The 56,459-nt window shown below is 72.2% G+C and carries 54 protein-coding genes (2 of these 54 cut by a window edge); 38 read left to right on the top strand and 16 right to left on the bottom strand.

The annotated features are described in order from the left end of the window. The 7 genes from mtrB to secA form a co-directional block, all read left to right on the top strand. Positions 1-840, top strand: the 3' portion of a protein-coding gene (mtrB, locus tag EJF31_RS18070; RefSeq protein WP_125038572.1) for an MtrAB system histidine kinase MtrB. The gene continues 777 nt to the left of window position 1, outside the view; 840 of the gene's 1,617 nt are visible here — the last part of the coding sequence; the start codon falls outside the window, past its left edge; it ends in the stop codon at positions 838-840. Continuing rightward, the gene (locus tag EJF31_RS18065; protein WP_125038571.1) at positions 837-2,579 is read left to right on the top strand and encodes an LpqB family beta-propeller domain-containing protein; all 1,743 of its coding nucleotides are present in this window, start codon (positions 837-839) and stop codon (positions 2,577-2,579) included. Before mtrB ends, EJF31_RS18065 begins: the two co-directional genes overlap by 4 nt. Before the next feature lie 65 nt (positions 2,580-2,644). Continuing rightward, positions 2,645-3,400 (top strand): ComF family protein, encoded by a 756-nt coding sequence (locus tag EJF31_RS18060; protein ID WP_125038570.1) that lies wholly within the window; start codon positions 2,645-2,647, stop codon positions 3,398-3,400. Between the two features lie 467 nt (positions 3,401-3,867). Beyond that, complete coding sequence (gene hpf / locus EJF31_RS18055) at positions 3,868-4,485, top strand: ribosome hibernation-promoting factor, HPF/YfiA family (RefSeq protein ID WP_125038569.1); 618 nt, start codon at positions 3,868-3,870, stop codon at positions 4,483-4,485. A 142-nt stretch (positions 4,486-4,627) separates the two neighbouring features. Beyond that, on the top strand, positions 4,628-5,284 hold the full coding sequence (locus EJF31_RS18050) for a response regulator transcription factor (RefSeq protein WP_260430946.1): 657 nt from the start codon (positions 4,628-4,630) through the stop codon (positions 5,282-5,284). A gap of 45 nt (positions 5,285-5,329) precedes the next feature. After that, the gene (locus EJF31_RS18045) at positions 5,330-6,529 is read left to right on the top strand and encodes a winged helix-turn-helix domain-containing protein (RefSeq protein WP_125038567.1); all 1,200 of its coding nucleotides are present in this window, start codon (positions 5,330-5,332) and stop codon (positions 6,527-6,529) included. Between the two features lie 87 nt (positions 6,530-6,616). Continuing rightward, on the top strand, positions 6,617-9,442 hold the full coding sequence (gene secA / locus EJF31_RS18040) for a preprotein translocase subunit SecA (RefSeq protein ID WP_125038566.1): 2,826 nt from the start codon (positions 6,617-6,619) through the stop codon (positions 9,440-9,442). Between the two features lie 51 nt (positions 9,443-9,493). Here secA and EJF31_RS18035 read toward each other — a convergent pair whose 3' ends face one another. Genes EJF31_RS18035 through EJF31_RS18025 form a run of 3 tightly spaced genes read right to left on the bottom strand, consistent with a single transcriptional unit; the run spans position 9,494 to position 11,217 of the window. Continuing rightward, positions 9,494-10,018 (bottom strand): SRPBCC family protein, encoded by a 525-nt coding sequence (locus EJF31_RS18035; RefSeq protein WP_221767654.1) that lies wholly within the window; start codon positions 10,016-10,018, stop codon positions 9,494-9,496. A gap of 18 nt (positions 10,019-10,036) precedes the next feature. Then, positions 10,037-10,546 carry an Rv3235 family protein gene (locus EJF31_RS18030; protein WP_125038565.1) on the bottom strand — a complete coding sequence of 170 codons (510 nt, stop codon included), beginning with the start codon at positions 10,544-10,546 and terminating at the stop codon, positions 10,037-10,039. Between the two features lie 11 nt (positions 10,547-10,557). Further along, the gene (locus EJF31_RS18025) at positions 10,558-11,217 is read right to left on the bottom strand and encodes a LysM peptidoglycan-binding domain-containing protein (protein ID WP_125038564.1); all 660 of its coding nucleotides are present in this window, start codon (positions 11,215-11,217) and stop codon (positions 10,558-10,560) included. A 114-nt stretch (positions 11,218-11,331) separates the two neighbouring features. Here EJF31_RS18025 and EJF31_RS18020 point away from each other — a divergent pair, with 114 nt between their 5' ends. Beyond that, on the top strand, positions 11,332-11,871 hold the full coding sequence (locus EJF31_RS18020; RefSeq protein ID WP_125038563.1) for a hypothetical protein: 540 nt from the start codon (positions 11,332-11,334) through the stop codon (positions 11,869-11,871). A gap of 261 nt (positions 11,872-12,132) precedes the next feature. Here the strand turns inward: EJF31_RS18020 and EJF31_RS18015 are convergent, their stop codons facing one another. From EJF31_RS18015 to EJF31_RS18000, 4 genes are read right to left on the bottom strand one after another with little or no spacing between them, the layout of a single operon-like run. Continuing rightward, a complete protein-coding gene (locus EJF31_RS18015; RefSeq protein WP_125038562.1) occupies positions 12,133-12,468 on the bottom strand; it encodes a sec-independent translocase in 336 nt (111 codons plus the stop codon). 3 nt (positions 12,469-12,471) lie between these two features. Next, positions 12,472-13,626, bottom strand: a complete 1,155-nt coding sequence (locus EJF31_RS18010; RefSeq protein WP_125038561.1) for an Mrp/NBP35 family ATP-binding protein — start codon at positions 13,624-13,626, stop codon at positions 12,472-12,474. Between the two features lie 44 nt (positions 13,627-13,670). After that, positions 13,671-14,192, bottom strand: coding sequence for a DUF1003 domain-containing protein (locus tag EJF31_RS18005; RefSeq protein ID WP_125038560.1), 522 nt, complete (start codon positions 14,190-14,192; stop codon positions 13,671-13,673). Beyond that, positions 14,185-15,471 (bottom strand): magnesium transporter MgtE N-terminal domain-containing protein, encoded by a 1,287-nt coding sequence (locus EJF31_RS18000; RefSeq protein ID WP_125038559.1) that lies wholly within the window; start codon positions 15,469-15,471, stop codon positions 14,185-14,187. Before EJF31_RS18000 ends, EJF31_RS18005 begins: the two co-directional genes overlap by 8 nt. Positions 15,472-15,539: 68 nt before the next feature. Between EJF31_RS18000 and EJF31_RS17995 the strand changes: the two genes are divergently transcribed. From EJF31_RS17995 to EJF31_RS17950, 10 genes are all read left to right on the top strand, one after another. After that, complete coding sequence (locus tag EJF31_RS17995; RefSeq protein WP_125038558.1) at positions 15,540-16,676, top strand: hypothetical protein; 1,137 nt, start codon at positions 15,540-15,542, stop codon at positions 16,674-16,676. A 9-nt stretch (positions 16,677-16,685) separates the two neighbouring features. After that, positions 16,686-17,072 carry a hypothetical protein gene (locus tag EJF31_RS17990; protein ID WP_125038557.1) on the top strand — a complete coding sequence of 129 codons (387 nt, stop codon included), beginning with the start codon at positions 16,686-16,688 and terminating at the stop codon, positions 17,070-17,072. A 161-nt stretch (positions 17,073-17,233) separates the two neighbouring features. Further along, positions 17,234-18,619 (top strand): phospholipase D-like domain-containing protein, encoded by a 1,386-nt coding sequence (locus EJF31_RS17985; protein WP_185736341.1) that lies wholly within the window; start codon positions 17,234-17,236, stop codon positions 18,617-18,619. Between the two features lie 79 nt (positions 18,620-18,698). Beyond that, the gene (locus tag EJF31_RS17980; protein ID WP_125038555.1) at positions 18,699-20,894 is read left to right on the top strand and encodes a cutinase family protein; all 2,196 of its coding nucleotides are present in this window, start codon (positions 18,699-18,701) and stop codon (positions 20,892-20,894) included. Then, entirely contained in the window at positions 20,891-21,967 is a 1,077-nt protein-coding gene (locus tag EJF31_RS17975; RefSeq protein ID WP_125038554.1) for an endonuclease/exonuclease/phosphatase family protein, read from the top strand. Before EJF31_RS17980 ends, EJF31_RS17975 begins: the two co-directional genes overlap by 4 nt. An 11-nt stretch (positions 21,968-21,978) precedes the next feature. After that, positions 21,979-23,565: a hypothetical protein gene (locus tag EJF31_RS17970; protein ID WP_125038553.1), complete on the top strand. Its 1,587-nt coding sequence runs from the start codon at positions 21,979-21,981 to the stop codon at positions 23,563-23,565. Next, positions 23,562-24,869 (top strand): DUF6752 domain-containing protein, encoded by a 1,308-nt coding sequence (locus EJF31_RS17965; RefSeq protein WP_125038552.1) that lies wholly within the window; start codon positions 23,562-23,564, stop codon positions 24,867-24,869. The genes EJF31_RS17970 and EJF31_RS17965 overlap by 4 nt, the downstream gene beginning before the upstream one ends. Further along, positions 24,866-25,099 carry a hypothetical protein gene (locus tag EJF31_RS17960; RefSeq protein WP_125038551.1) on the top strand — a complete coding sequence of 78 codons (234 nt, stop codon included), beginning with the start codon at positions 24,866-24,868 and terminating at the stop codon, positions 25,097-25,099. The genes EJF31_RS17965 and EJF31_RS17960 overlap by 4 nt, the downstream gene beginning before the upstream one ends. A gap of 122 nt (positions 25,100-25,221) precedes the next feature. Further along, positions 25,222-26,418: an acyl-CoA dehydrogenase family protein gene (locus EJF31_RS17955; RefSeq protein ID WP_125038550.1), complete on the top strand. Its 1,197-nt coding sequence runs from the start codon at positions 25,222-25,224 to the stop codon at positions 26,416-26,418. Between the two features lie 48 nt (positions 26,419-26,466). Beyond that, positions 26,467-27,495 carry a hypothetical protein gene (locus tag EJF31_RS17950; RefSeq protein ID WP_125038549.1) on the top strand — a complete coding sequence of 343 codons (1,029 nt, stop codon included), beginning with the start codon at positions 26,467-26,469 and terminating at the stop codon, positions 27,493-27,495. Here the strand turns inward: EJF31_RS17950 and EJF31_RS17945 are convergent. Beyond that, a complete protein-coding gene (locus tag EJF31_RS17945) occupies positions 27,465-27,947 on the bottom strand; it encodes a DUF6174 domain-containing protein (protein WP_125038548.1) in 483 nt (160 codons plus the stop codon). The two genes, EJF31_RS17950 and EJF31_RS17945, sit on opposite strands and share 31 nt — an antisense overlap. Before the next feature lie 163 nt (positions 27,948-28,110). On the opposite strand from EJF31_RS17945, the gene EJF31_RS17940 reads away from it, so the two are divergent. From EJF31_RS17940 to EJF31_RS17930, 3 genes are all read left to right on the top strand, one after another. Next, positions 28,111-28,296 carry a DUF5302 domain-containing protein gene (locus tag EJF31_RS17940; RefSeq protein WP_125038547.1) on the top strand — a complete coding sequence of 62 codons (186 nt, stop codon included), beginning with the start codon at positions 28,111-28,113 and terminating at the stop codon, positions 28,294-28,296. A gap of 119 nt (positions 28,297-28,415) precedes the next feature. Further along, positions 28,416-28,961, top strand: a complete 546-nt coding sequence (locus EJF31_RS17935) for a MaoC family dehydratase (RefSeq protein ID WP_125038546.1) — start codon at positions 28,416-28,418, stop codon at positions 28,959-28,961. A gap of 108 nt (positions 28,962-29,069) precedes the next feature. Continuing rightward, positions 29,070-30,563, top strand: a complete 1,494-nt coding sequence (locus EJF31_RS17930; protein WP_125038545.1) for a peptide MFS transporter — start codon at positions 29,070-29,072, stop codon at positions 30,561-30,563. Here the strand turns inward: EJF31_RS17930 and EJF31_RS17925 are convergent. Then, the gene (locus EJF31_RS17925; protein WP_125038544.1) at positions 30,523-31,734 is read right to left on the bottom strand and encodes an MFS transporter; all 1,212 of its coding nucleotides are present in this window, start codon (positions 31,732-31,734) and stop codon (positions 30,523-30,525) included. The genes EJF31_RS17930 and EJF31_RS17925 overlap by 41 nt on opposite strands. A gap of 130 nt (positions 31,735-31,864) precedes the next feature. On the opposite strand from EJF31_RS17925, the gene EJF31_RS17920 reads away from it, so the two are divergent. The 3 genes from EJF31_RS17920 to EJF31_RS17910 all read left to right on the top strand — a co-directional run bounded on the left by EJF31_RS17920 (position 31,865) and on the right by EJF31_RS17910 (position 35,247). Further along, positions 31,865-33,829, top strand: a complete 1,965-nt coding sequence (locus EJF31_RS17920) for an NAD-binding protein (protein ID WP_185736340.1) — start codon at positions 31,865-31,867, stop codon at positions 33,827-33,829. A 169-nt stretch (positions 33,830-33,998) separates the two neighbouring features. Continuing rightward, complete coding sequence (locus EJF31_RS17915; RefSeq protein WP_125038542.1) at positions 33,999-34,574, top strand: histidine phosphatase family protein; 576 nt, start codon at positions 33,999-34,001, stop codon at positions 34,572-34,574. A gap of 31 nt (positions 34,575-34,605) precedes the next feature. Then, on the top strand, positions 34,606-35,247 hold the full coding sequence (locus tag EJF31_RS17910; RefSeq protein WP_125038541.1) for a DUF6758 family protein: 642 nt from the start codon (positions 34,606-34,608) through the stop codon (positions 35,245-35,247). Between the two features lie 6 nt (positions 35,248-35,253). On the opposite strand, the gene EJF31_RS17905 is transcribed toward EJF31_RS17910, so the two are convergent. Then, positions 35,254-36,066, bottom strand: a complete 813-nt coding sequence (locus tag EJF31_RS17905) for an alpha/beta fold hydrolase (RefSeq protein ID WP_125038540.1) — start codon at positions 36,064-36,066, stop codon at positions 35,254-35,256. A gap of 63 nt (positions 36,067-36,129) precedes the next feature. On the opposite strand from EJF31_RS17905, the gene EJF31_RS17900 reads away from it, so the two are divergent. Together EJF31_RS17900 and EJF31_RS17895 are read left to right on the top strand one after the other, a co-directional pair. Beyond that, complete coding sequence (locus EJF31_RS17900; protein ID WP_125038539.1) at positions 36,130-37,020, top strand: PHP domain-containing protein; 891 nt, start codon at positions 36,130-36,132, stop codon at positions 37,018-37,020. Between the two features lie 5 nt (positions 37,021-37,025). Continuing rightward, the gene (locus EJF31_RS17895) at positions 37,026-37,634 is read left to right on the top strand and encodes a MarC family protein (protein WP_373994734.1); all 609 of its coding nucleotides are present in this window, start codon (positions 37,026-37,028) and stop codon (positions 37,632-37,634) included. A gap of 102 nt (positions 37,635-37,736) precedes the next feature. On the opposite strand, the gene EJF31_RS17890 is transcribed toward EJF31_RS17895, so the two are convergent. Further along, positions 37,737-38,345: a sigma-70 family RNA polymerase sigma factor gene (locus EJF31_RS17890; RefSeq protein ID WP_125038537.1), complete on the bottom strand. Its 609-nt coding sequence runs from the start codon at positions 38,343-38,345 to the stop codon at positions 37,737-37,739. A gap of 49 nt (positions 38,346-38,394) precedes the next feature. Then, positions 38,395-39,963 (bottom strand): hypothetical protein, encoded by a 1,569-nt coding sequence (locus EJF31_RS17885; protein ID WP_125038536.1) that lies wholly within the window; start codon positions 39,961-39,963, stop codon positions 38,395-38,397. A 79-nt stretch (positions 39,964-40,042) separates the two neighbouring features. On the opposite strand from EJF31_RS17885, the gene EJF31_RS17880 reads away from it, so the two are divergent. Then, positions 40,043-43,000, top strand: a complete 2,958-nt coding sequence (locus EJF31_RS17880; protein ID WP_125038535.1) for a penicillin acylase family protein — start codon at positions 40,043-40,045, stop codon at positions 42,998-43,000. 123 nt (positions 43,001-43,123) lie between these two features. Here the strand turns inward: EJF31_RS17880 and EJF31_RS17875 are convergent, their stop codons facing one another. After that, on the bottom strand, positions 43,124-43,903 hold the full coding sequence (locus EJF31_RS17875; RefSeq protein ID WP_125038534.1) for an SDR family oxidoreductase: 780 nt from the start codon (positions 43,901-43,903) through the stop codon (positions 43,124-43,126). A gap of 61 nt (positions 43,904-43,964) precedes the next feature. On the opposite strand from EJF31_RS17875, the gene EJF31_RS17870 reads away from it, so the two are divergent. Further along, on the top strand, positions 43,965-44,789 hold the full coding sequence (locus EJF31_RS17870; protein ID WP_125038533.1) for a ParA family protein: 825 nt from the start codon (positions 43,965-43,967) through the stop codon (positions 44,787-44,789). Positions 44,790-44,793: 4 nt separating this feature from the next. Then, positions 44,794-45,465 carry a L,D-transpeptidase family protein gene (locus EJF31_RS17865; RefSeq protein ID WP_125038532.1) on the top strand — a complete coding sequence of 224 codons (672 nt, stop codon included), beginning with the start codon at positions 44,794-44,796 and terminating at the stop codon, positions 45,463-45,465. 72 nt (positions 45,466-45,537) lie between these two features. Here the strand turns inward: EJF31_RS17865 and EJF31_RS17860 are convergent, their stop codons facing one another. Further along, entirely contained in the window at positions 45,538-46,923 is a 1,386-nt protein-coding gene (locus EJF31_RS17860) for a DEAD/DEAH box helicase (RefSeq protein WP_260430943.1), read from the bottom strand. A 297-nt stretch (positions 46,924-47,220) separates the two neighbouring features. Here EJF31_RS17860 and EJF31_RS17855 point away from each other — a divergent pair, with 297 nt between their 5' ends. Next, the gene (locus EJF31_RS17855; protein ID WP_125038531.1) at positions 47,221-47,934 is read left to right on the top strand and encodes a ferritin-like fold-containing protein; all 714 of its coding nucleotides are present in this window, start codon (positions 47,221-47,223) and stop codon (positions 47,932-47,934) included. A 6-nt stretch (positions 47,935-47,940) separates the two neighbouring features. Here the strand turns inward: EJF31_RS17855 and EJF31_RS17850 are convergent, their stop codons facing one another. Both EJF31_RS17850 and EJF31_RS17845 read right to left on the bottom strand, forming a co-directional pair. Beyond that, a complete protein-coding gene (locus EJF31_RS17850) occupies positions 47,941-48,162 on the bottom strand; it encodes a DUF3107 domain-containing protein (RefSeq protein ID WP_125038530.1) in 222 nt (73 codons plus the stop codon). A gap of 74 nt (positions 48,163-48,236) precedes the next feature. Beyond that, the gene (locus EJF31_RS17845; RefSeq protein ID WP_373994733.1) at positions 48,237-48,869 is read right to left on the bottom strand and encodes a TetR/AcrR family transcriptional regulator; all 633 of its coding nucleotides are present in this window, start codon (positions 48,867-48,869) and stop codon (positions 48,237-48,239) included. A gap of 229 nt (positions 48,870-49,098) precedes the next feature. Here EJF31_RS17845 and moeZ point away from each other — a divergent pair, with 229 nt between their 5' ends. From moeZ to EJF31_RS17805, 8 genes are all read left to right on the top strand, one after another. Further along, on the top strand, positions 49,099-50,316 hold the full coding sequence (moeZ, locus tag EJF31_RS17840; RefSeq protein ID WP_125038529.1) for an adenylyltransferase/sulfurtransferase MoeZ: 1,218 nt from the start codon (positions 49,099-49,101) through the stop codon (positions 50,314-50,316). A gap of 170 nt (positions 50,317-50,486) precedes the next feature. Continuing rightward, the gene (locus tag EJF31_RS17835; protein ID WP_125038528.1) at positions 50,487-51,386 is read left to right on the top strand and encodes a hypothetical protein; all 900 of its coding nucleotides are present in this window, start codon (positions 50,487-50,489) and stop codon (positions 51,384-51,386) included. Positions 51,387-51,500: 114 nt separating this feature from the next. Further along, a complete protein-coding gene (locus EJF31_RS17830; protein WP_185736358.1) occupies positions 51,501-52,370 on the top strand; it encodes a hypothetical protein in 870 nt (289 codons plus the stop codon). A gap of 119 nt (positions 52,371-52,489) precedes the next feature. Next, positions 52,490-53,239, top strand: coding sequence for a DUF4129 domain-containing protein (locus tag EJF31_RS17825; protein ID WP_125038527.1), 750 nt, complete (start codon positions 52,490-52,492; stop codon positions 53,237-53,239). Continuing rightward, positions 53,236-53,706, top strand: coding sequence for a hypothetical protein (locus EJF31_RS17820; protein ID WP_125038526.1), 471 nt, complete (start codon positions 53,236-53,238; stop codon positions 53,704-53,706). The genes EJF31_RS17825 and EJF31_RS17820 overlap by 4 nt, the downstream gene beginning before the upstream one ends. Continuing rightward, complete coding sequence (locus tag EJF31_RS17815) at positions 53,703-54,680, top strand: MoxR family ATPase (protein ID WP_221767651.1); 978 nt, start codon at positions 53,703-53,705, stop codon at positions 54,678-54,680. The genes EJF31_RS17820 and EJF31_RS17815 overlap by 4 nt, the downstream gene beginning before the upstream one ends. Then, entirely contained in the window at positions 54,677-55,975 is a 1,299-nt protein-coding gene (locus EJF31_RS17810) for a DUF58 domain-containing protein (RefSeq protein WP_125038525.1), read from the top strand. The genes EJF31_RS17815 and EJF31_RS17810 overlap by 4 nt, the downstream gene beginning before the upstream one ends. Beyond that, on the top strand, positions 55,972-56,459 hold the 5' portion of the coding sequence (locus EJF31_RS17805) for a hypothetical protein (protein WP_125038524.1). Its footprint extends 37 nt past the window's final position; only the first 488 of its 525 coding nucleotides appear in the window; it begins with the start codon at positions 55,972-55,974; the stop codon falls past the right edge of the window. Before EJF31_RS17810 ends, EJF31_RS17805 begins: the two co-directional genes overlap by 4 nt.

The following is a 56,459-nucleotide window of genomic DNA, read 5'->3' as shown; positions in this document are numbered from 1 at the left end:
GACGACCTGGCCCGGCTGGCGACCTCGTTCAACCAGATGGCCAGCAACCTGCAGCGCCAGATCCGCCAGCTGGAGGAGCTCAGCCGCCTCCAGCGCCGGTTCGTCTCCGACGTCTCCCACGAGCTGCGCACCCCGCTCACCACGGTGCGGATGGCCGGCGACGTCCTCTACGACGCCCGGGGCGACTTCGACGCGGCCACGGGCCGCGCGGCCGAGCTGCTGCAGGTCGAGCTGGACCGCTTCGAGACCCTCCTGGTCGACCTGCTCGAGATCAGCCGCTTCGACGCCGGCGCCGCCGTGCTGGAGACCGACGACGTCAACCTCGTCGACGTGGCCCACCGCGTGGTCGACATGACCAAGGCGCTCGCCGACCAGCGCGACGTCCAGGTGCAGGTCCGCGCGCCCGGCCACCCCTGCCTGGCGGAGGCCGACGTACGCCGGGTGGAGCGCATCGTGCGCAACCTGGTCACCAACGCCATCGACCACGCCGACGCCCGGGGACTGCAGCCGGGCATCGTGGTCCACGTCGCCGGCGACGACCACGCGGCGGCGATCGCGGTCCGCGACTACGGCGTCGGCCTGGCGCCGGGGGAGTCGGCGATGGTCTTCAACCGCTTCTGGCGGGCCGACCCGGCCCGCGCGCGCACCAGCGGCGGCACCGGCCTGGGCCTGTCGATCTCGCTGGAGGACACCCACCTCCACGGGGGCTGGCTGCAGGCGTGGGGCCGCCCGGGCCGCGGCGCGCAGTTCCGGCTGACCCTGCCCCGGCGGGCCGGCGGTCCGCTCCGCCAGAGCCCGCTGCCGCTGGTCCCCACCGACGCCGAGGAGACGGTCTCGTGAGGCGTCGACGACTCGCGACGGCGGTCCTGATGGGCCTGGTGCTCGCCCTGCCCACCGGCTGCATCCGGGTGCCCGAGAGCGGCCCGGTCGTCAAGACGCGCTCGCAGGTCGGCAGCTCGCCCGCCGAGCCGCCGATCTACATCGACCCCAAGCCGCCGCAGCCGGGTGCGCTCCCGGTCGACATCGTCAACGGCTTCCTCGACGCGATGACCGCGACCCCGATCAGCACGGACGTGGCCAAGGAGTTCCTCAGCCCCGACGCCGCCTCCACGTGGGCGCCGGAGAAGGAGACCATCACCTACTCCGACAACCCCGAGGTCCGCGGCCAGGCGACGGTGTCCGTGACCCTGCCCGGCGCCGACCACCTCGACGGGCGCGGCTCGTGGCGCGGTGCGCTCGGCGACGACCAGAACATCCTCGAGTTCCCGATGCAGCAGGTGGACGGCGAGTGGCGCATCGCCGAGGCGCCGGACGCCCTGGTGGTGCCGGAGTCCTGGTACGAGCAGCGCTACCGGCAGGCCTCCCTCTACTTTTTCGACCCCACCGCCCACGTCCTCGTGCCGGAGCCGGTCTACGTCCCGCGCGGCGAGAAGCTCGCCACCGCCCTGATCCAGGGCCTGCTGCGCGGCCCGGGGCGCTCCCTGTCGAAGGTGTCGCGGACGTTCATCCCGCCCGGCCTCAAGCTCGTGCTCTCGGTGCCCGCCCAGAGCGTCGCCGACATCTCGCTGCGCGGCGACATCGGCCAGCAGACGCCCCAGGCGATCGAGCTGATGGTCGCCCAGCTCGCCTGGACGCTGCGCCAGGAGCCCACGATCCGCGCCTTCCGCATCTCCATCGGCGGCCAGCCCGTCACCCTGCCCGGCGGCGTGGGGGCCTTCAGCGTCGACCAGGGCAGCCAGTACGACCCGACCGGCTTCCAGGCCAGCTCGCTGCTCTACGGCCTGCGGGAGGGCCGTCTGGTCTCCGGCACCCCGGACGGTCTCGACACGGTCGACGGTCCGCTCGGCGCCGCCGACTTCGGCGTCTCGCAGATCGGCGTGAACTTCAACGCCACCCGGGTCGCCGCGGTGGCCGGCGGCGGCCACTCCCTCCTGCTCGCCCCGGTGCGCGGTCCGGCCGGCCTCGGTGTCCACGAGATCGTCAGCGGCGCCCGGCACCTCCTGCGGCCGGCCTGGGACTTCGCCAACCGGCTCTGGCTGGTCGACGACGCGGCGGACGGTGCCCGGGTCTCCTTCGTCGAGGGACAGCAGCCGACGGGGGTGCAGGTCCCGCACATCAGCGGCCAGGACGTGCGCAGCTTCCTCGTCTCCCGTGACGGCTCCCGCTTCGTGGCCGTCGTGCACCGCAGGAGCGGCGACGCCCTGATGATCAGCCGCCTGCTGTACGACGACCAGGGCCGCTTCCTGCGCGCCACCCGGGCCCACCGGATCGCGTGGGAGGGGCCCGACCGCCTGCACCTGGGGGACATCGCCTGGCAGACGCCCACGACCGTGGCGGCGCTCGACGTGCTCACCCAGCGGCTGGCGCAGGTCCGCACCATCTCCGTCGACGGCTCGCCGCCGGGCCTGGAGAGCCTGTCCTTCACCCTCGACGGCAAGGTGCGGTCGCTCGCCGGCTCCGCCGTGCCCGGCGCCCCGCTCTACGCCGTGTTCAACGCGAGCCTCTACGACCTGACCAACGCCGTCGGCGGCCCCACCAGCCTCGACGCGTCGGTCTCCGCCCTCGACTACGTCGGCTGAGACCGTCCTCCACAGGTCGGGTCGCCGGGGTTGATCCCGGCCTGCCGCTCTGGTCGCATCGAGGGGTGCCGGGGACCGACGGGGGACTGCTCGACGCGGCCGCCGACCTGCTGCTCGGCGGCTCGTGCGTCGGCTGCGCGCGACCCGGCCGGCTGCTCTGCACCGCCTGCGCCGCCCTGCTCCCCGAAGACGCCCAGCTGGCGTGGCCCACGCCGACCCCGGCCGGGCTGGTGACCCCGTGGGCGGCGGCGCCGTACGCCGGCACCGTCCGCGCCCTGGTCCTGGGCCACAAGGAGCACCGGATGCTCGGGCTGCGGCCCGCGCTGGCCCGGCTGCTGGCCCAGTCCGTGGTCGCCGCCACCGCGGACCTCGTGGGACGACCGCTCGTGCTGGTGCCGGTCCCGTCGCGGCCGGCCACGGTCCGGGCTCGCGGCCACGACCCGATGCGGGCCGTCACCGCCCGCGCCGCCCGCCTCCTCCGCGCGTCCGGCCACGCCGCCCTCGCGCGGCCGCTGCTCCGCCAGCGACCGGGTGTGCTGGACCAGTCGGGCCTCGACGCGGGGCAGCGGGCGGCCAACCTGGCCGGTTCGATGCACTGCCCGAGCCCGGCCCTGGGACGGCTGGCCCGGCGGGTCCCGGACGCCCGCGTGGTCGTCTGCGACGACGTGCTCACCACCGGTGCGACCGCCCGGGAGGCCCAGCGGGCGCTCGAGGCGGTCGGGTTCCCGGTCGTTGCCGTCGCGGCGGTCGCGGCAACCCGGCGTCGGGTTCCCGTGAGGCCCGCGTCCACCGGCAGGACCACGGACAGGGTCACGGACTGAGACGGAGCCCGGCGTGTCGGGCGCGTGTCACAGCGAATTGTCAGGTGGCGGCCTTTCGTCGGACAGCGACACCCTCTAACGTCTGTGTATGGAGTCCGCCCGGGTCCGTGGTTGCGTCGACGAGGCGCCCCGGCTCGGGGTGTCAGGTCGGCAAGCCGATGCCAGTCGCAGGCGAAACGGTCCACGTAAGGCGCGTCCGGTCCGTCCGGGCCGCCGATCACGGTGCGGCTTAGTCGTAAGTCCTGCCTCGTCATCGCCGTCAGATGCGGCGACCGTCGGGAGAAGGGCAGTAGTGGCAGAGAAGCTGCGAACCCCTCCGCAGGCGATTGTGGGGTCGAAGACCAGGTCGGCCGGGCGGACTTCCTTCTCCATCTCGAGCGGCGGGCCGTGCGCGGTCCGGGCTGCTGCCTGCCCAACGGAGGGCCCGCTCGAGCGCTAGCAACCAACTGTTCAACGGGAGGTTCAACATGGAAGTTGTGGTCACGGGTCGACACTGCGAGCTGTCCGATCGGTTCCGCAGTCACGTCACGGAGAAGCTGTCGCGGCTCGAGAAGCACGACCACCGCATCATGCGGGTGCAGGTCGAGGTCGAGAACGAGCGCAACCCCAGGCAGCACGACCGCGCCGTACGCGTCGAGCTCACCGCCTTCTCGAAGGGTCCGGTCATCCGGGCCGAGGCGGCAGCGGAAGACAAGATGGGAGCCCTGGACCTCGCCCTGGACAAGATGGCCTCGCAGATGCGCAAGGCCGCCGACCGCCGCCGCGTGCACCACGGGCACAAGACCCCCGTCTCCGTGGGCGAGGCACTGGCCGACGGCGCCCTCGCCGAGGCCCCGGCCGCCGAGGACGTCGTGACCGAGCGTCGCGTCGGGCCGATCGCGGTCACCGGCGACGGACCGCTCGTCGTGCGCGAGAAGGTCCACCCGGCCAGCCCGATGACCCTCGACCAGGCCCTCTACGAGATGGAGCTCGTGGGCCACGACTTCTACCTGTTCGTCGACAAGGAGAACGACCGTCCCGCGGTCGTCTACCGCCGCCGCGGCTACGACTACGGCGTGATCTCGCTGGACCTCGGCGCCGAGTAGCACCGGTCCGGAATCGAGTCCCGTGAGCGGGGTGGCCCGATCGGGCCACCCCGCTCCGTCGTTCCCGTCACCCTTCCGGCACCCACGGAGGGCCCGGTCGTGCCATGATGCGCACGTGGCCGAACAGGTGAAAGAAGCGGATGTGGAACCCATCCGCGTGCTCGTGGTCGACGACCAGGAGCTCTTCCGGCGTGGGCTGACGATGCTGCTGGCGATCGAGTCCGGCATCGAGGTCATCGGCGAGGCCGGTGACGGGATCGAGGGCACGTCCCTCGCGTCCACCTCCGCGCCCGATGTGGTGCTCCTCGACATCCGGATGCCCAAGCGCACCGGCATCGAGGCATGCCTGGCGATCAAGGAGGCCGTCCCCTCGGCCAAGATCATCATGCTGACGGTCTCCGACGAGGAGGCCGACCTCTATGAAGCCGTCAAGAGCGGCGCCTCGGGCTACCTGCTCAAGGACTCCTCGATCGAGGAGGTCGCCCAGGCCGTCCGTGTGGTCGCCGACGGTCAGTCGCTGATCTCGCCGTCGATGGCGGTCAAGCTGATCGACGAGTTCAAGCAGATGTCGCGCCCCGAGCGCGACCACGTCCCCGGCCTGCGGCTGACCGAGCGCGAGCTCGAGGTGCTGCGCCTGGTGGCCAAGGGGCTGAACAACCGCGAGATCGCGCGCCAGCTCTACATCAGCGAGAACACCGTCAAGAACCACGTGCGCAACATCCTGGAGAAGCTCCAGCTGCACTCGCGCATGGAGGCGGTCATGTACGCCGTCAAGGAGAAGCTGCTCGACCTGCCCTGATGGGCTGACGGTGCGTTGTCGGTCCCTCGTGGTTGAGTACGCCGCGTGAGCGAGCGTCCCGCGACCCTGTCCACCGCCCAGGCGCGCCGGGTCGCGCTGGCGGCGCAGGGCTTCCTCGACCAGCGCCACGCCACGCCGACGCTGCGCACCTTCCAGCGCACGCTCGACCGCACGGGCGTGCTGCAGGTCGACTCGGTCAACGTGCTCCAGCGCGCGCACTACATGCCGCTCTACTCCCGCATGGGCGCCTACGACACCGACCTGCTCCGCCGCGCCTCGGCCGCCCGCCCGCGCCGGCTCGTGGAGTACTGGGCCCACGTACAGGCGTTCATGCCGGTCGAGCTGTGGCCGGTGATGCAGCACCGGATGGACCGCTACCGCGCCGAGCGTGGCAAGTGGTGGAAGGCGGTCGACGACGCCCTGCTCGCGACCGTGCTGGCCGCCGTGCGCGACCGCGGCCCGAGCACGGCCCGCGACCTCGAGCACCTCCACGACGGCAGCCCTCGGGCCCGCGACAACTGGGGCTGGAACTGGTCCGAGGTCCGCAAGGCCCTCGACCTCCTCTACATGTGCGGCGACCTGGCCATCGCGGAGCGCAACAGCCAGTTCGAGGTGGTCTACGACGTCCCCGAGCGGGTCCTGCCCGCCGACGTGCTGGCCCTGCCGACGCCCTCGAAGGCCGAGTCCGACCTCGAGCTCACCCGGCGGGCGGCCCGGTCCCACGGCGTCGCCACGCTCAAGAGCCTCGCCGACTACTACCGGATGCTGGTGGCCGACGTGAAGGTCGCGGTCGACACCATGGTCGAGACGGGCGAGCTGACCCCGGTCCGGGTGGAGGGCTGGCGCAAGCCGGCCTGGCTCCACCGCGACGCCCGGGTCCCGCGCCGGATCGGCGCCCGGGCGCTGCTCAGCCCGTTCGACCCCGTGGTCTGGGAGCGCGAGCGCACCGAGCACCTCTTCGACTTCCACTACCGGATCGAGATCTACGTGCCGGCCGACCAGCGGGTCCACGGCTACTACGTCCTGCCGTTCCTGCTCGGCGACGAGATCGTGGCGCGGGTCGACCTCAAGGCCGACCGCAAGGCCGGCCGGCTCGTCGTGAAGGCGGCGTACGCCGAGCCCGGCGCGCCGCCCGAGACGGCCGAGGAGCTCTCCGCCGAGCTGCGCGACCTCGCCGCGTGGCTGGTGCTGGACGACATCGAGGTGCATCCGCGGGGCGACCTCGCGCCGTTCCTCCGCCCGTGACCTGCCCCTGACCCCGCTGGGTTAGGGCGCGCCTTGCTCGCTGGGTAGAGTGGCGCCGCCAGTGTCGTCATAAGGAGTTACGCGGTCGTGCCTGCCATTCTTGACAAGATCCTCCGCATCGGCGAGGGGAAGATCCTGCGCCAGCTCGAGGCCATCGCGCAGGCCGTCAACGCCATCGAGGACGACTTCACGGCGATGAGCGACGCCGAGCTCCAGGGGATGACCGAGGAGTTCCGCAAGCGCCTCGCCGACGGCGAGACCCTCGACGCCATCATGCCCGAGGCCTTCGCGACCGTCCGCGAGGCGGCCCGCCGGGTGATCGGCCAGCGGCCCTACGACGTCCAGGTGATGGGCGCCGCCGCGCTGCACCTCGGCAACATCGCCGAGATGAAGACCGGTGAGGGCAAGACCCTCGTCGCCACCCTCCCGTCCTACCTCAACGCGCTGGCCGGCAAGGGCGTCCACGTCGTCACGGTCAACGACTACCTCGCCAAGTACCAGGCCGAGCTGATGGGCCGCATCCACCACTTCCTGGGCCTGACGATCGGCGTGATCCTGCCGGAGATGCGCCCCGACGAGCGGCGCGCGGCGTACAACTGCGACATCACCTACGGCACCAACAACGAGCTCGGCTTCGACTACCTGCGCGACAACATGGCGGGCTCGATCGAGGAGTGCGTGCAGCGCGGCCACTTCTTCGCCGTCGTCGACGAGGTCGACTCGATCCTCATCGACGAGGCCCGGACGCCGCTGATCATCTCGGGCCCGACCCAGGACGAGGTCCGCTGGTACGACGAGTTCGCGCGCCTGGTCCGCAAGCTCGAGCGCGACGTCGACTACGAGGTCGACGAGAAGAAGCGCACCATCTCGGTCCTCGAGGACGGCATCACGAAGGTCGAGGACCACCTCGGCATCGAGAACCTCTACGAGTCCGCCAACACCCCGCTCATCTCGTTCCTGAACAACTCCATCAAGGCCAAGGAGCTGTTCCGCAACGACAAGGAGTACGTCGTCATGAACGGCGAGGTGCTCATCGTCGACGAGCACACCGGCCGCATGCTGGCCGGCCGCCGCTACAACGACGGCCTCCACCAGGCCATCGAGGCCAAGGAGGGCGTCGAGGTCCGCGAGGAGTACCAGACCCTCGCCACCGTCACCCTCCAGAACTACTTCCGCCTCTACGAGAAGCTGTCCGGCATGACCGGCACGGCCATGACCGAGGCGTCGGAGTTCGACAAGATCTACAAGCTCGGCGTGGTGCCGATCCCGACCAACAAGACGGTCCAGCGCATCGACCGGCCCGACCTCGTCTACCGGACCGAGGAGGCCAAGTACGACGCGGTCGCCACGGACATCGCCGAGCGCCACGCCAACGGCCAGCCGGTCCTGGTCGGCACCGTGTCGGTCGAGAAGTCCGAGCACCTCTCGCAGCTGCTGCGCAAGCGCGGCATCCCGCACACCGTCCTGAACGCCAAGGCGCACGCCAACGAGGCCAAGATCGTCGCGCTCGCCGGTCACAAGGGCGCCGTGACGGTGGCCACCAACATGGCCGGTCGAGGCACCGACATCATGCTCGGTGGCTCGGTGGAGTTCCTCGCCGACGACGAGCTGCGCAAGCAGGGTCTCGAGCCCGCCGGCGAGACCGCCGAGGCCTACGAGGCCGCCTGGCCGGCCATGGTCGAGAAGATCAAGGCCCAGGTCGCGACCGAGCACGACGAGGTCCGCGCACTGGGCGGCCTCTACGTGGTCGGCACCGAGCGCCACGAGTCGCGCCGCATCGACAACCAGCTGCGTGGTCGTTCCGGCCGCCAGGGCGACCCCGGCGAGTCGCGGTTCTACCTCTCGCTCGAGGACGAGCTGATGCGGCTGTTCAAGTCCGACTGGGTCGACCGGGTCCTCCAGGTCCTCAAGATCCCGGACGACGTCCCGATCGAGAACAAGCGCGTCACGGGTGCGATCGCCAACGCCCAGGGCCAGGTCGAGTCGCAGAACTTCGAGTCGCGCAAGAACGTCCTCAAGTACGACGACGTGATGAACCGCCAGCGCGAGGTCATCTACGGCGAGCGCCGCAAGGTGCTCGAGGGCGCGGACCTGCAGGACCAGATCCGCACCTTCATCGACGACGTCGTCGAGGGCTACGTCCTCGGCTCCACCGAGGGCCTCGCCGAGGAGTGGGACCTCGACGCGCTGTGGACCGCGCTGCGCCAGATCTTCCCCGTGTCGATCTCGCTGGCCGACCTCGAGCGTGAGCACGGCGACCGCGCCAACATCGACCGCGACGAGCTCATCGCGCTGCTGAAGGCCGACGCCCACGCGGCGTACGACGCCCGCGAGGCCGAGATGGGCGACGAGATCCTCCGCGAGCTCGAGCGTCGCGTGGTCCTCTCGGTGCTCGACCGCAAGTGGCGCGAGCACCTCTACGAGATGGACTACCTCCGCGAGGGCATCTACCTGCGGGCCTACTCGCAGCGCGACCCGCTCGTCGAGTACCAGCGCGAGGGCTTCGACATGTTCGCGGCCATGATGGACGGCATCAAGGAGGAGTCCGTCGGGTTCCTGTTCAACCTCGAGGTCACCATCGACGACACCGAGACCGACGACGGCTGGGAGGACGACGACGAGGTCGAGGAGCCGCTGCGCCGGGTGCTGCCCGACGCCGCCGAGGCGCCTCGCGAGACCCCGCAGATCCACGCCAAGGGCCTGGACCGTCCCAAGCAGCCTGCAGCCCTGACCTACTCCGCCCCGTCGGAGGACGGCGAGGTCGAGGTCAAGGGCACCACGGCCAGCAATGCCGACGACCCCTACGCCGGTGCCAGCCGCAACGCCGACTGCCCCTGCGGCTCGGGCAAGAAGTTCAAGAAGTGCCACGGTGCTCCGGGCGGCCCCACCGGGCTGACCGCGCGCATCAGCTGAGCAACGCCCGACGGCGGCCGTGACCTTCGGGTCCCGGCCGCCGTCGGCATTTCATCGCAGGCGCTCCCGGAGCCCGGCGACCATCCCGGCGACCGTGAGCGCGTCGAAGAACCCGCCCGCCACCTCGGCGAGCCGCCGGTGCTTGACGGGCCCGAGGCGGAGCCGCAGGTGCAGGCGCGTCCCGCCGTCCTCGGGGGTGAGGGTCAGGCTCCAGGTGACGTCGGTGTGACCGCGTCGTGAGCGGTGGACGAGGGAGTGCGGGCGGTCGATCGAGGCGACGGTGAAGGTCTCGTGCCGGCCGCCGTAGTCGGGGATGACGCTGCCGACCTCCAGCCCGAGCCAGCGGCTGTCGACGTGCCGGATCGCCCGTCGTGACGGCGGCAGGAACCGCTCCACGCGGATCGGGAGGTACCACCCGGCCCGGCCCTTGCCGAGCTGCTCCAGCCACGGCCAGACCACGTCGGGCGGCGCGTCGAACGAGCAGCCCCGGTCCATCACGACCGGGTCGCCGGGGACGATGTCGTCGCCGGGCCGGGTGGCCGTCACCTCGTCGGGTCGGGCGGGCGCGAGTCTCACGCGTCCATCTTCGACCCGTCAGGCGAATTCGAGGGCCGTGCACAGCCAGCGGTCCTGGCGGTGCACGAACCGGGCCGCGACGGCCCGGGAGCGGGCGCCGTAGCGGACATGGGCGCTCACCTCGACGGTGGTGCGGTCCAGGAAGCAGGTGTGCACGCCGACGACCGACGGCCGGACCGGCTGGACCCGACCCTGGCCGGGACGGTGGCCACCCGCGCGGGCCACGAGCAGGGCCCGACGGGCGAGGTCGTCGTGGACCTCCCGGGAGGACCAGCGGACGAGCTGGGCGACCGGCCGGTCGCCACCGACGATCTCGACGGCCGCCTGGGTGTAGCGGCGAGCCCAGGCCTCGACCTCGCGACGCAGTCGCAGGTCGATCGGGATGACGTCGGCGCTGCCGCTCGTGGCGCCCCGGGCGGGACGGCGCGGCGGCGGGTCGTGGCGGGGGACCAGGTCGAGCGCCAGGGTGCCCTGGACGCTGGTGACCGGGGCGGGGCCACGGAACGGGACGACGCGGTGGTGGGACATCGGAGCTCCTGTCACGCGCGCGGGAGGCGCAGCTGCTGGTCGGGATGGATGAGTCCGGGGTCGGCGCCGATGACGCCGCGGTTGGCGGCGTAGATCGCCTGCCAGTGGGTGTTGATGTCGGCGTCGCTGGCGCCGGGTGCGAGGTCGCGGGCGGCGATGCCCCACAGCGTGTCGCCGCGGTGCACGGTGACCCGCTCCGCCCGTCGGACCGGGTGGCCGGCGACCGCTGTGGTGGCCGTCGCCCGGTCGGGGAGGGGCAGCCCGTTGACGACGCGGGCCACGATCGCCGAGGCCCGCAGGTCCTGCGGGGGCGCCTGCGGGGTGTCCGCGAGGGCGGCGGTGGTGGTCAGGCCTCCGGTGAGGGCGACTCCACAGGCGACCAGCACCACGCGTCGTACGCCCCGGGGGACGGCGTGGCTGACGCCTCGGGCCGCCTCGAGGGTCGCGAGCGTGGTGATCGCCCAGAGCCAGCACGTGGCCGGGACGGCGACGGCGGCGCAGAGCCCGACGAGCAGGTCGTCGAACGGGCGGCCGGCGAGGTCGCCGTGGCTGGCGGCCCCGGCCATCGGGAGGGCGAGGGGCAGGAGCAGGGCCACCAGGCCGGCGGCCGCGGTCGTGGCCAGCAGCCAGACCGTCGCACAGCGGGTGGGACGCGCAGGGTGGTGGTTCATCCGAGATCCTTGCGTTTGCTTCTGTTTGCTTCAGGAAACGCGGTTTTACTCTGATCGTCAAGGCGTTGTGCACAGGCGTTGTGCGTCGGGGGAGGGGGGTGGCAGGGTCGCCGCATGAGCTGGGAGCAGGAGCTCTTCGCCGTGCTCGACGACCTCGAGCAGCAGGCCGAGGCGCTCTACGACGCGGAGCGCGAGCTGGAGCTGGCCGACCGGAGCCGGGCGGAGTACCACCACGTCACCCTCGGGAGCCGGCTGACCGCGTCGGTGGGCCTCGACGTGGTCCTCGACGTCCGCGGCGTCGGGCGGGTCAGCGGGGTGCTGGAGCGGGTCGCCTCCGGCTGGTGCCTGCTCGCGGGACCGGCCCAGGACTGGGTCGTGCGCACGGCCGCGGTCGCGCTGGTGCACGGCGCCTCGGAGCGCTCGGTGCCCGAGGTGGCGTGGTCACCCGTCGCGAAGCTCGGCCTGGGTTCGGCGCTCCGCCGGCTCGCCGAGGCGGGGGAGCGGTGCGTGGTGCACCTCGTCGACGGTGCCGCTCACGAGGCCGTGCTGCGCCGGGTCGGCGCCGACTTCGTCGAGGCGGCCGTGGGTGACGGGCCCGGCGCCCGGACGGTGCTCGTCGCGTTCGAGTCGGTCGCCGCCGTCCAGTCCCGCTGATCGAGCCGGCGCAACGGCGTGGGGTGAGGGAGGCGAGGGGCTGAGGCGCCCGCATGCGGGGGCGCCCTGGGCGGCGGGAGCGGTGAGCTGTGAACCCTTTCCCTGCCCGGGTCGGTTCATGGCTCACCGCCGGGTCAAGCGGGCGGTGGGTGGTGAACCGTTTCCCGGTCGGGTTCGGTTGCTGGCTCACCGCTGGGGCCGTTCGGGGCTACGCGGCGCACCCGAGCTGACCCGGTCCGGCAGTTGCGCCGACTCGACCGGTTACGTCGCGTCGGCGTCGTACGGCGGGGTCTCGCCCTCGTCGAGCGGGCGCTGGCCGGGGCGGCGGGAGGACCGGGCGTCCCGGTCGGCCTCCTCCATCGCCTCGACGATGTGCTTGCGCACGATGGTGCGGGGGTCGAGGTCGCGCAGCTCGAGGTCGGCGTACTCCGGGCCGAGCTCGGTGCGCAGCTCGTCACGGGCGGAGTTGGCGAACTCCTTGGCCTTGCGGATCATCTGACCCGCCTGGCGAGCGAGGTCGGGCAGCTTGTCGGGGCCGAACACGAGCACCGCCACGAAGGCGATGACCATCATCTCGGGCAGCCCGACACCGAACATGGGTCAGAACTTACTGGTCGGGGTGAGGCCGAGCTGCATCCCGGCGAGTCCGCGGCCACGCCCCGACAGCGTGGCGGCGATGTTGCTGAGCTCGACGGCCGCCGGGGCGGTCGGGTCGGCGTCGACGATCGGCTTGCCGACGTCACCGCCCTCGCGCAGCGAGGTGTCGAGCGGGATCCGGCCCAGGACCGGGACGGTGGAGCCGATCCGCTGCGACAGCGTGGCCGCCACCCGGTCGCCGCCGCCGGAGCCGAAGATCTCGAGCTTGTGCTCGGGGCCGCAGTGCGGGCAGGGCAGGTAGCTCATGTTCTCCACGACGCCCACGACGCGCTGGTGCATCATCGAGGCCATCGTGCCGGCGCGCTCGGCGACCTCGGCGGCGGCCTCCTGCGGGGTGGTCACCACGACCACCTCGGCACCCGGGAGGTGCTGGCCGAGCGAGATGGCGACGTCGCCGGTGCCCGGCGGGAGGTCGAGGAGGAGCACGTCGAGGTCGCCCCAGTAGACGTCGGCGAGCATCTGGACCAGGGCCCGGTCGAGCATCGGACCACGCCAGGCGACGACCTGGTCGCGGCGCGGCTTGAGCATGCCGATCGAGATGACCGAGACGCCGCTGGGCGTGGGGACCGGCATGATCAGGTCCTCGACCTGGGTCGGCCGGTGGTCGGCCACGCCGAGCATGGCGGGGACCGAGTGGCCGTAGATGTCGGCGTCGACGATGCCGACCTTGAGCCCCTGCTTGGCCATCGCGAGCGCGAGGTTGACCGTCACCGAGGACTTGCCGACGCCGCCCTTGCCGCTGGCGATCGCGAAGACCTTGGTGAGCGAGCCGGGCTGGGCGAAGGGGATCTCGCGCTGGGCCTGGCCGCCGCGGAGGGTCTCCTGGAGGCCGGCGCGCTGCTCGGCCGACATCACCCCGAGAGTCAGGTCGACGCCGGTGACGCCCTCGACCCGCTGGACGGCCGCGGTCACGTCGCGGTTGATGGTGTCCTTGAGCGGGCACCCCGCCACGGTGAGCAGCACCGTCACCCGGACCAGGCCCGCCTCGTCGACCTCGACGGACTCGACCATGCCGAGATCGGTGATGGGGCGCTTGATCTCGGGGTCGTTGACGGTCGCGAGAGCGGCGTTGACCTGCTCGAGAGAGGGGGTGCTCATGATCCCCAAGGGTAGATGGTCGTGCGGAACCTTCCCGCCTCAGGTCACGCGGTGGCCGACTCGTCCTCGTCCAGGAGCCGGGCGCGCTCCTCGAGGTCCTGCAGCAGCGAGCGCAGCTCGGAGCGCAGGAAGTCGCGGGTCGCGACCTCGCCGACCGCCATCCGGAGCGAGGCGACCTCGCGGGCGAGGAACTCCATGTCGGCGTGGGCCCGGGCGTTGGCCTGCCGGTCCTGCTCGGCGATCACCTTGTCGCGCGTCTCCTGGCGGTTCTGCGCGAGCAGGATCAGCGGCGCGGCGTACGACGCCTGCAGGCTGAGCATCAGGGTGAGGAAGATGAACGGGTAGTTGTCGAAGCGTGCGTTCTCGGGAGCGAGGAGGTTCCAGCCGACCCAGACCAGGACGAAGCCGGTCATGTAGAGCAGGAACCGCGCGGTCCCCATGAACCGGGCGAACTGCTCGGCGAAGCTGCCGAACGCGTCCGCGTCGTACGCCGGCCTCCGCACGAGCGGGCGGCGCGTCTCCTTGGGCGTGTCCAGGCGGGTGCGGGGCTGGCGCGGCTCAGCCACGGCTCACCCCCCGGCGGTGGCCGGGGCGGGCGTCGCCGGGTCGCAGGACCAGGTCGCGCCAGTTCTCCGGGAGCATGTGGTCGAGCAGGTCGTCGACGGTGACGGCACCGACGAGGTGGCCGTCGTCGTCGACGACCGGGGCCGCGACGAGGTTGTAGGTGGCCAGGTGGGCGGCCACCTGCTCGATGCTGGCCGTGGGACGCAGCGGGTCCATCGAGTCGTCGAGCGCGCCGGCGACCAGCGTCGAGGGCGGCTCGCGCAGCAGGCGCTGGATGTGCGCGACGCCGAGGAACTTGCCCGTGGGCGCCTCGAGCGGCTGGCGGCAGACGTAGACCAGCGCCGCCAGGGCGGGGGTCAGGTCGGGGTTGCGGACGTGCGCGAGCGCGTCGGCGATGGTCGCGTCGGGGCCGAGGATGACCGGCTCGGGGGTCATCATCGCGCCGGCGGTGTGCTCGGCGTAGGACATCAGGCGCCGGACGTCGTCGGCCTCGTCGGGCTCCATGAGGTTCAGCAGGGTGGCGGCGGTGTCCGGCGGCAGGTCGGCGATCAGGTCGGCCGCGTCGTCGGGGGACATCTCCTCGAGGATGTCGGCCGCGCGCTCGGAGTCGAGGTGCTCGAGGATCTCGACCTGGTCCTCCTCGGGCAGCTCCTCCAGCACGTCGGCCAGTCGCTCGTCGTCGAGGGCGGCCACGACGGCCGTCCGGCGCTCGAAGGGCAGCTCGTGGATCATGTTGGCCGCGTCGGCGGGCCGCATCTCGTTGAGCGCCGCGATCAGGTGGGTGGCTCCCTGCGCGTCCTCGCGACGGGTCAGCCCCTCGACGTCGCGCCACTCCACGACGTGGGTCTGGCCGCGGCGGCGGAAGCCGCGGGCCGGCTCCTGCACCGCGACCCGGCTGAGCACCCAGTCGCGGTTGCGGGCCTGCTCCATCCCGACGTCGTAGACGGTGCCCACCACGCCGGTGGAGGGGATCGTGACCGTGCGGTCGAGCATCTGCCCGATGACCAGGGTCTCGGTGGAGCGCTGCTCGAAGCGGCGCATGTTGAGCAGCCCGGTCGTGTAGACCTGCCCGCTGTCGATGTTGGTCACCCGCGTCATCGGCACGAAGATCCGGCGCCGGCCGAAGACCTCGGCCACCAGCCCGAGCACGCGCGGCTGGCTGACCTCCGAGCGGAGCGCCACCACGAGGTCCCGCACCTTGCCCACCTGGTCGCCCTGGGGGTCGAAGATCGGCAGCCCGACGAGCTTGGCTGCGAAGACGCGGGAGGGGGTGGTGCTCACGTTCCCCCACGCTACCGGCCGCGATGCCCACACCGGCGCCAGTGGCACCATGTCGGCGTGATGTCGCCGTGAGCGCCCGCCTGTCCGGCCAGCGTGTCGTCCTGCACGTCGGGCTGCCCAAGACCGGCACCACCCACCTGCAGGGCCTGCTCGCCGACCACCGCGACGTGCTGCGCGAGGCCGGCGTGCTCTACCCGTTCCTGCGGCCGGGAGCGATGTTCCACGGCGCCGTCGAGGTGCGCGGCAGTCACGCGAAGTTCGGGCTCACCGCCGGGCAGGTCGCCGGCACCTGGCAGGCACTGTGCGACCGGGCCCGCGACTTCCCGGGCACGACCGTGATCAGCCACGAGGTGCTCGCCGGCGCCACGCCCGAGGAGATCGCGCAGGCGCTCGCGCCGCTGGCCGGGCTCGAGGTGCACGTCGTCGTCACCGCCCGCGACCTCGGCCGGCAGGCCACGGCCCACTGGCAGGAGGAGGTCAAGCTCGGCGACACCCGCTCCTTCGCCGACTTCGAGCGCGACCAGTTCCGCGCCGACACCGCGCCCGGCGACCCGGCCCGGCCGCACTTCTGGCACGCGCAGGACGCTGCCGACGCGCTGGCCCGCTGGTCGACCGCGGTGCCGCCGGAGCGCGTGCACCTGGTGGTGTGCCCCGCCCCCGGCGATCGACGTACGGCGCTGTGGGAGCGGTTCGCCGACGCCGCCGGGATCGACCCGGGCCTCGTCGACGCGGACACCGCCGACCGGGCCAACGCCTCGCTCGGCACGCTCCAGATCGCGCACCTGCGCCAGGTCAACGCGGCGCTGGACGGGCGCCTCGAGGCCGGGGTCTACCACCGCCTCGTCAAGAAGCAGTACGCCGAGGGCGTGCTCGCCCGCCAGCCGGGGGAGCGGCCCCGGACCCCGGCCCCGCTGGGGGACGTCCTCGCTCCGGCGACCGCCCGGGTGCTCGACCGGGTCCGGGCCGCCGGTCATCCGGTGCACGGCGACCTCGCCGACCTCGAGCCGGTGCTCGCGGGCCCCGGTGAGCCGCATCCCGACGACGTCGACAGCGAGGCGCTCGCAGCCCTCGATGCGGCCGGCGTGGCCGAGCGACTGGTCGCCGAGGCGCGCCGCGACACGCCGCCCCGGAACCGTCTCGGCCGGGTGGGAGCACGCCTCGCGGGGCTGCGCAAGGCGCCCCGGCGCGACCGTCCCGACGCGTAGACTCGCCCCATGAGGACGCGAGGAACCCTGGCCGCACTCGCCCTGCCGCTCGCGCTGGCCGTGTCGGCCTGCGGGGACGACGCGACCACGGCGTCCGATCCGGCGGACAGCTCCACGCCGACCTCGAGCAGCAGCTCCTCCGCGTCGTCCGACCTCCCGACCCCCCAGTGCACGGTCGTCTGGGTCGAGGGCGCGACCCTGCCCGGCAGCTTCCAGGGCTGCTACGAGGGCACCAAGCGGATCAAGCCGGACGGTCGCTACTGCGAGTTCGGCAAGCCGTTGTTCACCTACGACGAGCGCTTCTTCGCCGTCCGCAACGGCACCGTGCACCTCGCGACGAAGCCGTTCGCGCAGGACGCCAAGTACCAGGACACGCTGCGCAAGTGCAGCGGCTGACACACCTTCGCGCCCGCGCCACGGAGCGCGGACCGGAGGGTCTCCCCTGTTAGAGTTCCAGCCGGGGGTACGCCGCGCACCACGTGATCGTCGCCGCTCACCGGCACGGCCGGGAGACACCCCTCAACCCGATGTCTCACCGGAACGGAAGTGACCACAGCGTGCGACGACTGACTGCCGCCGGAGTCCTGGCCAGCAGCCTGCTGCTGGTGGGGACGCTCGGCTCCTTCCCCTCATCAGCCGCCCCGACCGCCACCAGCGCCACCACCTCCGTGGCCCTCCGCCAGGGCGGCACGACGCCCAAGCCGCCGCCGGCGCCCGACCACTACACGCCGGTCACCGGCGTGAAGGTCAACAACCCGTTGGGCGACCGCGCCCACCGACGCACGATCGTCACGCACCTGCTGCGCACGATCAACAGCGTGCCGCCGCGCGCGAAGATCCGGATCGCCACCTGGAACTTCCGCAGCCCCGACCTCACCGACGCGCTCATCGCGGCCCACCGCCGCGGCGTCTCGGTCCGCGTGGTCATCGACCGGCTCAACGCCAACGCCGACAACCCCAACCCGCCCTTCGAGCGGCTGACCAACGCGCTCAAGCACCACGAGCACAACCGCAGCAAGGACATGGAGAGCTTCACCCGCGAGTGCGTCAGCGCCTGCCGGGCCCCGGGCGGCATCGCCCACGTGAAGTTCTACCTGTTCAGCCGCGCCGGCAACGCCAACCACGTGGTCGAGTACGGCTCCTTCAACGCCACCGACCTGGCGACGTACGCGCAGTGGAACGACCTCTACACCGTGCGCAACAAGAAGGAGATGTACGACGAGTTCAACGGCGTCTTCAACCAGATGCGCAAGGACCAGAACGTCAAGCAGCCGTTCCTGAGCTACCACCACGGCCGGTTCACGTCGTACTTCTACCCCTACAAGGGCAAGGGCACGAAGTACCCCAACGGCACCACCAAGGACCCGCTCCTCATCGAGCTGAACAAGATGGTCTGCAAGGGCGCCACCAACGGCACCGGCACCAACGGCTTCACCAAGCTGCGCTTCGCGCAGACCTCCATGCACGGCGTGCGGGGCAAGGCGATCGCCGAGCGGATCCGCCAGATGTGGCAGCGGGGCTGCGACATCAAGATGGTCTACGCCGTGTTCGGCAACGAGGTGCTCAGCATCCTGCGCCACACCACGCGCGGGCCGGTCCCGATCAGGCAGATCGCCCAGGACTTCGACGAGGACGGCGTCTACGACCGCTACCTCCACATGAAGACCCTCGCGGTCAGCGGTGTCTACGACGGTGACACCTCGGCCAACGTCGTGTGGAACGGCTCGGCCAACTACACCGGCGTGGCCCTCGCCAGCGACGAGGTCGTGATGCGGATCTTCGACCCGAAGGTGCGCGCGACCTACAGCTCGTGGTTCGACTACCTCTTCGCCCACCCGCCGAAGTTCAGCAACAACCCCGGCCAGCCGGAGTCGGTGCGGCTCGCGTTCAAGCGCGCGATCGACAACGGCGTCGACCCCTACGCCAAGATGCAGCTGGACTGACCCAGGCATCTCCAGAACCCGGGAACCGCGCCGACGCGGTTCCCGGGTTCTGGCATTTCGCTCACCTAGGGTGTGACGCGTGAGACGACGGGCCGGGCAGCTGCTTGCCCTGGCCATCGGTGCCCTGGTCTCCGCGGCCATGGTCGCCGCCGTCCTGCACGTCGCCGGCACCCCCGAGCCGGGCCGCACCCGCGACCGCGCCGTCCTCGGCGCCGGGACCGCCGCGGTCGTCGACCAGTGCCGCGACATCCTGCTCGTCGGGATCGACGGCGGGGGAGAGGGCCCCACCGACGGCTCCGACTTCGGGCGCACCGTCGGCAACTTCCGCAAGGCCTACACCCGCCTCGCCGTCGCGGGCGACCGCTCGGTGGAGATGGCACGCGTGGAGTTCAGCGGCGCCGACCCCGCCGCACTCGTGGGCGCGCACACCCCCGACGTCGCCCTCAAGGCCGTCAACGCCAAGCGGGCACGGGCCTGGCGCAGCCCGGTCCCCGGCGGGGTGAGCAGCATGCTCGAGACCATCGACCAGGCCGCCTACTCCTGCCCCGACCAGCAGGTCGTCCTCGTCGGCTACGCCCAGGGCGCCTCGGTGGTCCACCGCGTGCTGCTGCGCCTCCAGGACCGCCCCGAGGGGCTGTCCCGAGTCGTCGGCGCCGCGCTCGTCTCCGACCCCGACCGCCGCGCGCACAGCGTCGCCAGCCACCTCATCGGTGCTCCCGCCGCGCCCGTCGGGCACCCGGGCGTGCTCACCCGTCTGATCGCGCCGCCCCAGCCGGACGTCCCGGCCGGCACCCCGACGTACTCCACCTGGAACGTCTGCACCGCCGGCGACCTCGTCTGCGACCCCAGCCGGACCACGGTCAGGGCGGCGCTCAAGGCGGCCCGCAGCTACCGTTTCGACGCCGGCGCCGCCGCGGTGCGCAACGCGGCCAAGGGGCTGTTGACCGCCACGACCCTGTGGCCGCTGCCGCGCCCGGAGATCCAGGTCGTCACGACCCGCACCGGCCAGCCGTTCAGCCAGCAGCTCGGCGTCACCGTCGCCCCCGAGGCCGCGGCCGGCGTCGTGTGGGGTGACGTGCAGAACCTTCCGCCCGGCATGACCCTCGACGAGCACGGGGTGCTGTCCGGCACCCCCACCGAGACCGGCACCTGGAACATCTCGTACGTCGTCAGCGGCACCACCCCGGGCACGACCGGCTCGACGGGGGTCGTGGTGCTCACCACGACGCCCGAGTCCGCGTCGGTGAGCGCCGGGGGCCAGTCCAGCTGCGAGACCCGCAGCGACGGCACGGTGTGGTGCTGGGGACGCAACAACTTCGGCCAGCTCGGCAACGGCTCGACCGGCTACCAGACGCGTCCGGTGCAGGCCGGCCACGACACCGACTGGGCCCAGGTCAGCACGAGCGGCGCCAGCACCTGCGCGGTCAAGGCCGACGGCACCCTGTGGTGCTGGGGCCTGGACAACTGGGGCCAGCTCGGCATCGGCCGCGGCAAGCCGCACCTCTCCGCCGTCCAGGTCGGCACGTCGACGGGCTGGGCCAGCGTCAGCACCAGCTGGTTCCACACCTGCGGCACCCGCACCAACGGCACCCTGTGGTGCTGGGGCCAGAACAGCCGCGGTGAGCTCGGCGACGGGACCATGAAGGTCAAGGGCTACCCGACCCGGGTCGGCGTCGACAAGGACTGGCAGGACGTCACGGCGGGCGGGTTCCACACCTGCGCGACCCGCACCAACGGCACCGCGTGGTGCTGGGGCCAGAACATCTTCGGCCAGCTCGGCAACACCAACCTCGACCCGCAGCCCGTCCCCGTCCAGGTCGGCACCGACGCGTCCTGGTTCCAGCTGAGCGCCGGGTGGGCCCACACGTGCGGCGTCACGACCGACGGCCGGGCCAGCTGCTGGGGACTGAACAACAAGGGCCAGCTCGGTGACGGCTCGCGCAACCTGAGCCGCTCGCCCGCTCCGGTGGACGGCAGCCACATCTGGACCAGCATCTCGACCGGCGACGCCTCCACGTGCGGGCTCGACAACTCCGGCAACGCTTATTGCTGGGGCGCCAACCGCTACACCCAGCTGGGGGACGGGACCAACCAGCAGCGTTCGGACCCCACCCTGGTGTCCTCCGGGTCGTCCTGGGTGTCGGTCGAGTCCGGCTGGATGCACGTCTGTGGTGGCCTCAGCACCGGAGTGACCGCATGCTGGGGTAACAACGAGGCCGGTCAGGTCGGCAACGGCACCGTCGTCGACCAAGCAGTGCCGCAGGAGGTCCAGTGACGCAGAGTCCTCAGGAGCCGGGTTCCCAGGAGCCCCGGTCCTCCTCCGAGCGCGTCACGGCGCTGGCGACCGTCGGCGGCGTTGTGGCGATCGTGGGGGTCATCATCGCGGCCAACCTGCTCGGCACCTTCCGCGGCGACCAGCCCCCGGCCTCGCACGGACCGGCGCCCTCGGCCCCGACCAGCATCCCGGCCGAGCAGCTCGCGACGATGTCGCCCGAGGAGATCGCCTCCGACGCGCTGAAGGACCGTGGCGAGATCGCGATCCAGAAGGTGCTGCCCGGCACCGCGAAGTTCCGCGACAAGGTCCAGAAGCTCGCCGGCGCCCAGCCCTACGACTTCACCATCACCAGCTTCAACGTCCTCGGCAGCCAGCACACCGCCCCCGGCGCCGACGCCCAGGAGTTCGCCCCCGGCCGGATCCGCGCCGAGTGGTCGGCGGCCCTGCTGTCGTCGTACGGCTCCACGATCGTGGGCATGCAGGAGCTCCAGGCCGACCAGCTCGACGCCATCAACCGGGCCACCGGCGGCCGCTTCGACTTCTGGCCCGGCACCGCGTTGGGCGGCTCGGGGATCCCGCAGTCGGTCATGTGGGACACCTCGGTGTGGAAGGCGACCTACGAGGACTCCATCACCGTGCCGTTCATGGGCACCACCCGTCCCCAGCCGATCGTGCGGCTGCAGAACCTCGCGACCGGCCGTGAGCTCTACGTCCTGAACATCCACAACTCGCCCAAGGACGCCCAGGGGCGCGAGGGGGAGCGGGACAAGGCGACCGCGATCGAGATCGCGGCGATCAAGAAGCTGCGCCAGGAGGACGGGATCCCGGTCTTCATCATGGGCGACTTCAACGAGCACGCCGAGGCCTTCTGCAAGATCACCGGGCAGACCGACCTGGAGGCGGCGCAGGGCGGCTCCAACGACGGCGTGTGCCACCCGCCGACGCAGATGCGGGTCGACTGGATCTTCGGGTCGACCGACACGGCGTTCACCGGCTTCCGGTTCGACACGGGCCCGCAGGTGCGCCGGATCACCGACCACGCGGTGCTCACCGCGCAGGTCTCGGTGCCGTAGCCTCCCCTCTCGTGGCAGAGACAGGTGCGCGGGTCGACGACGCGGGACTCCACTTCCCCGCGGGCTTCTCGGGTTCCGCCGACGTCTACTTCGACGACCACATGGCCTGGTCGTTCTCCGCCGAGCCCGCCGGCTCCGGCGCGACCCACGTCGAGTGGCCCAAGCGGATGAAGCGCTGGCTGGACGGGGCCTCGGCCGTGCGGGTCGTCGCGGGCGAGGAGGAGCTCTTCGCCGGCGACGTCTCCTTCGGCAGCGGCGAGGGCCGGGTGCGGTTCGTCGACAAGGACGGCATCCCCGTCATGATCGACAAGTGGGGCCTGCTGCAGCGCCCCTTCTCCGGCCGCGACGCCAGCGTGGTCGAGCAGATGGTCGACATCACCGACCAGATCCTCGAAGTGATGCGCCAGGAGTGCGGCGTCGAGGGCTGGATCGCCTTCGGCACCCTGCTCGGCGCGGCCCGCGAGGGCAAGGTCATCGGCCACGACTCCGACGTCGACCTCGCCTACCTCAGCGAGCAGCCCACGCCCGCCGAGATGGTCGTCGAGCTGCACCGGATCGGCCGTGCCCTGCGTCGGCACGGCATGAACGTGCTGAACAAGTCCGGCGCCTTCATCACCGTCGTCTTCACCTCGCCCGACGGCGGCATGTCGAGCATCGACATCTACACCTGCTTCTACGTCGGCGACCTGCTCTACGAGACCGCCACCGTGCGCACCCCGGTGCCGCGCTCGGCGATCCTGCCGCTCACCGAGATGATGTTCGAGGGCCGGATGCTGCCGGCCCCGGCCGATCCCGACGCCATGCTCACCGTCTCCTACGGCCCCAACTGGCGGGTCCCGGACCCGTCCTTCCGGCACGAGCCCGGTCCCGAGATCACCACCCGCTTCGACGGCTGGTTCTCCTCGCTGATGCGCCAGCGCCGCGACTGGGAGCGGCACCTCGCCGACCTGGCCGGCGAGGAGGGCCACGGCCCCTCGGGGTTCGCCGGCTGGGTCGCCGACCAGATCGCCGGCGAGTCGCACAGCGTCCGGGTCGTCGAGGTCGGCGCCGGGACCGGGGAGGACGCGCTGCTGCTCGCCTCGCGCGGGATCGACGTACTCGCCCTGGACTACGCGCGCCAGAGCCTGCGCCGCCCGGCGCGCCTGGCCCGTCGCGGCAAGCTGCCGGCGACCTTCGACACCCTCAACCTCTACGACCTGCGTGACGTGCTGACCCGAGGGGCCCTGGTCTCCCGCGACCGCGAGCACGAGCAGGCGGTCTATGCCCGCGACCTGCTGGAGACCCTCGACCCCGACGGCGCGGAGAACTTCTGGCGGCTGGCCGCCATGGCCCTGCGCGGCGGGGGGCGGGCCTACCTCGAGGGCCGCTCGCTGTCGCGGCACGACGCGGGCGAGGCCCGGGCCGAGCACGGCGGCGGCCGGCTGCACCCCGTCGACCCCCGGGTCGTCGAGGGCGACGCGACCAGGGCCGGTGGCCGGGTGGTGCACCGCGAGGGCTTCCAGGCCGCCGGTGCCGCGGCCCACGGCGGCCCGCCCGCGCGGTGGAGGATGATCGTCGAGTGGCCCGCGAGCCGGGCCGACCGGGAAGGACAGGCATGACCCAGCGCGTCTACCTGCACGTCGGCGCCCCCAAGTCCGGCACCACCTACCTCCAGCGCGTGCTGGAGCAGAACCGTCGCGTCCTGGCCGACGCCGGGGTGCTCGTCGTCGGCGACCGCCACCTCGACCGCATCCACGCGGCCATGGTGGTCCGCGAGGACCCGCGGCTCGAGTCGCTGCCGGCCCGTGCCTCGACGGCCTGGTCCCGGCTGGTCGAGCAGATCCGCGGCTGGCGCGGCGACGTCGCCGTGCTGTCCTACGAGCTCTTCGCGGGCGCGTCGGCCGAGCAGGTCGAGGCGGCGCTGGCCGACCTCGGGGGCCTCGACGTCCACGTCGTGATCACCGCTCGCGACCTCGCCCGGGCCGTCCCCTCGGCCTGGCAGGAGCGCCTGAAGTTCGCCCTGACCACCCCGCTGGAGCAGTGGAAGCCGCGGCCCGAGAAGGCCGGCGCCCGCGCCGAGTGGGGCTGGCGGACGATGGACCCCGCCGGCGTCGCCGCCCGCTGGGGTGCCACCCTGCCGGCCGACCACGTGCACGTCGTGACGGTGCCCCGCGACGCCGGCGACGAGACCGAGTTGTGGCGCCGGTTCGCCGCCGCCTGCGCGATCGACGTCCCGGCCGTCGACCCGGCGGTCGAGCGGGTCAACGAGTCCCTGGGGCTCGCGGCCGCCGAGCTGCTGCGCCGGGTCAACGAGCAGGTGGGCGAGCCGATCACCGGCAACCGCGAGCAGGCCCTCTGGCTGCGGGACACCCTGGCCCACGGGATCCTCGCGCCGCTGGGCCGTGAGCCGATCGGCCTGACCGACGAGCAGCTCGCCGATGCGACCCGCCGTGCCGACGAGGCCGTCGCCGCGCTGGGTGCCGCCGGCTACGACGTGCAGGGCGACCTCGCCGACATCACCGCCACCCGCCCCGACGCCCGGACCCCCGGCCAGGCCACCGACGCCGAGCTGCTCGAGGTCGCCGTCGAGGCGATCGTGCGGCTCCTCGTCCTGGTGCGGGAGCGCACCCACGAGCGCGACGCCGCCGGCACCCCCGAGGCCCTCGCCGACGACGGGTCCCGGATCCTGGCGATCGGCAAGGGCGTCGTACGACGCGTCACCGCTCCGCGCGTCGAGAAGCGGACCGTCGCGCTGCAGGAGCGGATCGCCGAGCTGGAGGCACAGGTCGCGGAGAGCCGGTCGCTGCACCTGCGGGTGGCCGAGCTGACCGACGTGGTCACCGAGCTGCTGCTGCCGCCGCGCTCCAGCGACGGCCGGGTCACCGCCCGGGCGCTGAACGCCTACCGCAACGAGTCGCTGTGAGGCCCGTGCCCGGCCCCCGGACCGTCGCCCGACGGGTGGTCGCCGGCATCGGCCTGGACGAGGTGATCCACCTCCAGCGCCGGGTCGACGAGCTGGCCGTCGCCGTCGCGGAGAACGCCGCCCTCGCCGTGCCGCTGGCCGCGAAGGTGACCGAGCTGGAGCAGGCCCTGGTCGGGCCGCTGCAGCAGCGCCGGCGCTTCCGGGACGAGCACGGCCTGGACGCCTCGTGAACAGCAGAGCCCGGTTGTGGCCCAGGACATAGCCCCCGCTGGCTACCGGCCGGTAGCCTCGCCGGGCCCCACCTGCACGTCGTACCCCGGCTGATCCGGGACCTGAGCGAAGGAGCAACACCATGGGTCGTCTCTGCGAGACCGAAGGACTCACCGAGGACCAGAGCGAGATCCTCAAGGCGGTCCGGACCTTCGTGGAGGAGAAGATCCTTCCCGTCGCGACCGAGCTCGAGCACGCCGACGAGTACCCGCAGGAGATCGTGGACGGGCTCAAGGAGCTCGGCATCTTCGGGCTGATGATCCCCGAGGAGTACGACGGCCTGGGCGAGTCGCTGCTGACCTACGCGCTGTGCGTGGAGGAGATCGCGCGTGGCTGGATGAGCGTCTCGGGTGTCATCAACACCCACTTCATCGTGGCCTACATGCTGATGCAGCACGGCACGGAGGAGCAGAAGAAGAAGTACCTGCCCAAGATGGCCACCGGCGAGGTGCGAGGTGCGTTCTCGATGTCGGAGCCGGGCCTGGGCTCGGACGTCTCGGCGATCAAGACCAAGGCCAGCAAGACCGACGAGGGCTACGAGATCACCGGCCAGAAGATGTGGCTGACCAACGGCGGCACGTCCACGCTGGTCGCGGTGCTGTGCAAGACCGACGAGGGCTCGGACTCGGTCTACAAGAACATGACGACCTTCCTGGTGGAGAAGGAGCCCGGCTTCGGCGAGACCGCCCAGGGCGTCACCATCCCGGGCAAGATCGACAAGATGGGCTACAAGGGCGTCGACACCACCGAGGCGATCTTCGAGGGCCACAAGATCTCGGCCGACCAGATCCTGGGCGGGGAGCCGGGCAAGGGCTTCTACCAGATGATGGACGGCGTCGAGGTCGGCCGCGTCAACGTCGCCGCCCGCGCCTGTGGCATCGCCAACCGGGCCTTCGAGCTCGGCATCGCCTACGCCCAGCAGCGCGAGACCTTCGGCAAGAAGATCGCCGAGCACCAGGCGATCCTGTTCCGGCTCGCGGAGATGGCCACCAAGGTCGAGACCGCCCACGCGATGATGGTCCGCGCGGCCCGCATGAAGGACCGCGGTGAGCGCAACGACGTCGAGGCCGGCATGGCGAAGTACCTCGCCGCGGAGTACTGCAACGAGGTCGTCGAGGACTCCTTCCGGATCCACGGCGGCTACGGCTACTCCAAGGAGTACGAGATCGAGCGGCTGTACCGCGAGGCCGCGTTCATGTTGATCGGTGAGGGCACCGCGGACATCCAGAAGATGATCATCGGCCGCAGCCTGCTCAAGGACTACAAGCTCAAGGCCTGACCCCGAGTTCGACGCGGGAGGACCCTACCTGCCGATAGCCTGCCGCCCATGGCGCAGCGGGTGGTCCTCCACGTCGGACTCATGAAGTCCGGCACGTCGTACCTCCAGCAGCGCCTCACCGCCAACCGCGACCTCCTCGCGGCGGGCGGTGTGCTGTTTCCGGGGGAGGTCTGGCGCGACCAGGTGCTGGCCGTCAGCGACGTGCTCGGCCGCAAGCAGGCCGGCCCGGCGACCGCCGGCCGCTGGCGCGCCCTGGTCGACGAGGTGGCGGCGCACGACGGCACGGCCGTGGTGAGCATGGAGTTCCTCGGACCGGCGCGGCCCGAGCGGATCGCCGAGGTGGTGGGCTCGTTCGGGGAGACCCCCGTCGAGGTCGTCCTGACGCTGCGCGACCTGGGCCGCGGGGTCCCCGCCATGTGGCAGGAGGCGCTCCAGAACGGCGGCACCCTCACCTGGCACGGGTACGTCGACCTCCTCCACGGACAGCGCAAGCCCGCCCAGGCGTTCTGGCGCCAGCAGGGCATGGCACGGATCGTCGGCAACTGGGTCGCCGCGGTGGGCGCGGGCCGGGTGACGATCGTGACCGTGCCGCGGCCCGGTGCCGCGGCCGGGGTCCTGTGGGACCGGTTCTGCGCGGCCGCCCGGATCCCCGGGGAGGGGTGCGTGGACGTGCGACCGGCGAACACCTCCCTCGACGCGGCCTCGGCGATGCTGCTCCGCTCGCTCAACGAGGCGCTCGCCGCGGACGAGGTGTCGGCCGGTGACTACCACACGCTGGTGAAGTTCGGCCTGGCCAAGCGGGTGCTGGCCGGTCGCACCGATGCCCCGGCGATCGGCTTCGAGCCGCCCGAGTGGCTGCGGGAGCGATCGGCCGACATCGTCGTACGGCTGGGGGCCTCCGGGGCGCGGGTCGTCGGCGACCTCGGCGACCTCGTGCCCGCGTCGGTCGCCGGCGTGGACCCCGACGGGCTGCCGGCCGAGGCCATCGCCGCGGCCGCCGTCGCCGCCCTGCGCGGCAGCGTGGTGCTGCGGGCGGGGGAGCGGCGTCAGCCCACCGCCACGTCGGAGACGGTGTAGCCGATCTCCTCGTCGGCCATGTTCTTGCTCTGGTCGACGTAGACCGACGTCGGCCAGTCCTGGCCCGCGGGCCAGGTCACGTCGACCTGGGCCGCTCCGGTGTCGTTGGCCGCGTCGATGACGTCGTTGATGGTGATCCAGCGGTACTTCTCGACCGGGTCGCCCTCGACGTGTCCGCGACCGGTGCGGGCCCACACCGCGTCGGAGACCTTGCCGCCGGCGACCGTGACCCGGATCGGCTGCCCGGCATCGGCGCAGAAGCAGCTCACCTTCAGCGTGAACGCGTAGTCGGGCGGGGCGAAGGCCGGGTAGGTGCCGACGGTCGGGCTGGCCGTGGGCGTGGGGGACTCCGACGGGCCGGGGTCGGAGGCGACCGGGGTGCCCTGCCCGCACGCGGACAGGAGGAAGGTGGTGGCCACGGTGACCACGACGGCGGGAAGTGCGGCTCTCATGCAGGTCAGACGCGTCACCCGCCCTCGTGGATCCCGCCGCCGACACTCCGGACCGGCAATTGCGGTCGACTCCGGCTTGCCGGGGGTGCGAGGGTGGGGGCAGCACCAGCGCAACACCGGCGCAGCACGCGATCGGCCCCGGCCCCGAACAACGGAGGAACGCATGTCCGACTCGAACGGCAGCAACGAGGACCTGAAGGCGAAGATGCGCGCGGCCCTCGACGCCAAGAACAACAAGGAGAAGGGCGTCCACCAGGACGGGCCGGTCAAGGAGAAGGCCCACGGCTCCGAGGTCGTCGGCGGCGCCCCCAAGATGCACCGGCGCAAGGCCGGCGGCGGCGGCAGCTGAGCGAGGAACGAGCTCTGCTCCGGCGGGTGAGATAACGCACGCGTCCAGACGCTGCTCGGCGAGTGCCGGGTTCGGCAGGATGGGCGCGTACGTATCCGCCGGTCAGTCAGGAGCAGGGCATGCAGTTCGGTCGTAGCTACGAGGAGTTCGAGGTCGGCGCGACCTACAAGCACTGGCCCGGCAAGACGGTCACCGAGTTCGACGACCACATGTTCTGCCTGCTGACGATGAACCACCACCCGCTGCACCTCGACACGAACTACGCCGAGGAGACGACGCAGTTCGGCAAGAACGTCGTGGTCGGCAACTACGTCTACTCCATCCTGCTCGGCATGAGCGTCCCGGACATCTCGGGCAAGGCGATCGCCAACCTCGAGATCGAGTCGCTGCGCCACGTCGCGCCGACCTTCCACGGCGACACGCTGTACGGCGAGACGACGGTGCTCGACAAGTGGGAGTCGAAGTCCAAGGACGACCGTGGGGTCGTGCACGTGGAGACCATCGGCTACAACCAGGACGGCAAGGTCGTGTGCATCTTCCGCCGCAAGGTGATGGTGCCCAAGGACAGCTACCTGACCGAGCGCGGCGGCGAGCAGCCCGGTCGTCCGGTGCCCCAGCCGGACAAGAACTGGCCCGGCCCCGACAGCGCCGCCACGACCGACTGAAACCGCCCCCTGACCTGCACGGATCCCGCCGGGTGAACACCCGGCGGGACATTGGTCACACGCCGTTGGGTTTGGCGACGCGGTGTGGGCTTTGGCAAGGTCGAGCGAGTGACTGATCAGACCCAGACTGTCGCGAACGACCGGGCCACCACCCCCGGCGACAGCACTTCAGACCACGGCTTCTTCGGCCAGCCCCGCGTCCTCGCCAACCTCTTCGGCGTCGAGATGTGGGAGCGCTTCAGCTTCTACGGCATGCAGGGCATCGTCCTGCTGTACCTCTACTACTCGGTCTCCCAGGGCGGCCTGGGGATGGACGAGGGCACCGCCAGCGCGGTGATCGGGGCCTACGGCGGCCTCGTCTACCTCTCCACGATCCCCGGCGCCTGGCTCGCCGACCGGGTGCTCGGCTCGGAGCGCACGCTGTTCTACAGCGCCTGCCTGATCATGCTGGGCCACATCGCGCTGAGCGCCCTGCCCGGGTACGCCGGCGTGATCGCCGGCCTGCTGATGGTGGGCATCGGGTCCGGTGGCCTGAAGGCCAACGCGACCTCGCTGGTCGGCACCCTCTACGCCGAGGGCGACGAGCGCCGCGACGCCGGCTTCTCGCTGTTCTACCTCGGCATCAACCTGGGTGCGCTGTTCGGCCCGCTGCTGACCGGCCTGCTCCAGCAGGAGGTCGGCTTCCACGTCGGCTTCGCCGCTGCCGCGATCGGCATGTTCCTCGGCCTCGTGCAGTACACGATGGGCCGCAAGAAGCTGCCCGCCAGCGCCCACGAGGTGAAGAACCCGCTCCCCGCCGGCCAGCTCCCCAAGGTGCTCGGCCTCGCGGTCCTCGTCGCCCTCGCGATCGTGGCCCTGGTCCTCACCGGCCTGGTCACCGCCGAGAACCTCGCGACCTGGGTCATCTGGGCCACCGTCGTCGGCGCCGTGGCGCTGTTCCTGACGATCGTCACCAGCAAGAAGGTCAACGCCGTCGAGCGTGGCCGGGTGTGGGCCTTCGTGCCGATGTTCGTGGCCTCGGTGGCGTTCTGGACGCTCTACCAGCAGCAGTTCACCGTCGTGACGATCTACTCCGACAGCCGCCTGGACCGCGACCTGTTCGGCTGGACCATGCCCGTCTCCTGGGTGCAGTCGGTCAACCCCGTCTTCATCATCCTGCTCGCCGGCGTCTTCGCGGCGATGTGGACCAAGCTCGGGCCCAGACAGCCCTCGACGCCGCTGAAGTTCGCGGCCGGTACGGCGATCATGGGTGTGGCGTTCCTGCTGTTCATCCCGATGGCCGGCGGCGGTGCCCACAGCGCCCCGCTCCTCGGCCTGATCGGCATCCTGCTGGTCTTCACGATCGCCGAGCTGCTGCTCTCGCCGGTCGGGCTCTCGCTGGCCACGAAGCTGGCTCCCGAGGCGTTCCGGACCCAGATGGTGTCGCTGTTCTTCCTCTCGGTCGCGCTCGGCTCGGTGCTCGCCGGCTACCTCGGCAAGTACTACTCCGCCGACCACGAGGTGTCGTACTTCGGCGTCCTCGGCCTGATCTCGATCGGTGTGGGCGCGCTGCTCGCGGTGTTCACGAAGCCGATCCGACGTCTGATGGCCGGGGTGCACTGACCCCGGTCCCGATCGGGGCGAAGGCTCGGGCGAGCGGCACGATCCCCAGGATCAGCACCATGGGCACGGCGAAGCCGACCCGCAGCGAGCCCGAGCCGACCACCCCGGTCATGACGGAGCCCAGCAGGGCTCCGGCGTAGTTGAACTGGTTGAACCGCGCGATCACCGCGTCGACGCGCGCCTGGCGCGCGTCGGGATCCAGCACGGTGCCTTCGGGGCCGCCGCCCGCGATGCGGGCGGCGGCCGAGAAGCTCAGGGGGGCGATGACCGCCACGCCCGCGCCCAGCAGCGTGAAGCCGAGCACCGCCACCGGCCAGGTCGGGGCGAAGACGACCACGGCGAGGGCCGCCGAGCCGAGCACGGCACCGACCCGGAGCACCCGCACGGCGCCGTACCGCGCGACGAGTCCGTCGCCGGCGATCCGCAGGACCCCGCTGGCGACCAGGTAGGGCAGCGTCGCCAGCGCGACGAGGCCCGACGGGGTGTCGAAGGTGTCGTCGAGGAAGAGCGGGCCCCAGGTCTGGGTGGCCGTGTCGACCATGTAGAAGAGCACCATCCCGAGCCCGACCAGCAGGATCGGGCGCCACGGCACCGCGGCGGCGGCCGCCGTGTCGGGCACGGCCTGCACGCGGGGCAGCAGTGGCGCGAAGACGACGGCGAGCGGGACGACCGCGACGGCCGCGACCACGCCGAGGGGGAGCGAGCCGGTCGCGAGGGACAGCCCGGCGCCGGCCACGCCGCCCAGCGTCCACGCGCCGTGGAAGGACGGGAGGATCGGGCGGCCGTAGCGGTGCTCGAGCGCGACCGCCTGCATGTTGGTGGTCGCGTCGACCACGCCGAGCCCGACGCCGTAGACGGCCATCGCCCCCACGAAGACGGCCCGGTCGGGGGCCAGTGCGATGACGGCCACGCCGGCCATCACGAGCAGCAGCCCCAGGCGCAGCATGCTGGCGCTGTCGCGGCGCTCGGCCACCTTCTCGGCCAGCACCGACCCGGCGCCGGCCAGCAGCACCATCATGAGCAGCAGCAGGGACAGCAGCAGCTCTCCGATGTCCCACTTCTCGGTGATGTCGGGCAGCCGGCTGGTCAGGCTGATGAAGACCAGTCCCTGGGCGAAGAAGCCGCTGGCCGCGGCGAGTCGGGCCCGGGCGAGGGTGCGGGGGACGGCCATGCCGGGATCGTGGCACAGAACCTGTCAGCGGGACCCTGCGTGTGTGGTCAAAAGGCGTGTCGGCGAGGCGCCCGTGCGCGACGATTCTCCTCGGACCGCTCGTGGTCCGTCACGTTCACAAGGAGGACGGATGGCGCGCACCGGCCAGCAGCTGCGACAGCGGACCACGAGGGCGATGGCGGAGGGCGGCACCACCTCCACGAAGCCTGCCGCGGCGAAGGTGGCTCCAGCCGAGCACCGCTTCGGGGACCGGGCCCGCTACTGGTTCGACAACTCGATGGCCAAGGGCACGCCCGCGCTGATCGCCTGGCTCTCGGTGATCACCCTGGTGCTGATCCTCGTGTTCACCGTCCTGACCACGATCTTCCGGCTCCGGTCGACCGACGTGACCGGCAACGGGTTCTTCCACGAGCTCTTCTACAGCCTGCTGCACGCGCTCGACCCCGGCTACATCGGCGGCGACGTCGGGTCCTGGCCGTTCCTGCTGTGGATGCTGCTGCTCACCCTCGGCGGGCTCTTCATCGTCAGCGCGCTGATCGGTGTGATCGCCACCGGCATCGACGCCAAGCTCGCCGACCTGCGGCGCGGCCGCTCGATCGTCCTCGAGCAGGACCACACGGTCGTCCTCGGCTGGTCGGACTCGGTCTTCACGATCATCCGCGAGCTCACGCTGGCCAACGAGAGCCGGCGGAAGCCGGTGATCGTCGTCCTCGCCGACCGCGACAAGGTCGAGATGGAGGACGAGATCGCGGCCAAGGTCCCCGACCTCCGCGGCACCCGGATCATCTGCCGGTCCGGCTCGCCGATGGACATCGACGACCTCGCCCTGAGCAGCCACACCACGGCCCGCTCGGTGATCCTGCTGGCGCCGGAGTCCGAGGACCCGGACGCCGAGGTCATCAAGACCCTGCTCGCGCTGACGCACGCCGGGCCGGAGGGGCCGCGGATCGTCGCCGAGATCCGCAACCCCCGCAACCTCGAGGCCGCGCGGCTCGTCGGTGCCGACCGCACGGTCCTGCTCGACATCCGGGAGACGGTCGCCAAGCTGGTCGTCCAGACGTCGCGGCAGTCGGGCGCGGCCGCGGTCTACGTCGAGCTGTTCGACTACGACGGGGACGAGATCTACTTCCTGGACGAGCACGACCTCGCGGGATCGACGTACGGCTCGGCGCAGCTGGCCTTCGAGAACGCCTCGATCATCGGCATGATCGACGGCGGCGTCGCCAAGCTGAACCCGCACCCCGACACCCTCATCGACCGCCAGACGCTGATCGTGGTGGCCGAGGACGACTCCGCGCTCGAGGGCCAGGCGTCCTCGCTCGCCCAGCCCGACCTCGCGCTGCTCGGCACCGAGGAGGGCCGCGACGAGCACCCCACGAGCGCCTTGCTGATCGGCTGGAACGAGCGCGCCCCGATCGTGCTGCGCGAGCTCGACCACTACGCGCCCGCCGGGTCGACCCTCACCCTGCTGACCGCTCTGGGCAACCCGGAGATCCCCGAGCTGCGCAACCTCCACGTCCACGTCGTGCACGGCCAGACCACCGACCGGGCGACGCTCGCCCAGCACGTCGTCGAGGGCCTCGACCAGGTCATCGTGCTCTGCTACTCCGACGACCTCGGGGTCCAGGCCGCCGACGCCCGGACCCTCGTGACGCTGCTGCACGTGCGCGACATCCTCGGAAAGTTCGAGACGTTCACGCCGGTCGTCAGCGAGATGCTCGACGACCGCAACCGCGTGCTGGCCCAGGTCGCGCACGTCGACGACGTCGTCGTCAGCGGCGAGATCGTCAGCCTCCTGGTCACCCAGCTCTCCGAGGACCAGCGCCTGGAGTCGGTGTTCAGCGAGCTGCTCGGCAACGAGGGCAGCGAGATCTACCTGCGCCCCGCCGAGTGGTACGTCCAGCCCGGCCACGAGGTCACCTTCGCCACCATCGTCGCCGGTGCCGTACGCCGCAACGAGACCGCGATCGGCTACCGCTCGATGTCGCTGGCCTCCGACCCGGGCACGGACTTCGGGGTGAAGGTCAACCCCGCCAAGTCCGACGTGTTCCGCGTGCAGCCGGGCGACCGCGTGGTCGTGCTCGCCGACGACTAGGTCGAGTCTGCGCAACTGCTGGGTCTGGGTTCCTACGTGCGCAGGATCATCATTTCGGGGGTCTCGGTGATGATCGTGCGCACTCCGGCGGTCGGAATCACCGGTTAACCGGTGATTCCGACGTTGTGGGGCGCACCCATCGGCCCGGCAGCACCCCTAGGCTCGCGGCATGGTCGACATCTTCGGCGACGACGCCGTCTGGCTGGTCCGGCACGGCGAGACCGAGTGGAGCCGCTCGGGGCGGCACACCTCGACGACGGACCTGCCCCTGCTGCCCGAGGGCGAGGAGGTCGCGCGGGGGCTGGCGGCGCGGCTGGCCGACGTACCGTTCACGCTCACGCTGACCAGTCCCCGTCAGCGGGCGCGGGTGACCGCGGAGCTCGCGGGGCACGGGGACGCCGAGGTCGACGAGGACCTGGTGGAGTGGGACTACGGCGACTACGAGGGCGTGACGACCGAGGAGATCCGCCGGACGGTGCCGGGCTGGACGATCTGGACCGGGACCTGCCCGGGCGGCGAGAGCGCGGAGCACGTCGCGGCGCGCCTCGACCGGGTCGTCGCGCGGGCCCGAGCGGCGACCGGCCCGGTGCTGCTGTTCGCCCACGGCCACGCGCTGCGGGCCCTGACGGCGCGCTGGCTGGGCCTGCCGGTCTCCGACGGGCGACTCTTCCGCCTCGACACCGCGACCGTGTCGGTGCTCGGCTTCGAGCGGGAGTCGCCCGTGGTGCTGCGCTGGAACTCTTGACGTTTCGTTGCAGCACTTGGACCGTGGACGCATGGCGCTCGCGCCCGGCTGCCCGCGTTGCTCGACCCCCGTGGCCCACGGGGGGGAGGGCGTCGGCTGGTCCTGCCCGGACCACGGCCTGATCTCGCCGCTCTGGCGCCCCCCGGAAGCGTCGTACGACGCCTTCGCCGACCACCTGCGCGCCTCGCCGTCGTTTCCGACCTACCTGCCGTGGCCGATGAGCCCGGGCTGGACGGTCAGCGACTTCGCGGTCGTGGGCGACGGGCCGGACCGGACGGCGGCGACGCTCACGGTCACCTGCGGCACCAGCGAGCTCGACGGTCCGGTCGAGATGATCGTGGTGGCCGAGGAGGCCGGGACCGGCCTGGGCTCCCGCGCCGCCGGGACGGTGCACGACGACCCGGGGGCCGACATCGCCGACGGCCCGCCGTCGGTGAAGGTGCGCATCGACAACCAGGTGGTGCCGCTGTGGCCGGTCTCGATCAGCACGGCGGGCGGCGAGTTCGACCGGTCGGTCGTCGCCGGCGAGGCCGCCGGCCGGTGGCTCTGGATCGTGCTGCGGCCGGCCTCGGCGGTGCTGCTGCTGCAGGACGACTGGATCCTGCGGGACGTGTCGGGGCTGGGGCCGCCCCTGCTGGAGATGCCGTTCGGGGGCCCGGCGCCCCTGTGGTGAAGCCGCTCAGTCCTCGGTGTCCCCCGGGTCGAGGAAGCGGGTGAGCACCCGCAGCCACGGCTCCACGGCCTCGAGGTGCACGTCGTGCCCGGCGCCGGCGATCACGGCCACCTCGGTCTCGGGACGCAGCGCGCACATGCTCTCGACCTGCCGGTCCGGCAGCGAGCCGTGCTCGCCCCGCACCAGCAGTGTCGGGGCGTGCACCTGCGACCACTCCTCGAGGTGCTCCCGCTCGTGCACGTGGGTCAGCGCGCGGGTCAGGGTGACCGGGTCCCATTGGGGCCACAACCCGTCCGCCCGCTCGTCGAGCCCGTCGGCCCAGACCTCGGCGACCATCCGGGTGGTCTTGAAGAACGCCAGGAACTCGTCGCGGTCGGCGAACGGCACCGGCCAGGACGCCAGCCAGTCGCCCACCGACGAGGTGGCGGCGGGGGAGTCGCCCCCGAGGCCGCCCTCGACCATGACCAGCCGGTCCACCCGCTCGGGGTGCGCGGCCGCGAGCAGCATGGCCGTGTGGGCACCCATCGACTGCCCGACGACCGGCACGGTGTCGACGTCGAGGTGGTCCAGGACCGCGACCACGTCCTCGACGTACGCCGCCCGGCTGACGTCGTCGGGCCGTCGGGTGCTGCTGCCGTGGCCGCGCTGCTCGACCGACACGACGCACCACTCGTCGCGCAGCGCCTCGATCGTGGCGCCCCACTCGCGCGCGTAGCCCGCCAGCCCGTGCAACAGCACGATGATCGGCTTGTCCTCGGCCGTGTCGTAGTACCAGATCTCCGCGTCGGGCCGTTCGACCCGACCCCATCCGGCGCTCATGCACGGAGTCTGGCAGTCCTCGTGGAATCGGGGGCGGAACCCCTCCGGATCTAGAGTTCTCGGGTGCGCATCGACCTCCACACCCACTCGCGGGCCAGCGACGGCACGCAGTCGCCGGAGGAGCTCGTGCACGCGGCGGTGGCGGCCGGCATCGACGTGCTCGGCATCACCGACCACGACAGTGCCGAGGGCTGGGCCGCCGCGTCCGCCGCGGCCGAGCGGACCGGCCTCCAGCTGGTGCGCGGCATGGAGATCAGCACCCGCCACGACGGCCACGGGGTGCACCTGCTGGCCTACCTTCCCGACCCGACGCACCCCGAGCTCGTCAGCGAGCTCGACCAGGTCCTCGAGGGCCGGAGCTCCCGCGTGCCGGCCATGGTCGCCCGGCTGCGGTCGCTCGACATCGACATCACCGAGGACGACGTACGCCGTGCCTCGGGCCACTCCGCGGCCGCCGGCCGCCCCCACGTCGCCGACGCGCTGGTCACCCTCGGCGTGGTTGCCGACCGCGACGAGGCCTTCGCCCGCTTCCTGGACCGCGGCCGCCCCGCCCACGCCAACCGCTACGCCTCGCCGCTGCGCACGATGATCCGCGTGGTCGCCGAGGCCGGGGGCGTCACCGTCATCGCCCACCCGTGGGGCCGGCACGGCCAGGAGCGCCCCGACGAGGCGGCCCTCGCCGAGCTCGCCGCGCTGGGCCTCGCAGGCATCGAGGTCGACCACCAGGACCACGGGCCGCGCAGCCGCGACAAGCTGCGCGCCATCGCCCGCAACCTCGGCCTGGTCGCGACCGGGTCGAGCGACCACCACGGCGCCGGGAAGGTCGACCACGAGCTCGGCTGCAACACCACCGACCCCGAGCAGTACGCCGCCCTCCTCACCCGCATCGACGCGGCCGCGGCCGCCTCGTCCCGCACCGCCCCCCTCGTGATCAACCGGGAGAACAACCTGTGAACGGCATCGTCGACGGCGTCCTGCTCACCGAGGTCTTCGTGACGCTGTTCGTCATCATGGACCCGGTCGGCACCGTGCCGATCTTCCTGTCGCTGACCGCCGGGCGCTCGACGGCCGTCTCGCGCCGCGCGGCCTGGCAGGCCGTGGCCGTGTCCTTCTTCGTCATCGCGGTCTTCGCGTTCTTCGGCCAGCAGATCCTGGAGTACCTCGGCATCTCGCTGCCCGCGCTGCAGTGCGCCGGCGGCCTGCTGCTGCTCCTGGTCGCGCTCGAGCTGCTGACCGGCAACGAGCAGGAGCCCACGGCCGCGGTCGGCACCAACGTCGCCCTGGTCCCGCTCGGCACGCCGCTGCTGGCCGGCCCGGGCGCGATCGTGGCCACGATGGTCTTCTCCCGGCAGGTCCACTCGTTCCCCGACTTCGCCGCCGTCGCCCTCGGTGTCGTGCTGGTGCACGTCTGCCTGTGGGCGGCGATGCGCTACTCGTTGCCGATCCTGCGGTTGATCCGCGAGAGCGGCGTCCTGCTGGTGACCCGGATCGCGGGTCTGCTGCTGTCCGCGATCGCGGTCCAGCTCGTGGCCGACGCGGTCCGCGCGTTCATCGCCGGCCAGGGCTGAGCACGTGAGAGGGCTGTTGGGGGCACTCTCAGGGGCGTGACAGGGCGCTCGCGCTGCACGGATCGCCCGCTCAGGCCCCCGAGAGTGCCTGCAAGTGCCCGCTCACGCGACCGAGAGTGCCTGCAAGTGCCCACTCACCTTGCGGCGGATCCGCTGGAGCGCGTTGTCGACCGTCTTCGCGCCGCGGTCGAGCCGGCCCGCGATGTCGCGGTAGCCGACGCCGTCGAGCTGGAGGCGCAACACCTCGACCTCGAGGTCGGAGAGCAGGCCGCGGACCTGCCGGCGCAGGTCGTGCAGCCCCTCGGTCGCGACGACGTGCTCGGCCGGGTCGGCCAGCGCCGGGGCCGGCAGCGTCTCCCCGAGCGTGCGGTCGTCGTCGCCCGTGGGGGCGTGCAGGGGGACGTAGGCGTTGAGCGCCGCGTGCTTGTGCCGGGTCGCGGCGCGGACGGCGCTGACGACCTGGCGCCCCACGCAGACCTCCGCGAAGGCGCGGAAGGACGCACCCGCCCCCGGGTCGAAGTCGCGGACGGCCTGGAAGAGCCCGATCATCGCCTCCTGCACCAGGTCGTCGTGGTCGGCCCCGATGAGGAAGTAGGCGCGGGCCCGGCGTCGGGCCAGCGTCTCGTGGCGCCGCAGCAGGGCGTCGAGCGCCGGCTCGTCACCGGCCTGGGCGCGGGCGGCGAGCTCCTCGTCGGTCTCGGGGCGCGGCACACCGGCCCAACGAGGCCGTCGGGAAAAGGTGACGCGCTGTCAGGTTTGGTCAGGGCGTGTCGCGGACGGCGACCAGCCCGCCCAGCACCCCGACGTACGCCGTCCCGTCGGGGCCGAGCGTGATCGGCGCGTAGTTGTTGTTGTAGCCGAGGCCCACGCCCGTGAAGCGCGACCAGACGCGCCGGCCGGTGCGCAGGTCCAGGGCGGTGAGGTACCACGGGTCCTCGCCGCCGGCCGCGGGCTCGCCGTCGACGTACTGCACCTCGTCGGCGGCCGGGTGCTCGTAGACGTAGACCAGCCCGGTCGCGGCCGAGGCCTTGCTGACGCTGGAGGGCACCCGGACCTCGTCGTTGGTCCAGCGCTTGCGGCAGGTGCCGCGCGCGTAGTCGACGTCGATCCGGGTCACGCCCGGCACGGTGGTGGGGGTGTTGCGGGCGGGGTCGCCGGAGGGCGGGTTCTGCTCCGGGCCGGTGTAGCCGTAGTTGTTCTCGACAACGATCGCGTCGCCGATCGCGATGAGGGAGTTGTCGGTGTCGCCCCGGTGCCGCGGGAAGACCGGGACCGAGCAGACCGGCCGGGGGCCGGTGTCGCGCGGCCCGGCGCGGAAGACCAGCACGTGCATCCGGGGGTCGGCGTTGTCGGTGATGGCCACGAAGCGGTGGCCGTCGCGCCGGACGAGCGTCGGCGTGGTGCCCGACCCGACCTGGCTCTGGCCGGGCTTCTGGCGGTGGCCGGCGTCGTACGGCTTGCGCCAGGTGACGTGCGGCGTCGGCGACGTGGTGCCGCGGCGGGCCTCGAAGCGGTAGAGCGCCTTGTCCGACACGACGAACACGCCGCCGGTCTCGTCGACGGCGATCGAGTTGCCGATCGTCTCGCCGGGCAACTGCCGGGCCCGGGTCGCGCCGGAGTCGGGGTCGATCACGCCGACCACCCCGGAGCCGGTGACGTACCAGATCCGGCCCGCCCAGTCGGGCAGGGCGGAGAGGATGAGGGAGTCGCCGACCTGCGCGGACACGTCGTACTGCTTCGCCAGCGCGAGCGTGGGGGAGTCGGGGTCGCCGGTCTCCTCGATCACGTCGATGGTGCCGTCCGAGGTCGGTACGACGACCCGGTCCCGGTCGTCGAGGTAGAAGTAGCCGCCCCCGCCGAAGGCCGTGAACGGGTGCTCGGCCGACGATGCCGGCCGCGGCGGCAGCGGGTAGTCGGCGATGACGTCGAGGGTGTCGGGGTCCAGGAGCCGCAGGTCGACGGTGGCGAGCCCGACGCAGACGGTCAGCAGCCGGCCGCGCGCGTCGAAGGTCACCGACGCGCACTCCTGGGTGAACAGCGTCGAGGTGACGCTCGGGTCGTGGCCCAGCGGGCCGGGCGTCCAGCCGGCGTCGGACTGGTAGGCGTCGTCGTGCAGGTTGCTGCGGTCGTTGCGCGCCATGTGGGGATGGCGGGGCGCGAAGCGGGCGCCGGCGACCGGGTGCGCGGGCCGGGGCGCCCCGAGGAACGGCACGACGCTGGAGGCGCCGGGATCCTGCGGGATCGGCACGGCCGGGACCGTCGGCGCGGACGCGGCGGGGGAGGCGACCGCCAGTGCGGCGACGGCGACGGTGGCGAGGATGCGGCGCATGGGGACTCCTTCGCCGGCGGCCGTGGATTTCCTCCCGGCCAGTGGAAGGAAATGCCGCGGACGCGGCGAAGAACTCCGCATGCGCCGGTCCCTCGTCGTCCTCAGCTCCCTGCTCAGCGCCGCCACGGCCGCTTGCCTGATCGGCGCGCCCACCTCGGCGTCCACCGTCAGTGAGCCCGCGGCCCGACATGCCCCGGCGCCCGACTACGGCACCGTCCTCAACATCCTGCCGCCCGGCGCCGATGGCAACGTCGACGCCCAGACCCTGGCCTCGCTCGGGCCCGGGCAGGCTGGCGGCGACCCGACCTCGCTGCTGTCCGGGCTGGCCAACCCGCAGGCGTTCTTCACGACTGCCACGCCGACCAACCCACCGCACTTCGCCGACCAGCTCGAGCAGTACGACGCCCTCAACGCCACCGACCCGGCGGGCCTGACCGACGCGAAGCTGCCGCTCTACTTCAAGGACGCGCGACTCGGCGTCGACCCGGACGACGTGGTCCGCACCGAGACTCCGCGGCCCGGCGTCACGATCCGCTGGGACAAGGACGGCGTCCCGCACATCACCGGGAAGACCGACGCCGACCTCGCCTACGGCGCGGGCGTCGCCAACATCGAGACCCGGATGTTCCTCACCGACGTGCTGCGCCACACCGGCGCGGCCACCATGGCGCAGTTCGTCGGCCCCACCGACGCCGACATCGCCCAGGACGCCGCCCAGCTCGCGGTGGCGCCGTACCGCCCCGCCCAGCTGGAGCGCCAGATCTCCAACCTCGTCAAGCGCTCGCCCGAGGCGGCCCGGCTGGTGCACGCCCTCGACGCCTACATCGCCGGCATGAACGCCGAGCAGGACACGCTCTGCCCCGCGAGCACCGCCAGCGTGCCGCTGCCGGGCGCGCTCGGCATGGGCTACGGCGAGCACTGCCCGGTGGAGTACGCCGCGCTGCAGCGCCCGCCGGCGCCCTACACGCGCGCCGACATCGTCTCGATCGCCTCCCTCGTCGGCGGCATCTTCGGCACCGGCGGCGGCGGGCAGTACACCAACGCGATCTGGCTCCAGCAGCTCCAGGAGAAGTACGGCGACGCCGCCGGCCGCCGGATGTACGACGACCTCCGCGAGAAGAACGACCCGGAGGCGCCGGTGACCTCGCCGGTGCGGGCGCCGTACGGCGGGAGCGGCGGCGTGCGGCCGGGGCTGCCCGGCGTGGCGCTGCCCGACCTGCACCCGAAGGCCCAGCAGCTCGGCACCGGCGCGATCGTCAACCCAGACGGGTCGCTGTCCGAGCCGCCGCCCGGCGCGGCCGGCAACCAGGGCAACGCCAGCACCACCGACCCGAAGCCGACCCCGGCCCACCAGCACCTGATGCAGACCTACGGCGTCGACCCGGCCGCGGAGGCCCACCAGATCCACGGCAGCCTCGAGCGGGCGATGGAGGGCGAGCTGGTCGGGATGAGCAACGCGCTCATCGTCGACGCGGCGCACTCGGCCGGCCATCACCCGACGGCGGTCTTCGGCCCGCAGACCGGCTACTACGCCCCGCAGCTGCTGATGGAGGAGGAGCTGCACGGCCCCCACACCCGGGCGCGCGGGGTCGCCTTCGCCGGCACCAACTTCGTGGTCGAGATCGGCCGCGGCGTCGACTACGCCTGGTCGGCCACCTCGCCCTACACCGACATCACCGACACCGTGGTCCAGCGGCTGTGCAACGTCGACGGCAGCAGGCCGACCGTCGACTCGACGGGCTACGTCTCGCGCGGGAAGTGCCGCCCGATGGTCAACTACGAGCACACCGAGACCGGGCTGCCCTCGCTGGCCGCGCAGGGGTCGCCGCAGCAGGTCTCCTTCCTGGTGCTGCGCACCGACCACGGCATCGTCAGGCTCCGCACCACGCTGGACGGCAAGCCGGTGGCGATCGTGCGGCAGCGGTCGACGTACATGCACGAGGCGGACTCCGTGCTGGGGTTCATCCACCTCGACGACCCCTCGCGGGTGCGCGACGCGCAGAGCTTCATGAAGGCCGCCTCGGGGATCCAGTACACCTTCAACTGGTTCTACGTCGACGACCGCGACATCGCCTACTACTCCTCGGCGCGGCTCCCGAAGCGGGCGCCGGGCACCGACCTCGACCTGCCGCGCTGGGGCTCGCCGCGCTACGACTGGCGGGGCTATGAGCCGTTCGCGGCCCACCCGCACGTGGTCAACCCGGCGCAGGGCTACCTCGCCAACTGGAACAACAAGCTCGCACCCGGCTTCTCCTCATCCTCCCAGATCTGGGGCGACGGTCCGGTCTACCGCGCGCTGACGCTCATCGACCGGGTCAAGGCGCTGCTCAAGGCCGGCAAGCCCGTACGCCGGAGCGACCTGGTCGGCGCGATGATCGACTCCGCGACCGTCGACCTGCGTGGCGCCTATGTCCTGCCCTACGTGCTCAAGGTGCTCGGCACGCCCGACGACCCGCAGGACGCCGCGGCGGTGCGGGCGATGCGCGCCTGGGTCGCCGGGGGAGCGCACCGGGTCGACCGTGACCGCGCCGGTGGTTACGACCACCAGGCCGCGATCGACGTCTTCGACACGTGGTGGAACCCCGACGACATCGGGGCCTCCTGCTCGCCCGACTGCGGCTTCGCGTTGCCGAAAGACGCGCTGCGCCACGGCCTCGGTGCCTACGTCGACGCCCTCCCCGAACCGCTCGACGACCACCCGCGCGAGCGCATCGGGTCGGCGTTCAACGGCATCAGCTGGTACGGCTACCTCAACAAGGACCTGCGCGCCACCCTCGGCCTGCCCGTCCGCGGCGACTACTCACGCAGCTACTGCGGCACCCTCGCGCAGTGCCGGACCGCCCTGCGCGCCTCGCTGCACCGGGCCGTGCAGGCCGCGCTGGACACCCAGGGCGTCTCGTCGGTCGCCGACCTGACCTACGACAAGTCGCTCGACGACATCGTGTCGGTCTCCGGTGGCGTCGTCGGCGTACGCCGGATCGACTGGCAGAACCGCCCGACCTTCCAGCAGGTGGTGCAGTTCACGGGTCATCGGTGACCGGGGGTCGGCGGTCGGGATCGCCGGTTGACCGGTGATCCCGGACGTTCTGGAGGGTTGCAACCCTCCAGAACGTCCGGCAGTGCCCGGTCGGTGTGACGGCTGAGGCGGGTGGGGTTCGCGCTACTTGCGGCCGAGGGTCTGGAACCGCTGCAGCAGCCGGTTGGGCACCAGCCGGGCCGCGGTCGCGATGACCTTGTACTGCGCGCTCGGGATGGAGTAGGCGCGCCCTTTGGCGTGGTCGTCGAGCGCCGCCTCGACCAGCTCGTCGGCGTCGAGCCACATGAAGTCGGGGGCCGAGCCGCGCGAGACGTCCATCCGCTCGTGGAACTCCGTCTTGGTGAAGCCCGGGCAGAGCGCGGTGACCGTGATGCCCTCGTCGCGGTACTCGTTGTGGGCCCACTCGCTGAAGGAGTTCACCCACGCCTTGGCCGCGCTGTAGCTGCCGCGCGGCAGGAAGGCCGCCACGCTCGAGACGTTGATGATGCCGCCGCGCCGGCGCTCGGACATCGCCCCGAGTGCCGCGTGGCTCAGCCGCAGCACGGCCGTGACCAGCACGTCGAGCATCGCGTTCTCCTCCTCGACGGTGTTGTCGCGGAAGCGCTTCTTCAGGCCGAAGCCGGCGTTGTTGACCAGCAGGTCCACCGGCCGGTCCCGGTCGGCGAGCCGGGCCTCGACCGTGGCGAGCTCGGCCCGGTCGACCAGGTCGGCGGGGAGCACCTCCACCGCGACGCCGTACGTCGACCGCAGCTCGCCGGCCACGGCCTCCAGGCGGGCCTTGTCGCGGGCGACCAGGACCAGGTCGTGGCCGCGGCGGGCCAGCTGGACGGCGAAGGAGTGGCCGATCCCGGCCGTCGCTCCGGTGATCAGGGCGGTCGCGGGGGAGGAGGCGTTCGAAGACATGCGTGTCAGCAAACAGGTGTCGTCGCGTTCTCGGCAACCCGGTCCGGCATGATATGCACCAATGACCACGACACTCGCGATCGCCAACCAGAAGGGCGGCGTCGCCAAGACCACCACGGTGGCCTCCCTGGGGGCTGCCCTGGCCGAGATGGGCCACAAGGTCCTCCTGGTCGACCTCGACCCCCAGGCCTGCCTGACCTTCAGCCTCGGCATCGACCCCGAGGACCTCGAGCTGTCGGTGCACCACGTGCTGACCAAGGGCCTGGACCCGCTCGAGGTGATCATCGAGACCGACGACGGCGTCGACCTCCTGCCGGCGACGATCGAGCTCGCCCGCGCGGAGTCCGACCTGCTCACCCGCACCGGGCGCGAGCACGTCATCAAGTCGGCCCTCGAGTCCCTCGAGGAGGAGCTGGCCGAGGACGGCAACGCCTATGACTGGGTGCTGCTGGACTGCCCGCCCTCCCTCGGCGTGCTCACGGTCGCGGCGCTCACCGCCGCCCAGGGCGTGCTCGTGCCGCTGCAGTGCGAGACGCTCTCGCACCGCGGCGTCGGCCAGCTGCTCGACACCGTCCACGACGTACGCCGCTTCACCAACCGCAAGCTCGAGGTCTGGGGCGTGCTGCCGACGCTGTACGACGGCCGCACCAACCACGCCCGCACCGTCCTGGAGACGATCAGCGAGACCTACGACCTCGAGGTCATCGAGCCGCCGATCCCCAAGACGATCAAGTTCGCCGAGGCGCCCGCGGCCGGCCGCTCGATCCTCGCGACCAGCCGCAGCAACAAGGGGGCCGTCGCCTACCGGGAGGTGGCCGCCAACTTGGTGGCCCGCTCCCAGCGGCCGCGCAAGAAGGCCGCGCCGAAGAAGAAGGCCAAGGCCTGAGCCGATGAGCCGACACCAGCACCAGGTCCGGCCGCGCTACGGGCGGATCGCGGTGCTGTTCTCCTCGGTGTCGGTCACCTTCGTGGCGGCGCTCGGCGGGGTCGGCGTGCTGCCGTCCGCTGCCGGGGCCCCGCAGGCCTCCGGGGCGATCCTCGAGGTCGCCCACCAGGCCGCCCGGGCCGCGCAGGTCACCCCGCAGGACCCCGGCGTGACCTCGACCGGCAAGCCGGCGCCCGACGAGACCGCACGGCACGCGCGGCAGCTGCGCGACACCGCGCTGCCGCAGGACTCGGGGTCCGGCAAGCGCGTGGTCTTCAGCGAGAGCCGCCAGCGGGTGTGGCTGGTCGACGGCGGCCACGACGTCGTCCGCACCTACCTCGTCTCCGGCAGCCTCACCGACAACCTCGACCCCGGCACCTACGAGGTCTTCTCCCGCTCGGAGCAGGCGTGGGGCATCGACGACTCCGGCACGATGAAGTACTTCGTCCGGTTCGCCCACGGCGACAACGCCGCGATCGGCTTCCACGACATCCCGATCGACGACGGCAAGCTCGTGCAGACCCCCGCCCAGCTCGGCACCCCCCAGTCGCACGGCTGCGTGCGCCAGCTCCGGGCCGACGCGATCGCGCTGTGGAAGTTCGCGCCCCTCGGCACCACCGTCGTCGTCACCCCCTGACGCCCCGACGCGGCCCGGACACAGCACGACCCCGCCGCGGACGAGTCCGGGACGGGGTCGGGTGCTGGACGGTCAGGCGTTGTCCGCGGCGGGAGCGCTCGACCCGCCGGTGCCGCCCGAGGAGCGACGGCGGCGACGGTTGCGGCTGGCGCCGGTGCGCTCGCCACCCTCGGTTGTGGCCTCGGCCTTGGCCTCGGGGGCCGCGCCGGCCTCGGCGACGACCTCACCGGACCGCGAGCGGGTCCGGCTGCGGTTGCGGTTGCGCGCCGGCCGGTCACCCGAGGAGCGCTCCGGGCGGTCGCCACGGTCCTCGCGGGGCTTGCGCTCCACCGGGGCGGCGTCGACGATGCGGCCCTTGGTGCCCGGCGGGATGCCCTGGTCGTGGAAGAGGTGCTCGGAGGTCGAGTAGGTCTCCTGCGGCTCGTCGAAGGGCAGGTCGAGCGTCTTGTTGATCATCTTCCAGCGGTGCAGGTCCGCCCAGTCGACGAAGGTGATCGCGGTGCCCGTCGCGCCGGCGCGGCCGGTGCGGCCGATCCGGTGGACGTAGGTCTTGTCGTCCTCGGGGCAGGTGTAGTTGATGACGTGCGAGACGCCGGCGACGTCGATGCCGCGGGCGGCGACGTCGGTGGCGACCAGGACGCGGATCTTGTCCTCGCGGAACTTCGCGAGGGCCTTCTCACGGGCGACCTGGGCCATGTCGCCGTGCAGCGGGCTGGCGAGGAAGCCGCGCTCGGACAGGTCGTCGGCGACCCGCTGCGACTGGCGCTTGGTGCGGGTGAAGACGATGACCTTGCCGGCGTCCTCGGCCTGCAGGACGCGGCCGATGATCTCGGGCTTGTCGAGGTCGTGGGCCTGGTAGATGAACTGCGCGGTCGCCGGCACCATCGTGGTGTCGTACGACGACTCGGCGCGGATGTTCATCGGGTGCCGCATGTGGGTGCGGGCCAGCGTGACGATGGCGGAGGGCATGGTGGCCGAGAACAGCATCGTCTGCCGGGTCTCGGGGGTCATCGACAGCAGCTTCTGGACGTCGGGCAGGAAGCCGAGGTCCAGCATCTCGTCGGCCTCGTCGAGGACCAGCGCGTGCACGTGGGAGAGGTCCAGGGCGCGGCGGTTGGCCAGGTCGATCAGGCGGCCGGGCGTGCCGACGACGATGTCGACGCCGTCCTTGAGCGTGTCGAGCTGGGTGTCGTAGCCGACGCCGCCGTACACGGTGAGGACGCGTAGGCCCATGTCCTTGCTGGCGAGGTGGAGGTCGTTGGAGACCTGGAGCGCGAGCTCGCGGGTCGGGGCGACGATCAGCGCCTGCGGCTTGCCCTGGGGCATGTCGGCGTAGGCCGGGTCGTGCGGCGCGATGCTGCGCTGCAGGACCGGGATGCCGAAGGCGAGGGTCTTGCCGGTGCCGGTGCGGGCCTGACCGATCAGGTCGGTGCCCAGCAGGGCGACGGAGAGGGTCATCTCCTGGATGGCGAAGGGGGTGGTGATGCCGGCGCGCTCGAGCGCGTCGCAAATCTCGGGGAGGACCCCGAGCTCTCGGAACGTGGTCAGTGTCTTGGTCGCTTTCGTGAGTTCAGCCGGGTTCAGCCGAGGAAGATTCGGATGCGGCGGACTCGAAGGCAACGATCACTCGGGATCACGGAGTATCTCAGCGGGTCTGCCGCGCACATACAGGTCGAGATGACCGCACTCGGTCGGACTGGTTCTGAGCGCGGGCGCGGCACTCGATCACGGCGAGTCTATCGGTAGGGTCGGTGCATGACTGAATCGACTGGCGGCACCGTCGACCCCGACGGCCCGCTGGCCTTCGAGGACCCCGACTACCGCGAGGCCGTCGTCGACCTGCTCGGCGCGATCGCCTACGGAGAGATCTCGGCCTTCGAGCGCCTCGCCGAGGACGCCAGGCTCGCCCCGACGCTCGAGGACAAGGTCGCGATCGTGACCATGGCGACCGCGGAGTTCGCCCACGTCGCCCCGCTGCGGGAGCGGCTCGAGTCCCTCGGCGCGGACCCCTTCGCCGCGATGGCGCCGTTCCGCAGCGCGATCGACCTCTTCCACGCGCACACGGCCCCCTCCGACTGGTTCGAGGGCCTGATCAAGGCGTACGTCGGCGACGGCATGGCCAACGACTTCTACCGCGAGATCGCGGCCTACCTGGATGCCGAGACGCGCGACCTCGTGGTCGCGACGCTCGAGGACGGCGGGCACTCCCGCTTCGTCGTCGACCGGGTCCGGGCCGCCATCGTCGCGGACCACCGGCTCGGTGGCCGTCTCGCCCTGTGGGGCCGCCGGCTGATGGGGGAGGCCCTCACCCAGGCCCAGCGGGTGGCCGCCGAGCGCGACGCGCTGTCGGCGCTGCTCGCCGGTGGCGTGGACCGGCCCGGGCTCGACCTGGCCGCGATCGGGCGGATGTTCGCCCGGATCACCGAGCGGCACGCCGAGCGGATGGCCGAGCTCGGGCTGGACTCCTAGGAGCGACTAGCTCCTGAAGCCGACCTGGCCCGCGACGCCGCCACCGATCTCGACGTAGGCGATCTTCGAGGCGGAGACCATCACCTTGCGGTGCTTGCTGTCGGTGATGGCGAGGACGCCGCCGGAGGCGACGGCCTCGGTGACGAGCTTCTCGACGTTCTCGGCCGTCTCGTCGGTCTCGAAGACGAGTTCGCGGGGGGCGTGCTGGACGCCGATCTTGACCTCCATGGGGGGCCTCCTCAGTCAGGGGTTCAGTCAGGGGTGCGTGCAGGGACGGTGCGGGTGGCGGGAGCGGTCGGCGCTCAGTGGTCGAGCGGGTAGCCCCGGATGCCGCGCCAGGCGAGGCCGGCGACGAGGGCCGCCGCGTCGGACTTGCCGATGCCGCCGGCGTCGGTCAGCCAGAACCGCGCGCTGACCTGGGCCATTCCCACCAGCGACACGGCGAGCAGGCGGGACGCCTCGTCGGGCAGCCCGGTGTCGTCGTGGATGACGTGGGCGATCATCGCCGCGCACTCGGTGGTGACCCGCTCGACCTGCTCGCGCACGGCCGGCTCGTTGGTCAGGTCGGACTCGAAGACCAGGCGGAACGCGCCGGTGTCGCCGGCGACGTACTCGAAGAACGCCTCCATGGTCGCCGCGACGCGCAGCTTGTTGTCGTGGGTGGACTCCAGGGCCGCTCGGCAGTTGTCGATGATCGTGTCGCACGAGGCGTCGAGCAGCGCGAGGTAGAGGTCGAGCTTGCCCGGGAAGTGCTGGTAGAGCACCGGCTTCGAGACGCCCGCGCGCTCGGCGATGTCGTCCATGGCAGCGGCGTGGAAGCCCTGCGCGACGAACACCTCGAGGGCGGACTCGAGCAGCTGCACCCGGCGCTCGCGGCGGGGCATCCGGCCGCCCCGGGGCCGGGCCTCGGTGGCGTCGTGCTGGCCTGCGCTCAACTCATGCTCCTCGACCACGGCTGGTGACTCGATGTGGTGACCCGGATGCCGGTAGCACCCGCGAACAGGCAGCCTACCCGCCAGTTGTGTCCGTCCGGATGACGGGACGTGGGCGTGGCGGGACGCCGCGGCCGGGGAACATGGAGGGGACCGGTGACGTTGTGCGAGGGCAACCTCCGCACGACCCGATTCCCCACCAGTCACCCATGCAACCAACGAGGAGCCTGCAGTGTCCTTCCCCGCTCTCGTGGAGCCGGCCGCCGAGCTGACCATCGACGAGGTACGCCGCTACAGCCGCCACCTGATCATCCCCGACGTGGGCATGACCGGGCAGAAGCGCCTGAAGAACGCGAAGGTCCTCGTGATCGGCGCCGGCGGCCTCGGCAGCCCGGCCCTGCTCTACCTCGCGGCCGCCGGTGTCGGCACGATCGGCATCGCGGAGTTCGACGAGGTCGACGAGTCCAACCTGCAGCGCCAGATCATCCACGGCCAGTCCGACATCGGCCGGCCCAAGGCGGAGTCGGCGCGCGACTCGATCCGTGAGGCCAACCCCTACGTCGACGTCGTGGTGCACAACGAGCGCCTCGACAACGACAACGTGCTGCAGGTCTTCGAGGGCTACGACCTCATCGTCGACGGCACCGACAACTTCGCCACGCGCTACATGGTCAACGACGCGGCGTACTTCCTGAAGATCCCCTACGTCTGGGGCTCGATCTACCGCTTCGACGGCCAGGCGTCGGTCTTCTGGCCGCACGCCGAGGACGAGAACGGCCAGTCGGTCGACGCGCCCTGCTACCGCTGCCTCTACCCCGAGCCCCCGCCGCCGGGCATGGTCCCCAGCTGCGCCGAGGGCGGCGTGCTCGGTGTCCTGTGCGCGAGCATCGGCTCGATCCAGGTCAACGAGGCGATCAAGGTCATCACCGGCATCGGCGACCCGATCGTCGGCAAGCTGATGATCTACGACGCCCTCGAGATGGAGTACCGCAAGCTCAAGGTCCGCAAGGACCCCAACTGCGCGCTCTGCGGCGACAACGCGACCGTCACCGGGCTCATCGACTACGAGACCTTCTGCGGCGCGATCTCCGACGACGCCGCCGAGGCGGCCGCCGGGTCGACGATCTCGGTCGTCCAGCTCGAGCACATGCTCAAGGAGCGGTCCGAGGGCACCCGTGACTTCGTGCTGGTCGACGTGCGCGAGCCCAACGAGTACGAGATCAACCAGATCCCGGGCTCCGTGCTGATCCCCAAGGGCGACTTCCTCAACGGCTCCGCCCTGGAGAAGCTGCCCAGCGACAAGCAGATCGTCATGCACTGCAAGACGGGTGTGCGCTCGGCCGAGACGCTCGCGATCGTCAAGGGCGCCGGCTACAGCGACGCCGTGCACGTCGGTGGCGGCGTCGTGGCCTGGGTCAACCAGATCGACCCGAGCCAGCCGTCGTACTGAGCCCTCGGCGGGCGCTCATGGGCGCTCGCTGAGCGCTGCTGGACCCCAGCGCGGGCGTAGTCAGAATTGACTACGTCCGCGTAACCCGGTCGGGTGGTGTGTCGTTGAGTCCTACGACACTCGCCGTCGGCGACCCCTGGTCCCGACGCCTATCGGGAGGGAACCACCCCATGACCGTTGGATCGAAGTCCCGTCGCCTCGGCGGCGCGCTGGCCGTGCTCGGCTCGGCCGTCCTCTCCGCCGCCCTCGTCGCCGCCCCGCCGGCCGAGGCCAAGGTGCGCCAGGTCGGAGCCACCACCGCGTGGGCGCCCGCCGCCACCGCCCTGATCCACCCCGGCACGATGATGTACACCGACGGCGCCCAGTGCACCGCCAACTTCGTCTACACCGACGGCGCCGCCAACGTGTACGTCGGCTACGCGGCCCACTGCGCGGGCCTCGGCTCGGCCACCGACACCAACGGCTGCCTCAACGACTCCGTCCCGCTCGGCACGAAGGTCGACTTCTCCAACGACGGCTCGCTCCTCGACGAGGGCACCATCGTCGGCCACGGCACGCTCGTCTACTCCTCGTGGATCACCGAGCACCAGATCGGCACCACCGACGCCAACACCTGCGCCTACAACGACCTGGCGCTGGTCAAGGTCGACGCGGCCGACGTCGCCAAGGTCAACCCCTCGGTCCCGTTCTGGGGCGGCCCGACCGGCATCGACACCGACGGCACCGCCGCCGGCGACGACCTGTGGACCTACGGCAACTCCAGCCTCCGTGCCGGCCTCTCGCCGCTGTCGCCGCACCGCGGCGTGAGCCTCGGCGACGACCCGGCCGACGGCGGCTGGTCGCACCCGCTCTACTCCGTGACCCCGGGCATCCCCGGTGACTCGGGCTCGGGCTTCATGTCCGCCGGCGGCAAGGCCGTCGGCACGCTCTCCACGATCGGCCTGGCCCCGCTGCCGGCGTCGAACAACATCGGTGACCTGGCCAAGGAGCTGGCGTTCGCGCAGGCGCACTCCGGCATCTCCGGCCTCACCCTCGTGAACGGCACCGAGCCGTTCGCGCCCGTTCTCTGATCCAGGGAAGCCTCTGATCCAGGGGGAGCAGAACCCCGGCCGACCTCGGCCGGTCTCACAGAAATGACGGTCCCGTCCGCGTAGCCGGACGGGACCGTCGTTCGTTGGGTGACCATGCGACCTTCCCGGATCCTCGCCACGGCCGTGGGCGTGCTCGCCCTCCTCCTCGCCCTCCTCTCGACCGCTGCCCCCGCCACCGCGGGGAAGTTGCACCGCGAGACGAAGTGGGCGCCCTCAGCCACGGCGCCGATCCACCCGGGCACCCAGATGTTCACCGCCGGTGCCCAGTGCACCGCCAACTTCGTCTTCACCGACGCCGTCGGTGACGTGTACGTCGGCTACGCCGCGCACTGCGCCGGCAAGGGCGGCCAGACCGACACCAACGGCTGCACCACCGACTCGGTGCCGCTCGGCACCCCGGTCCGGTTCGCCAACGGGGCCACCGTCGCCACCAGCGGCACGACCGTGGGCCACGGCACCCTCGCCTACAGCTCGTGGACCACGATGCACCGCGTCCCGGGTGCCGGCGCCAACGCCTGCGCCTACAACGACCTCGCCCTGGTGAAGGTCGACGCCGCCGACGTCGGCAAGGTCAACCCGTCGGTGCCGTTCTGGGGCGGCCCGGTGGGCCTGTCGACCGGCGGCCTGCCCGCGGGGACGCAGACCTATTCGTGGGGCCAGTCCAGCCTGCGACCCGACGACACGCTCTCGCCCAAGACCGGCCTGTCCCTCGGCGGGTCCGGCGGCGGCTGGAGCTGGGACGTCTACACCGCGACGCCCGGCATCCCCGGCGACTCCGGCAGCGGCTTCCTCGATGCCACCGGCCGGGCCGTCGGTGTCCTCTCCACCGTGGCGATCGCGCCGCTCGCCGGCTCCAACGGGCTCGGCGACCTCGCGAAGGAGCTCGCCTACGCCCAGGCCCACTCGGGGATCGCGGGGCTGCGGCTGACGCCCGGCACCAAGCCGTTCAGCCCCCCGGCCTGACCCCTCCTGAGCGGCCGGCTCCGGGACCGCTCCGGGCTCCCGGGGCCGGCACTTCCCCCGCCGGAAGTGTTAGCCGCACGTGATCAGTTTCGGGTCGAACCCTGTGTAGGTTCCTCGCCATGGGGGCCCGACGAACGACGGCGACCGCGGTCTCGGCCGTGGTCGGGTGCGTGCTGCTCGTCGCCGTGCTGGTCACCTGGGCCGCCACGATCGGGCCCGGCGACGTGCTCACCGGCGACGGCCCGGCGACCCACCGGGTGACGGCCACTCAGTCCTCCGAGCTGGAGTCGCTCAGCGGCAGCCCGACCGCCACGGCGACCAACCCGGTGCAGCGGCACGACGTGAACCCCGTCGCCCGGACGATCGGCTCGGCGCTGCTCAGCGTCTTCCTCGTCTCCGTCGTCGTCGGCTTCGTCCTGCTCGTGGGGTTCGCCCTCAAGAGCCTGTACGACGAGTGGCAGGTCCGCCGCCGGCCCCCGGCGGACGTCCTGCAGGCCGACTTCGACGTGCTCGAGACGCCCCGGCTCGTGGAGGAGGAGATCCGGCGCGACGCCGAGCGGCAGCGGGCGCTGCTCCTGGACGGCGAGCCGCGCAACGCGATCGTGGCGTGCTGGCACCGCTTCGAGGTCCAGGCCGGCGAGGTCGGGCTGCGCCGTCGGGACTGGGAGACGTCCTCGGAGTTCACCCTCCGGGTCCTCGACCTGGTGGTGGCCGGATCCCACGACGTGGCCCGGCTGGCCGCGCTCTACCGCGAGGCGCGCTTCTCCGACCACCCCCTGCGCGAGGTGGACCGCGACGAGGCGCTGCAGGCCCTGGACGCTTTGCACGCCGAGCTCCGGTCGCGTCACCCCGTGGGCGGCCGCCCGTGAACCGTCGCTGGTGGGGACGCGTGGCGATCGCCGTGACCCTGTTCGCCGTGCTCCAGGTGGTCTTCACCGTCGTCGACTTCGAACCGCACGCGCTGCGCCTGGGGCTGCTGGTCGCGCTGTGCGTGGCCGCGGCCGGGCTGGTCCGCGACACGCTCGGCGACAGCGGCCCGGGCTGGGACGTCCGTCCGGTCCGCCCGATGGTGCCCCCGGGCGCCGACCACCGGCTGTCGTCGTACGTCCGCCTGGTCGAGGGACACCTGACCTCCGCGACCGTCGACCGCGGTCTCCAGCTCCGGCTCGCCGCGCTGTGCGACGAGCGCCTGCTGCGCCGGCACGGCCTGCGGCGCACCGACCCCGCCGCCGAGCAGCTGCTCGGCACCGACCTGCTGCGCGACCTGGCCGCGCCACCGACCCGGCTCGCCCGGGCCCGGATCGAGGACTACCTGAAGAGAATCGAGGAGCTGTGACGGACATCAAGGTGGCCGAGACGACCCGGCTGGCGGGCGAGGTGCTCGACCGCGTCGGGACCGCCGTCGTCGGCAAGCGGGAGCCGCTGATGCTGGTGATGGCGGCGATCCTGGCCAAGGGGCACGTGCTGCTGGAGGACTTCCCGGGCCTGGGCAAGACGCTGGCGGCCCGGTCCTTCGCGCAGGCACTGGGACTCGACTTCGCGCGCGCCCAGTTCACCCCCGACCTGCTGCCCGCGGACCTCACCGGCTCGTTCCTCTACGACCAGCGCGAGGGCACCTTCGACTTCCGCAAGGGGCCACTGTTCACCGGGCTGCTGCTGGCCGACGAGATCAACCGGACGCCGCCCAAGACCCAGTCCGCGCTCCTCGAGGCGATGCAGGAGCGACAGGTCACCATCGAGGGCGAGACCTTCGCCCTGCCCGCGCCGTTCCACGTCCTCGCGACCGCCAACCCGATCGAGTACGAAGGCACCTACCCGCTGCCCGAGGCCCAGCTCGACCGGTTCCTGGTGCGGATCAGCTTCGGCTACCCCACCAGCAACGAGGAGTACGACGTCGTGCAGCGTCGCCTCGAGCGCCGGCGCGAGGAGATCGTGCTGCAGCCGGCCACCGACGCGGCCGGCCTCCTCGCGATGCAGGAGGCGGTGGAGACGGTGCGCGTCGACGAGAGCGTCGGCCGCTACTGCGTCGAGCTCGCGACCGCGACCCGCACCCACCCCGACGTGCTGACCGGGTCGTCCCCGCGTGGCTCGCTGGCGCTGGTGCTCATGGGGCGCGCCTTCGCCGTCCTGCGCGGGCGCGACTACCTGGTGCCCGAGGACGTGAAGGCAGTCGCCACCTCCGTGCTGTCGCACCGGATCACTGTCAAGCCCGAGCTCTGGATGACGGAGGCGAGCGGCAAGCGGGTGGTCACCGAGGTGCTGCGCCAGGTGGCGACCCCCACGACCCTCGAGGGCAGTCGGCGCCCATGACCGGATGGCGGGTCAGCGCGGCCCTGAGCCGGGCCCTGTCCCTGGCGGGGATCGGCCTCGCGTCCGCGGTGCTCTTCGGGGAGCCGGCGCTGATGGTGATGACGGCGCCGTTCCTGGTGTTCGGCGCGCTCGGGCTGCTGGGACGGCCGAGCGCGGTGCCGCGCTTCGACAGCCGGCTGGACCACAGCGTCCTGCACGAGGGACAGGGCACCAGGTCCCGGCTCACGCTCGAGCACCCCGCCGCGCTGGAGAGCGTCACCCGGGTCGTGTCCGGCGTCCCGTACGTCGCCGTGCGCCCCGCCGGCGGGATGGTCGCCCGCCGCGTCAGTGCCGACGAGCGGGAGCTCGCGGTCCTCGAGGTGAGCCCGCGTCGCTGGGGCCGGCGACCGCTCGGCAACGAGCACGTCATGGTCACCAGCAGCTGGGCGGGCTACCGGCTCGGACCCGTCGAGGTCGTGGGCGGCCAGCTCGAGGTGCTCCCGGTGCGGGCACCCTTCGACTCCCGCGCCGAGGCACCCCAGCCGATCGGTCTCGTCGGCGCGCACCGGAGCCGGCGGCTGGGCGACGGCAGCGAGTTCGCCTCGATCCGCCCCTTCCACGCAGGCGACCGCCTGCGCCGCATCAACTGGCGGGTCTCGTTGCGCACCGGCGACCTGCACGTCGTCACCGCCCGGGGCGAGGAGGACGCCGGCGTACTGCTGCTCCTCGACGCGCTCGCCGACCACGGGATCTCCCGCGGGGTCGACGGACCCGCAAGCAGCCTTGACGTCTCGGTCCGGGCGGCCGCGGCACTGGCCGAGCACTACGTCCGCACCGGGGACCGCGTCGGCCTGCGGGTCGTCGGCGGCACCGGGGCCTCGATCACCGCGGCCGCCGGGCGCGGCCACCTGCGGCGCATCCAGTCACGGCTCGCCCAGCTCTACGCGGCGGAGCCGCGCGTCCTCTCCTCCGAGCGCTTCCAGCTCGGCGTCGCCCCCGGCACGGTCGTGATCGTGCTGTCCCCGATGCTCACCGACCTGATGGGCACGATCACCGGCATGCTGGTGCGCCGCGGCCTGCCGGTCCTCGTGATCGACACCCTGCCCGGCGAGCTGGCCCCGTCGGTGATCGAGGGGACCGACCCGGTGATCGCCGACCTGGCCTGGCGGATGCGGCTGCTCGAGCGCGAGGAGGTGCTCGCCCGGCTCTCCTCGATGGGCTGCCCGGTCGTGCCGTGGAGCGGACCCGGCACCCTCGACGACGTGCTGCGCCGGCTGGCCCGGCGCTCCCAGCTTCCCCAGGTGCGTGCCCGATGATCGACGACGTCCGGGCACTCCTGCGCCGCTGGTCCCTAGGCCAGTGGGTCCTGCGGGCGACGATGGCGCTGGCCCCGGTGCTGGCGCTGGCGGCGACGGGACTCGCGGGCACGGCCCCGCGCGCCCTGCTCGTGGTCCTCGTCGCGGCCCTGTCCGTGACCTACGCCGGCCTGCCGGAGGGCCCGTTCGGCACCACGGCGATGGGGCTCGTCGTGGTCTGGTGGGGCTTCGGCCTCCGCGACGGGCTGCAGCCGGCCTGCCTGCTGGCCGCGGCCCTCCTGCTCGCCGCACACGTCGCCGGCCTCCTCGTGGCCTACGGACCCGACGCGCTGCCGGTCGACCGCGGGCTGCTGCTCCTGTGGCTGCGCCGGTCGGGGCTGGCCCTGCTGCTCGCGCCGTCGCTCTACGTGCTGGCCGTGCTGGTCCGCGGCCACGAGGCGCCCGGGGTCTGGGTCGTCGGCCTCGCCGCGGCCCTGGTCGCCGT

Source organism: Nocardioides sp. LS1 (assembly GCF_003865225.1).
In the GTDB taxonomy this organism is placed as follows: Bacteria; Actinomycetota; Actinomycetes; order Propionibacteriales; family Nocardioidaceae; genus Nocardioides; species Nocardioides ginsengisegetis.
This window is presented reverse-complemented; position numbering and strand designations above follow the sequence as displayed.

What these genes read in the sequence shown, in the direction of transcription:
- EJF31_RS17860 (WP_260430943.1), bottom strand. Translation starts at nt 46,923, where the DNA reads ATGACCCTCTCCGTCGCCCTGCTGGGCACCGACCTGATCGGTCAGGCC.
- EJF31_RS17940 (WP_125038547.1), top strand. Translation starts at nt 28,111, where the DNA reads ATGTCCGACTCGAACGGCAGCAACGAGGACCTGAAGGCGAAGATGCGC.
- EJF31_RS17935 (WP_125038546.1), top strand. Translation starts at nt 28,416, where the DNA reads ATGCAGTTCGGTCGTAGCTACGAGGAGTTCGAGGTCGGCGCGACCTAC.
- EJF31_RS17910 (WP_125038541.1), top strand. Translation starts at nt 34,606, where the DNA reads ATGGCGCTCGCGCCCGGCTGCCCGCGTTGCTCGACCCCCGTGGCCCAC.
- EJF31_RS17915 (WP_125038542.1), top strand. Translation starts at nt 33,999, where the DNA reads ATGGTCGACATCTTCGGCGACGACGCCGTCTGGCTGGTCCGGCACGGC.
- EJF31_RS17920 (WP_185736340.1), top strand. Translation starts at nt 31,865, where the DNA reads ATGGCGCGCACCGGCCAGCAGCTGCGACAGCGGACCACGAGGGCGATG.
- EJF31_RS17880 (WP_125038535.1), top strand. Translation starts at nt 40,043, where the DNA reads ATGCGCCGGTCCCTCGTCGTCCTCAGCTCCCTGCTCAGCGCCGCCACG.
- EJF31_RS17810 (WP_125038525.1), top strand. Translation starts at nt 54,677, where the DNA reads ATGACCGGATGGCGGGTCAGCGCGGCCCTGAGCCGGGCCCTGTCCCTG.
- EJF31_RS17990 (WP_125038557.1), top strand. Translation starts at nt 16,686, where the DNA reads ATGAGGACGCGAGGAACCCTGGCCGCACTCGCCCTGCCGCTCGCGCTG.
- EJF31_RS17875 (WP_125038534.1), bottom strand. Translation starts at nt 43,903, where the DNA reads ATGTCTTCGAACGCCTCCTCCCCCGCGACCGCCCTGATCACCGGAGCG.
- EJF31_RS17885 (WP_125038536.1), bottom strand. Translation starts at nt 39,963, where the DNA reads ATGCGCCGCATCCTCGCCACCGTCGCCGTCGCCGCACTGGCGGTCGCC.
- EJF31_RS17945 (WP_125038548.1), bottom strand. Translation starts at nt 27,947, where the DNA reads ATGAGAGCCGCACTTCCCGCCGTCGTGGTCACCGTGGCCACCACCTTC.
- EJF31_RS18020 (WP_125038563.1), top strand. Translation starts at nt 11,332, where the DNA reads ATGAGCTGGGAGCAGGAGCTCTTCGCCGTGCTCGACGACCTCGAGCAG.
- EJF31_RS17905 (WP_125038540.1), bottom strand. Translation starts at nt 36,066, where the DNA reads ATGAGCGCCGGATGGGGTCGGGTCGAACGGCCCGACGCGGAGATCTGG.
- EJF31_RS17855 (WP_125038531.1), top strand. Translation starts at nt 47,221, where the DNA reads ATGACTGAATCGACTGGCGGCACCGTCGACCCCGACGGCCCGCTGGCC.
- EJF31_RS17850 (WP_125038530.1), bottom strand. Translation starts at nt 48,162, where the DNA reads ATGGAGGTCAAGATCGGCGTCCAGCACGCCCCCCGCGAACTCGTCTTC.
- EJF31_RS17835 (WP_125038528.1), top strand. Translation starts at nt 50,487, where the DNA reads ATGACCGTTGGATCGAAGTCCCGTCGCCTCGGCGGCGCGCTGGCCGTG.
- EJF31_RS17830 (WP_185736358.1), top strand. Translation starts at nt 51,501, where the DNA reads ATGCGACCTTCCCGGATCCTCGCCACGGCCGTGGGCGTGCTCGCCCTC.
- EJF31_RS17865 (WP_125038532.1), top strand. Translation starts at nt 44,794, where the DNA reads ATGAGCCGACACCAGCACCAGGTCCGGCCGCGCTACGGGCGGATCGCG.
- EJF31_RS17925 (WP_125038544.1), bottom strand. Translation starts at nt 31,734, where the DNA reads ATGGCCGTCCCCCGCACCCTCGCCCGGGCCCGACTCGCCGCGGCCAGC.
- EJF31_RS17870 (WP_125038533.1), top strand. Translation starts at nt 43,965, where the DNA reads ATGACCACGACACTCGCGATCGCCAACCAGAAGGGCGGCGTCGCCAAG.
- EJF31_RS17955 (WP_125038550.1), top strand. Translation starts at nt 25,222, where the DNA reads ATGGGTCGTCTCTGCGAGACCGAAGGACTCACCGAGGACCAGAGCGAG.
- hpf (WP_125038569.1), top strand. Translation starts at nt 3,868, where the DNA reads ATGGAAGTTGTGGTCACGGGTCGACACTGCGAGCTGTCCGATCGGTTC.
- EJF31_RS17950 (WP_125038549.1), top strand. Translation starts at nt 26,467, where the DNA reads ATGGCGCAGCGGGTGGTCCTCCACGTCGGACTCATGAAGTCCGGCACG.
- EJF31_RS18030 (WP_125038565.1), bottom strand. Translation starts at nt 10,546, where the DNA reads ATGTCCCACCACCGCGTCGTCCCGTTCCGTGGCCCCGCCCCGGTCACC.
- EJF31_RS18025 (WP_125038564.1), bottom strand. Translation starts at nt 11,217, where the DNA reads ATGAACCACCACCCTGCGCGTCCCACCCGCTGTGCGACGGTCTGGCTG.
- EJF31_RS17965 (WP_125038552.1), top strand. Translation starts at nt 23,562, where the DNA reads ATGACCCAGCGCGTCTACCTGCACGTCGGCGCCCCCAAGTCCGGCACC.
- EJF31_RS18010 (WP_125038561.1), bottom strand. Translation starts at nt 13,626, where the DNA reads ATGAGCACCCCCTCTCTCGAGCAGGTCAACGCCGCTCTCGCGACCGTC.
- EJF31_RS17825 (WP_125038527.1), top strand. Translation starts at nt 52,490, where the DNA reads ATGGGGGCCCGACGAACGACGGCGACCGCGGTCTCGGCCGTGGTCGGG.
- EJF31_RS18015 (WP_125038562.1), bottom strand. Translation starts at nt 12,468, where the DNA reads ATGTTCGGTGTCGGGCTGCCCGAGATGATGGTCATCGCCTTCGTGGCG.